A 57,671-nucleotide genomic window follows, 5' to 3' on the forward strand; every position below is an offset into this window, starting at 1 on the left:
TTAGAAACGTATACAATGAACAAAACAAACAAGGAGATCTCTTCATTGATGGAATTGCAGCCTGAAGAAGCGCTGCTTTTAGTAGATGGACGGGAAGAAAAAGTGCATGTTTCCACTTTATCGATTGGAGATTTGATCATTGTGAAGCCCGGGGACCGCATTCCGGTGGATGGCCAGCTCATAAATGGTCATACGACAGTGGATGAATCAGCTATAACGGGCGAATCCCTCCCGGTTGAGAAAGAGCCTGGAAGTGAAGTGTATGCAGGGACTGTAAACGTAAATGGATCGATCACCGTTCGCGTAACGAAAAAAGCATCGGAAACGCTTTTTCAAAAAATTATTGAACTGGTGCAAAACGCCCAATCTGAAAAATCTCCGTCCCAGCAATTTATTGAAAAATTTGAAGGAACGTATGTAAAAGGTGTGCTTATTGCAGTGGCTGTTTTGATGTTTGCTCCTCCATTTTTATTAGGCTGGAGCTTTCAGGAAGCTTTTTACAGATCGATGGTGTTTATGGTAGTGGCTTCCCCGTGCGCGCTCGTCGCCTCGATCATGCCGGCGACGTTATCCGCTATTTCTAACGGGGCAAGAAACGGCATTTTGTTTAAAGGGGGCGTACATTTAGAGCGTCTTAATAAAATTCGGGCGGTCGCGTTTGATAAAACGGGAACTTTGACAAAAGGCGAGCCGATCGTCACGGACGTAATCGTACGCCCAGACATCGAAAAAACAGAGCTGTTACAAGCAGTTTATAATATTGAGCGGCAATCCTCCCATCCTCTTGCCAAAGCTATTACAGCTTATATTCAGGAAAATGTAAAAGGACTGAAAGATGAATGGGTATCAGTGGATGAACATTCAGGGTTTGGAGTTTCTGCTTCTTGGAACGGGCAGAAAATATTCGTTGGGAAAGCTGCGTTTGTCGGAAAAGAAGAGGCTGAACAATTTCAAAACTCTGTTTCCAAGAAATTATACAAACAAGGGAAAACGGTTGTTTATGTTAAAGACGAAAAAGGAATTGCCGCAAGCATCGCTTTAAAAGATGTACTTAGACCTGATATGAAAAATTTGATGGATGAATTGAAAAGCAAAGGCATCTATACGGTGATGCTGACGGGCGATACGAAAGCGTCAGCTGAAGCCATTGCTAAAGAGGCATCCGTTGATGAATTTCACGGTGAATGTCTGCCTGAAAGCAAAGTTGACCGAATAAAGCAGTTGAATAAACAATTCGGCGTAACGGCGATGATCGGCGACGGTATCAATGACGCACCAGCTTTAAAAACAGCATCTGTCGGTATAGCAATGGGGGAGGGAACGGATGTTGCTTTGGAAACAGCAGATGTTGTATTAATGAAAAACGATTTAACGAAATTGATCAAAGCGATCGAATTGTCGCAAAAAATGAACAAAATTGTGAAACAAAATATTGCCTTTTCTCTATCGGTCATCGCCCTTCTCATATGTGCTAATTTCCTTCAAGTCATTGACTTGCCGTTCGGAGTCATTGGCCATGAAGGAAGCACCATACTTGTCATTTTAAATGGATTGCGGCTATTAAGATCATAAATAAGAAGAATAACAAGGCGGATTAAGCTATATGATCCGCCTTTTATTTTCTTTTAAAAAGTCATTTGGTTCAGAGTCATCGGGTCGTTTCGTTACAATTATGTATGCAGCTACAATAAAAATGAATCCAACCACCCACCCGATTACCGAACTGTAATAATACACATCAATTAACATCATGCCGATTATGGGTGACGAAAATGCCGCCAAGCAGAGGATCGGGACGATATTTCTTTTGATAAATGTCACAAAAAATACACTCCTTAACTCCCCCGATTGCTTTACCATTATTATTATACTAGAATGGTTTTATTTATAAAATATTCCGAGAAAAATGTAAACAACATTTAAAATAACTTTGAAGGTGAAAAATCCTCCACATTTCTTATTGATATGAATGTTCTTTTCGCTTAAAATGATATTTCATTGAATGGACACAATAGAGAGGAAGAACATCATGTGGAGAAAATGGATTGTTTTATTTTTTGGTTTGCTTGCATTATTTTTCGGATGGGAGCTTTGGCAAAAAGATGATTCAGCCGTAAACAATCGGTTGGAAGCCAAAGTAATTGATGTCGTCGATGGTGATACGATGAAAGTCATCGTCAACAATAAAAAAGAAACAATCCGACTTCTTCTTGTCGATACTCCTGAATCTGTACACCCAACGAAGCCTGTGCAGCCATTTGCAATCGAAGCAAGCAATTTTGCAAAAGAAATGCTGTCAGACAAAAAAGTTGAATTAGAGCTTGGCGTTAGAGAACGTGACAAGTATGGAAGATTACTTGTTTATTTATATATAAACGGACAAATGTTTAATGAAATGCTGCTTGAAAACGGGCTAGCCCGCGTCGCATACGTTCATCAGCCAAATACAAAATATGTAGACCGTTTTTTAGATGTTCAAAAAAAAGCCCAGCACAAAGAAATCGGAATCTGGAGTATAGAAAACTATGTTACAAACGATGGATTTAATGATAAGATTGGACAAGACGACAAAAAAGAGGGCTGCGACATAAAAGGAAACATTAATTCAAAAGGTGAAAAAATATACCATATGCCTGGCAGCAGGCACTATTATATAACAAAACCAGAAATGATGTTTTGTACAGAGGAGGAAGCAAAAGAAGCCGGATTTCGAAAAGCTGAATAACGAGAAAATCATTTAAGCGGGAAAATTTTTTGATATAATACATTTTATAAAACATGAGATGGCAGCAATTATTGAACTGCATAATGAGGTGATGGAATGAAACGAATAGCTGTATTAACGTCTGGCGGAGATTCTCCGGGGATGAATGCTGGAATACGTGCAGTTGTAAGAAAAGGGATATTTCATGGGTTGGAAGTTTATGGAGTATACCATGGATATCAAGGATTAATTAACGGTGACATAAAAAAATTAGAGCTTGGCTCTGTAGGGGACATTATTCACCGCGGCGGCACGATTCTCCAATCGTCGCGCTCTGAACAATTTAAAACAGAAGAAGGACAGCTTCTTGCGATTCAACAATTAAAATCATTTGAAATTGAAGGTCTTGTTGTAATTGGCGGAGACGGATCATACCGAGGGGCTTTGAAGCTGACGGAAAAAGGCTTCCCTTGCATTGGATTGCCTGGAACGATCGATAACGATATTCCAGGAACAGATTTCACGATCGGATTTGATACAGCTCTGAATACGGTTGTAAGGGCAATGGACCAAATTAGGGACACAGCGCAATCCCATGAGCGGATTTTTATAATCGAAGTGATGGGGCGGCATGCTGGTGATATAGCGCTTTGGGCAGGAGTAGCTGGAGGCGCTGAAACGATCTTAATCCCTGAAAGATCGTTTGACTTAGATGATATTGTCAAGCGGTTGGAGCATGGTGTTGAACGCGGGAAAAAACATTCCATTATTGCGTTAGCTGAAGGAGTTATGAGCGCATCAAAACTTGCCGATATTTTAAAGGAAAAATACGGCATTGAGACGCGAGTATCGGTATTAGGACATATTCAGCGCGGCGGCTCTCCAACTGGATTTGATAGAGTTCTTGCTTCCAGAATGGGAGCGAGAGCAGTTGAGCTTCTGTTAGAAGGAAAAGGCGGAAGAGCAGTCGGAATACAGAAAAACCAAATCGTTGATCATGATATTGAAGAGATATTGAAAGAAAAGAGCGAACCAATCGGAGAATTATATACGTTGTCAAAACAGCTTTCTATTTAAAAAGAGCGGACACCGCTCTTTTATTTTTTCATCCGTTCCGTTTTGTGATACACAATAGTTTTGCATTTACGAAGTCTCCTTTTTTAATGGGGTTTGACCACTTTCATAATAAAAGAGAGCACTTCGTAAATGCTTTTTTAATTTTGATGAAATTCATTACTCTAAAATTTAGTTTTATCCAAATAAAATATTGACGAAACCAAAGAGATTCCGTTTATTGGAAATGGTCAAAACGGCATCAACAGCCGTTGTCTGCAGCGACAGGGCTCCGTTTTCATTTCTTTTTTCACCTTTTTACATATTTGCTGCCCCTTTTTTTTCATTTCTTTATATAAAGAAGGTGAAAGGAGGTGCGAGCAAATGGCTGAGGTTCAACCGGTCAAATCACAATTGCGTCTTGTTTTTGAAGAAGGTTTTGATCATTCCGGCAAGCCGCTGTATCGCTATAAAAATTACAGCAATATTAAAACGTCAGCTAGTGCAGATGATTTGCTTAGAGCAGCCCAAGCAATTGCCAGTCTTCAAAAAATGCCGCTTGCCAAAGTGGAACGAAACGATACGCATCAAATTAATGCATAAGTAATCTGGGGGTGAAAAAATGTCTAAATCGCTCGATCTTCTTTTTGCCAATACGGAAGGAAAGACAGTCAGAATCAATGTTGATGAACCTAAGGATTCATTAACAGCAGAGCAAATTGGTCAAGCTATGGAAACAATCATTCAATCAAATGTTTTTACTTCTTCTGGGGGTTCGCTCGTTTCAAAAAAAGGAGCCAGAATTATTGAGCAAACGGTGACAGAATATACGATGAGCTGACGGAAGCGGCCTGTTTCCGGTTCGGGAACAGGCCGGATTTCAGATGCCATAAAGGGAGGGATTGGTTTGCACGATTGGCTGTCGTTTATCAGCGATGTCGGTTTTCCTATTGTTGTGACGCTCTATTTGCTTCACCGGATTGAAGGCAAGCTTGATGACCTAAACCATTCGATTCAAATGATCCCGGTTTATTTGACACAAAAAGAAAATTAATCTCTCTCGATTGATAGCAATCAAACTGTAAAAAGTTTGGTTGCTATATTTTTTTAATGTAATGTAAAAAAATGAAATAATTTATATTTTTCCTTGTTTTACTAATCTCCATATTGGAATGATCGCTTTGATTTCAGAAAAACCTTTTGATATTAAACCTTTTGTAACAAGGAAATAATCTGTATGTATAGACCTTTACATGTTTTTTTGATAGTATAAATGGCAGACTAAACGAATGGAGTTAGTGGAAGGTGGAAGTTTATCAAAATTTAAAAAAGGGTGAACGGGGAGCATGGATTAGCATTGCAGCCTATATTTTGTTGACCGTTGTAAAGATAGCGGTCGGATATTTTTTTCATTCGGAAGCTTTAATGGCTGACGGACTGAACAACGGGACTGATGTAATTGCTTCGATCGCGGTTTTAGTCGGATTAAAAATATCGCAGCGTCCTCCTGACCAAGATCATCACTATGGACATTTTCGGGCAGAAACCATTGCGTCTTTAATTGCATCATTGATTATGGTCATGGTTGGTTTTGAAGTTCTTACTGAAGGAGCAAAATCAATCATAAACCCGAAAACAGAATCACCTGATTTGATCGCGGCATGGACGGCTATCGGCTCAGCAATCGTCATGTTTTCCGTTTATTTATTTAATGTAAGACTTGCGAAAAAAATAAAAAGTCAAGCGCTCATGGCAGCAGCTATGGACAATCGATCCGATGCATATGTCAGTGTCGGAACATTCCTAGGGATTTTGGCGGCGCAATTTCATATCGCATGGATGGACACAGTTGTTGCGATGATCATCGGAGTGCTTATTTGCAAAACTGCTTGGGATATCTTCAAAGAAGCGGTTCATTCCTTAACGGACGGATTTTCAGAGAAGGAGTTAGACAAATATAAAGAAACAATTAACAATATACCCGGGGTTCAATCGCTTGAAGATATTAAAGCCAGATATGTCGGAAGCACCGTATATGTTGATGTTGTCATTAAAGTTCATTCTAATTTAAATGTCGTTGAAAGCCATGCGATTTGTGATGAAGTGGAAAGAAGGCTGACGGAAGAATTTAATATTACGAACGTACATGTACATATAGAACCTTTAAAAGGCGACAGTTGAAAAAACGGACTCTTCATTTTTGGAAAGGAAAGTATGAACTGCCGAGAAAGATGAAAAAACTAAATTTTCTATTTCCATTTTAGATGCCTCACCACCAGTCTTAGGTGTTCGATTGTAAATTTTTTCTTGCTTTTGCTGAGTGCAAAATGCATTGACCTCCCCGTTCTTTTTTTGTACGATTATATAGATTTCTGGTAAAGGAGCGTCTTTTTAAACATGGGGTCCTTTAAAGTAAAAAAGGTGTTGAATAATAATGTATTAATAGCTGGCCACGACACCTTTCAGGAAGTCGTCTTGATTGGAAAAGGAATCGGTTTCGGAAAAAAAAGGGGGGAGCTGATTTCCAACGAAACAGTTGAAAAGATATTTGTGCTGAAAAACGAACAAGAACAGGAACAATATAAAAAACTTCTTCCTTATACAAACGAGAAGATGATAGAAGTTGTTTCAGACTGTATTGCCCACATTTCAAAGAAAGTCGGACTTCCTCTGAATGAACATATTCATATAGCTTTAACAGACCATATTACGTTCGCAATTAAGAGGATCGAGCAGGGGATGGACATCAAAAACCCTTTTTTATCAGAGACTGAAGTGCTTTATCCGAAAGAATATAATATTGCTAGTGAAGTGGTGTCCATTATTGAAGATAAGCTGAAAATCAAGCTGCCCAAAGGTGAGATCGGTTTCATCGCTCTCCACATTCACAGCGCCATAACGCATAAATCAATTTCTGAAGTGAACCGCCATTCTCAGCTTATTGCTCAGTTAATCGAAGTTGCAGAAGATTCCTTAAACATCCAGCTTGATAAAGAAAGCTTTAATTATTTGCGGCTTGTAAGGCATCTTCAGGCAACAATTGAAAGGGTTCTCAAAGAGGAAAAAACGGAAGAACCAGAAGAATTAGCTTTATTGTTGAAAAAAAAATATCCTCTATGCTATAATGTTGCATGGAAAATGATTAAAATGATGCAGCAAGTATTGAAAAAACAAATTGATGAAGCAGAAGCTGTTTATTTAACGATGCATTTATATCGAATAGCAAAAAAAGAATAAATTTTGCGCACGTGTTACTGATTCGATCAGGCATGAGTGAGCAAGGTGTACTGTATAGGGATTTGTTTTCGTACAGTTGACGCCTTGTTTCACCATGCCTTTTTTGTTTTTTCTAATACATCGATTATTCTTGCTGCATTTGTCAAATGATAATTATAAGGAGGTCATGTTATGTTTAAATCAATTTTCGGTGTTTTACAAAAAATAGGACGCGCGCTTATGCTGCCGGTAGCGCTTCTTCCTGCAGCAGGTATTTTGCTTGCATTTGGTAATGCTATGCAAAATCCGGATTTAACAGATAGAATTCCTGCTTTAACGAACGACTGGATCGTGCTTATCGCAAGCGTCATGGAGCAAGCTGGGCAAATAGTATTCACCAACCTGCCGTTGTTATTTGCAGTCGGCGTTGCAATCGGTCTTGCAAACGGCGATGGAGTTGCAGGGATTGCAGCAGTCATCGGCTACTTAATTATGAATGTTACAATGAACGGTATTTTAACAGGTTTGGGTCAAATGCCTAAAGATATTAGTTCTGATCCAGCATTTGCAAACGTTCTCGGAATTGAGACTTTGCAAACAGGTGTGTTTGGCGGGATCATAGTAGGTATCATAGCTGCTTATATGTACAACAAATATTATAAAATTGAGCTTCCGCAATATTTAGGATTTTTTGCCGGAAAGCGGTTTGTTCCAATTGTGACAGCTGCGTCCGCTGTTCTATTAGGGATTGCGATGTACTTTATTTGGCCGCCGATCCAAGGGGCATTAAACCAGTTTTCTCAAGGAATACTTGAGACGAACAAAACGCTCGCCGCTTTTATTTTCGGTGTGATTGAACGTTCATTGATTCCGTTTGGATTACATCATATTTTCTATGCTCCTTTTTGGTATGAATTTGGTTCTTATGTAAACGAAGCAGGGCACGTTGTTCGCGGCGATCAGGCCATTTTCTTTGCCCAAATCAAGGACGGTGTGGAATTGACAGCTGGAACGTTTATGACAGGTAAATTTCCGTTTATGATGTTCGGTCTCCCTGCCGCAGCACTCGCTATTTATCACGAAGCCAAACCCGAGAATAAAAAAGTGGTCGCAGGGATTATGGGTTCTGCCGCGTTGACATCGTTTTTAACAGGAATTACAGAACCGATTGAATTCAGCTTTTTGTTTGTAGCACCGCTTTTGTTTGCGATTCATGCGATATTTGCAGGACTATCCTTTATGGTCATGCATATTTTACATGTTAAAATTGGAATGACTTTTTCAGGCGGAGTGATCGACTTTATATTATTTGGCGTCCTTCCGAATCGAACGGCTTGGTGGCTCGTTATCCCAGTTGGGCTTGTATTTGCGGTCCTTTACTATTTCGGTTTCCGATTTGCCATCCGAAAATTCAACCTGAAAACTCCTGGACGGGAAGATGCAAGTGTTGAAACGTCTGATGATGAGCAGGAGAGCGAAAAAGCCGGAGATCTTCCATATAACATTTTAGAGGCGCTTGGCGGAAATGAAAATATTCAGCACCTTGATGCATGTATCACAAGGCTGCGCGTATCTGTTCATGATCAAAAGAAAGTTGATAAAGAACGCTTGAAAAAGCTCGGCGCTTCAGGTGTTTTAGAAGTGGGCAACAACATCCAGGCAATTTTTGGCCCTAAATCGGACAATTTAAAAACTCAAATACAAGACATCATGAATGGAAGAACTCCAAGAGCAGAAAAAGTTCATTCTCCAGAGCAGGAAGTTAAAGAACAAGTGGAAAATGTTATGCCGGAAGAATTACAAAGCGAAAGCTTAACATTTTCATCGCCTATGACAGGTACTCTTCATCCGATTACAGAAGTACCGGATCAAGTATTCTCTGGAAAAATGATGGGAGATGGGATTGCTATTGTACCTGAAGAAGGTATCGTCGTCTCTCCTGTTAACGGTAAAGTGTTAAATGTATTTCCAACGAAACATGCTATTAGCTTGCAGTCTGATTCTGGCCATGAAATATTGATCCATTTTGGTATTGATACAGTAAAATTGAAAGGAAAAGGATTTGACATTTTCGTTTCAGAAGGCGATACTGTAAAATTAGGTGACAAACTTCTTGAAGTGGATCTTGAATATGTTAAAAATCATTCTCCTTCTATTATGACGCCGATTGTCTTCACTAATTTAAAAGAAGGTGAAGCAATTGAATTGAAAAAAGTAGGCAAAGTAAACAAGGGCGAAGAAAACATTATTGCCATTCGGTAGCAGTTAGTAAACCGGCCTTGTTTAAATCGGACAAGGCTGGTTTCACAAATAATTGATTATCAGCTTGCACAACTCGACATGCACTGATAAAATTTTTAAAGAAAATAGCAGAAAGGATTTGATGCAAATGGCTGAAAAAACATTCAACATTACCGCTGACACAGGAATTCACGCAAGACCTGCGACTATATTAGTGCAAACGGCAAGCAAATTTGAAGCCGACATTAATTTGGAATACAATGGAAAAACAGTAAACTTAAAATCTATTATGGGAGTTATGTCATTAGGTATTCCAAAAGGAGCAACCATTAAAGTTACAGCATCAGGTGCTGATGAAAATGATGCACTTCAAGCGATTGAAGAGACAATCAAAAAAGAAGGGTTAGGCGAATAATGATACAGCTATCTGGGATTGCAGCATCAAACGGTATCGCTATTGCGAAGGCATACCGTCTAGAAGAGCCGGATTTAACCGTATCAAAAAAAGAAATACAAAATATTCGAGCAGAAATTGAGCGTTTTGAACAATCTGTCGAAAGCGCCAAAGCAGAGCTCGAGGTAATTAAAAACAGCACAGAAGAAAGGCTTGGTGCGGATAAAGCAGCGATTTTTGAAGCGCATTTGCTCGTTTTGAACGATCCTGAGCTGTTAAATCCAGTCAAAGAGAAAATCGAAAACGAAGCTGTAAACGCTGAATTTGCGATGAGGGAAACAGCTGATCAATTTATTGCGATGTTCGAAGCGATGGAAAATGAGTATATGCGCGAGCGAGCAGCGGATATTCGGGATGTCACGAAAAGGGTTATAGCCCATTTATTAGGCGTTCAAATCCCAAATCCAAGTTTAATTAATGAAGAAGTCATTATTGTTGCAGAAGATTTAACACCCTCTGATACTGCGCAATTAAACAAAAATTTTGTTAAAGCATTTACAACTGATATTGGAGGAAGAACATCCCATTCTGCGATCATGGCTCGTTCTATGGAAATCCCTGCTGTTGTCGGAACAAAGGAAGCTACCGCCAAAATTGAAAACGGTGCTTTAGTCATTGTTGATGGGATTGAAGGACAAGTAATCATAAATCCAAGTGAAGATTGTATTGCCGAATATGAAAAGAAAAGAGAAAAATATGAAGAGCAAAAAGCGGAATGGGCTAAATTAAAAGACGAGCCGACGTTGTCGAAGGATGGACATCGTGTCGAGCTTGCCGCTAATATTGGCACGCCTAATGACGTACAAGGTGTTCTTGACAACGGCGGTGAAGGAATAGGTCTCTACCGTACGGAATTTTTATACATGGGACGAGACCAAATGCCTACAGAAGAAGAACAATTTGAAGCATATAAAACAGTTCTTGAGAGAATGGAAGGAAAACCTGTTGTTGTCCGTACATTGGATATCGGCGGGGACAAAGAGCTTCCTTACTTGAATCTTCCAAAGGAGCTGAATCCTTTTCTTGGATTCCGCGCCATCCGCCTTTGTTTAGAAAAGCAAGATATTTTTCGGACACAGCTTAAAGCGCTGCTTCGCGCAAGCAAATATGGAAACTTAAAAATCATGTTTCCAATGATTGCGACAATCGATGAATTCCATCAAGCGAAAGCTATTCTGCTCGAAGAAAAAGAAAAACTTGTTCAAGCAGGTGTTGAAGTAGCTGATGATATCGAAGTTGGAATAATGGTTGAAATTCCATCAACTGCTGTTATGGCGGATCAATTTGCCAAAGTGGTTGATTTCTTCAGCATTGGAACAAATGATTTAATTCAATATACAATGGCAGCAGACCGGATGAATGAACGGGTTTCATATTTGTATCAACCGTATAATCCGGCCATCCTTCGATTAATTTCCATTGTGATCGATGCAGCTCATAAAGAAGGAAAATGGGTTGGAATGTGCGGAGAAATGGCAGGAGACCCGATTGCTATACCGCTTCTGCTTGGACTTGGATTAGATGAATTTTCCATGAGCGCAACATCTATTTTGCCTGCGCGTTCACAAATTAAAAAGCTTTCAAAACAGGAAGCAGAAAGCTTTAAAGAAAAAGTTCTTTCTATGCAAACAACGGAAGAAGTCGTTTCTTTTGTTAAAAAAACGTTCCAAATATAAAAGGTACGGAGCCGATCAGTTTAATCTGAATCGGCTCCTTTTTTTGATGCAAGAGCCGATTTATTTACGGAAGGTGAATATAAAAGAATTTCGGCTCTAAGTAAAATGGAGTATGAAAAACGCAGAGCATCAGCATTTTTTGATTTTACATCCGCTTTATTATCCCGATAAAGTCCATCAAAATATAAAAATGATTTGCAGCGAGCGTATAGCTAATTTGATGCAAACGATAGAAAGCAAAACACAGCAGCTGCAGTTCATAAAAAGCTTTTTGCAGTTTGAGCAACTAAAACGACGGGGTATCACGATATAAATTAGGATAAGTTTGCAAATGCAAAAATTTGAAGCCCTCGATATCCGAATCTCTTCTTGTTACTTTCCTCCAATTTGCTAAAACTTTTTTTCTTTTTCACAGCCGGCACCGCTACGGCGGTATCTTTTTTTAGAAGAAACACATGCAGCCTATGCTTTTTTTTATGCAAGATCGCTCCCAAAAACAAAGCCAATTGGAAATATGAAAAAGATAATTAGTTTCATTTTGTAAAAAGATAAATCAGATTGCCGATATATACATTAGAAAACGTATAAGTTTTCTTAATTATTTTTATTAAATAAAGATTTATGTAGGAGATGGAACAAATGTTTAAAAAGCTTCAGTGGAAATTGACAGCGCTCATCACCATATTGTTAATTTTTTCACTTTTGGTTGTTTTTTTCACGTCTGATTATTTTGTTCAAAAGAACATTAAATCAGATGCGTTTCATACGGGGCAATCGATTGTTAAGCAAGCGAAAAAGAACCTGCTTTTACAGATGCAGGAATATGAAAGAATTTTGCTGCTTTTCAGCAATGAACCGGAAATCGCACAGTTGCTTGAAAAAAATGACGATCAATCTTTACAGTCCGTAAAGGAAACGTTTCAATCATTTTTAAGCGCTAATCAATTGGTCCGGTCTGTCTATGTAGCCAACACTAAGACTCTTGTTGCTGCAGAACCTGAGTTAAACTTAAAGGAAGATTTGATAATCAATTCACGACCTTGGTATAAAAGCGCTGTAACAAGTCCAAACTTTGTTTCGTGGTCAGAGCCTTATCGTGATGGGGAAAAAGGAGAATATGTTGTTACCGCCTCAAAGGCCATTACAAAGGATGGGGTGTTGCTTGGCGTTATTGGAATTGATATTAATTTAACAACGTTTAATGAATTTGTTAAGCAAGTGGAAGCTGGCTTTGGAGGGTATACATTCCTGCTTGATAGAAATGGAGATGCCATCGCTCATCCGAAAATGACCGGAAAAAATTTATATAAAAACAACGGTCTTATGGCAGCGATTAAAAACCAAAAACGTGGTATAGCTTCTATAAAAGAAAATGGAAAAGATTCAACCATTATTTTTGAAACGATCACGGAACTAAATTGGAAAATCGGTGTAGTCTATTCGGATGCAAATCTGGAGCAAACAGCCCGCACAATCCGGAGCATTAACGTTTCCATTATTATTGCTGCATTGATTGTGGCATTTTTCATCACTAGTTTTGTTTCGAGAAGCATTTCAAAGCCGATTTTGCTTTTGGCTAAAAACGCCGACAAAATGGCTGAAGGGGATTTATCCGGAACATTAACAGTGAAAAATAAAGATGAAATCGGGAAATTGGCTAATAGCTTTACGAAGATGACCGATAACATCCGACAAATTCTCCTCGATCTGGACGGATCCGTGAAGGAGCTGCAGCAATCTGCTCAAACATTAAACGTGGTTTCGGAAGAAGCTACTGCGTCAAGTGAGGAAATTTCCGTTGCAATTGAGGAAATTGCAAAAGGCTCAGGTGAGCAGGCAAACAGTACGGAAATTATAAACGGACAAATCAAACAATTAGAAGATTGTATTCAACAAGTAAACAATGATGTAAAAAATGTCGAAAATTTATCTTACGAATCACAAAATGCCAGCTATAATGGTTTAGAAAAGCTAAATGAGCTTCAAATAAAATCAAATGAGGCTGACAAAGAATCTGAGATGGTCCAATCCGTACTACAAAATCTTGTAGATCGAGTTGAAAAAATTTCTGATATCGTGTCGACCATTTCCAAAATTTCAGATCAGACGAACTTGCTCGCTTTAAATGCAAGTATTGAAGCAGCAAGAGCAGGTGAATCAGGTAAAGGATTTGCCGTTGTCGCTGAGGAAGTAAGAAACCTTGCTGAACAATCGGCAAAAGCGACAGAAAACATTAAAAATATGATTGAAGGAATCCAAATTGAAACGAAAAATGCCTACGATGCAATGAGTCGTTCGAAAAAAATTCATGAAGAACAAAACAAAGCTGTTCAAGTGACAGGCAATGCGTTTCATGAAATTGCAATTAAAATGGAAGATTTGCTTAATGCCATTAAATCAACATTAAATGCGATCGATCGGATGAATGAGCAAAAAGAAACAGTCGTCGAATCGATTGAAAATATTTCTGCAGTAACCCAGCAGCTAGCTGCCTCTGCGGAAGAAGTCAGTGCAACAACGAACGAGCAGGTCAAAGCATTCTCAATGGTTGCGGAAAAAGCGGAATCGTTAAGCGAAGAAAGCAACCGCTTAAAAGGCTTAGTAGAACGCTTTAAGTTATAAAAAATATGCAGGGGGTGTCTAATAAGTCGTTTTTACGGCTTATTGACGCCCCCATTAATGTTTTAGAAACGTTGATATATCGGTGTTTATGATTTTTTGTTTTCAAAGGGATTTCTCTGGACAGCCCTTTCTTTATTTTTGATTTGAATGCAATTCACCTAGATGAGCAGGCAGGTAAGAAAACCATAACAGTTGATGTCAAGAAAAAGCATGGGTTTAAAGCTCCCTTTGAAATTTGAATTTTGGACATACTACTGCGTGAAAGAGGACAAGCTTAAACGCACCTTCGCAGGCCGCCTTTGACAGTGTTGAGCAAACAAAAGAAGCTCTATGTCGTTAATAAATTCAGAATGGGAGTAAAACGAAAGTTTCCCACATTTTGATAAGATCATGATAAGATGAAAGAAAAGGTGAAAGGATGGAATGTCAATGGATTTCGGTTTCAAAGGTAAAACAGCACTTGTTTTGGCATCAAGTCAAGGATTAGGTAAAGCGATTGCAACAAGGCTTGTGGAAGAAGGAGCCGACGTGATGATCACAAGCCGAAATGAAGAAAAGCTAATAGACGTGGCAAATCAATTAAATGCGCTTGGAAAAGGAAAAGCAGCCTTTATTAAAACAGACATTACTTCAAAAGAGGAAATTAGCAGGCTAGTTAATCAGACAATAAAAGAGTTTGGCAAAATTGATTTACTCGTTAACAACGCTGGCGGTCCCCCTGCAGGAGGATTTGAGCAAATGACTGATGAAGATTGGCAAAATGCTTTTGAATTAAACTTGCTCAGCTATATCCGTACCATTCGCGAGATTCTTCCGCATATGAAACAAAGAGGAGGGAAAATCGTAAATATTGCTTCTTCTTCCGTGAAGGAGCCGATCCCGGGTTTAATTTTATCCAACACGTTTCGCTTAGGAATTGTGGGGCTGACGAAAACGTTAGCAACAGAATTTGCAAAGTACGATATTTTAATTAACACGGCGTCACCCGGCAGAATTGCAACAGAACGGATTGATCAATTGGAAGAATGGAATGCAGCGAAGCTCGGTATTCCGAAAGAAGAGATCAAGAACAAATATTTGGAAGCGATTCCTCTCAACCGCTACGGAGAACCGAATGAATTTGCGAACTATGTGCTGTTTCTTCTGTCTGACTTGAATACATATATGACTGGACAAACCTTTTTGATTGACGGCGGTTTAGTAAAGTCCATTTAATCGGGTGTGCACTGAAAGCTGAAAATGCAAGCGTTTCATAGCAGAACAGTTTCATTACTAAGCCGTATACACTGAAATGGGGAAAGGGTGAACAATATGTCAAAAAAAACAATCGGTTTTATTGGGCTTGGAGTAATGGGAAAAAGCATGGCACGTCATTTGCTTGAAGCGGGTTATCCGCTTACGGTTTATACCCGGACGAAAGAAAAGGCCGAAGATTTGATCAATCAAGGTGCTGTTTGGAAAGAATCGATCAAAGATCTCGCAAAAGATGCGAATGTTATTATCACGATGGTTGGTTTCCCGAAAGATGTTGAAGAAGTTTATTTTAGTGAAAATGGAATTTTAGCCAATGCCTATCCAGGAGCTATATGTATTGACATGACAACGACAAAACCATCGCTTGCCGAAAAAATATACGAAAAATCAAAGGAAAAAGGCATTTCCTTTTTAGATGCGCCTGTTTCAGGAGGAGATGTCGGCGCAAAAAATGGAACGCTATCGATTATGGTCGGAGGAGATCAAGAGACGTTCGATGAATGTTTTGAAATTTTTGAGAAAATGGGAAAAAATATTGTTTATCAAGGAAAAGCCGGTGCGGGGCAGCATACAAAAATGTGCAACCAAATTGCGATTGCTGCCGGCATCATTAGTGTTTGTGAATCGCTTGCCTACGCTGTTCGGGCGGGGCTGGATCCAGATAAGGTGTTGAAAAGCATTTCCTCCGGGGCTGCTGGAAGTTGGTCTTTGTCGAACTATGCGCCGAGAATGCTTTCGAATCAATTTGAGCCTGGATTTTATGTCAAGCACTTTATAAAAGATATGGACATTGCTTTAGAGGAAGCAAGAAGAATGGAATTAGACGTACCAGGGCTTGAGCTTGCGAGAAGCTTGTATGAAAAACTGGCTGAAATGGGAGAAGAAAATAGCGGAATACATGCATTATATAAGCTGTGGAAAAAATAAAAACGCACATCATTCTTTTAAGTCACACAATTTTAGTCAGCTTCTTCTTTTTCTCAGCAATTAATTTTCAAAAAAAGTGTGGGGGCATATCCCCCACACCTTTTAAAAAGTTGAAATGAGTGAACTGTCCGATCTATTATTTTCCAATAAACATTTGTGTCCAGTAATTTCCATTTTCTACGTAACCAACGCCGATATGAGTAAAGTTAGGATTTAAAATGTTTTGTCTGTGGCCAGAGCTGTTCATCCAAGCATTAACAACTTCTTCAGGAGTACGTTGCCCCATTGCAATATTTTCCCCTGCTGTTCTGAAGGAAATGCCGAACTTTTTCATCATGTCAAACGGAGAACCGTAAGTCGGGCTTGTGTGGGAAAAATATTTGTTTCTTTGCATATCTAAAGATTTTTCACGAGCTACCTTGCTTAAAGCTTCATCTAAAACAAGAGGCTTTAAACCTTGTTTTTGCCGCTCAGCATTTGTTAGTTCAACTACTTTTTTCTCAAATGCATTTACGGATGAAGCGGTTTGTGATTGTTTTGGTGTTTGGTTGTTGGTTGCTTTGTCATTGGCAGATGGTGCTGGCTGAGTTGTTTTTTGAGTAGTTTGGGCTGGGTTTTTCACAGCTCGCTTGTTCGCAGGCTGGTTTGTGTTTCTTTTAATTGCTTCTTTTATAGCATTATTTGCTTCTATGCTTGGATTTTGTAAACAGTTGTTTAATAGATTTTGCAATTCTTTTGAATCAGCTGATTGAATGAGCTGTTTCAATTGATCTTCGTTTATATGATAAGGTCCGAAAGTTTGTACGTAGCTTTTGATTTGAACTGGTTGGTTTTGAATTTCAGCTGCATTGGCATTTGTGCCGGCGCCTGCAGTGAAAATGGCGGCAGCTGCTGCAATAGAAGCAATAATAGATTTCTTCATGCGTTTTCTACCTCCTTGAAATTTGTTCATGTAATTTACGAAACTATCATAACATGCGTTTTTTGTCATATTTTTGTCTATTCCTTCCATTGACAAATAATAGATTTTAAGTTTATAAACATTATCATGTAATTGTTGAAATTATAGGGTTCCAACCGAGGGAATATATGATATACTTCCTTCAAGAAGTGACAAAATTAAGCAAAATGTCTATAAATTGATAAGAATTAGGGGTTGACAATCTGTATAGAAAACAAAACTTTGTAATGTATGTTACAATATATTTACAAGTTCATGAGTCGACTGAAACATGATTTATAACTGAAACATGATTTATATTAGAAAAGAAAGGAAGATTCCTTCGTGAAAAAAGAAGCGGAAACAACTCCTTCTGAGACAAAACGGCAAAGGAAAGCGAGAATTTTTCGTATCAATTTTTTCTTTTTTATCGTTTTTCTTTTATTTGCCGCACTTGTCGTCCGCCTTGGCATCGTTCAAATTGTTCAGGGTGAAGAATATGCGAAAGAAGTCAGCCGGACAGAAGTGAATGTTGCGCAATATCCTGCACCAAGAGGAAAAATGTTTGACCGAAACGGGAGAATCGTTGTAGACAACAAAAATGTTCCTGCTGTGACCTATACGGTGGAGAAGACGACCAAAACGAAAGACAAGCTGGAAACAGCAAAAAAATTAGCACAGCTGATTGATCTCGACACATCTTTTCTAAGAGAAAGAGATTTGCGGGATTATTGGATAGCCAAAAATCCAAAAAAGGCAGAAAACTTATTGACGGAAAAAGAGAAAAAATTAGAACCTAAGGAAACATATCCACTTCAGGTTGAACGGGTTCCGGAAGAAGAAATTAAAAAAATCGAGAAGGATCCAAAAGAATTGGAGCTTGCCGCTCTATATACGAAATTTTCATCCGGATATGCGTATGAGCCGCAGATTGTCGCAACGAACTTAAGCCAAGAAGAAGTTTCAAGGGTTGCGGAACAGCTGGAAAATCTTCCGGGTGTCGATGTCATCACAGATTGGGAAAGGGTGTACCCTTATGATGACGTATTTAAAACGATTTTAGGGAAAATCTCATCTCCAAAAGAAGGGATACCAGAAGACAATAAATCATTTTTTGTAGCTCGAGGCTATGCCCGAAATGAACGAGTTGGAAAAAGCTATTTGGAGCAGCAATATGAGGATTATCTAAACCCAAGAAAAGCAAAAGTTCAATATATATCTGATAAAGATGGAAATACGATTTCCCAAAAGGAAATTGATGACGGCAGAAGAGGATTCGATTTAAAACTTTCCATCGATATCGAACTGCAAAAAAGAATTGAAAAAATTGTTGATCAGCAGATCAAAGCAGCAAGAGGACGTGGAAATTATTTAGTTGACCGCGCTTTCGTTGTCATGATGGATCCGTATAAAGGAGACGTTTTGGCGATGGTCGGACGAATGTACGATTCAGGAGAGATGTTGAACTTTGATTACGGTGCATTTGGGACGCAATATGAAATGGGTTCTACCGTTAAAGGTGCGACAGTTTTAGCAGGATATCAATTTGGTCTGAGACACGGAACCGTCTTTTATGACGCACCAATTCGTTTAAAAGGGACTCCGGAAAAATCTTCTTATCAAAATATGGGGGCTGTATCTGACCTAACAGCGTTGCAAAGAAGTTCAAACGTTTATATGTTCCATATCGCTATGAAAATTGCTGGTATACAATATTATCCGGGAAGAAGTTTTCCAGCTAAAGATGAAGATTTTCAAAAGATGCGGAATTACTATGCCCAATTTGGTTTAGGGGTTCCGACAGGGATTGATCTCCCGCAGGAGTCTGCAGGGCAGCAATCTGATCCTGGAATTGACAGAGGGAAATTGCTTGACCTTGCCATTGGTCAGTTTGATACGTACACACCGCTGCAAATGGCCCAATATGTTTCAACGATTGCAAATGGCGGATACCGTGTTAAGCCGCGGCTTGTAACAGAAATTCTTGAACCGACTGACGATGGACTCGGACCGATTGCTCAAGAAATGCCGGTAAAAGTGTTAAACCGAATAAACAATACGGAAGAGGATATTCAACGCGTCCAACAAGGCTTTTATCTAGTGACGAATACTCGACGCGGAACAGCTTACGCTCAGTTACATGGATTAAATGTTGCGGGCAAAACCGGAACAGCGGAAACGACTTATTATGGTACGAAGCGTCAATACTGGGGGACAGACGTTTATAATTTAACATTTATCGGCTATTATCCTGCCAAAGATCCGCAGGTTGCTTTCAGTGTTGTCGTCCCTTGGACAAAAAGAACCGGAAGCGAAGATGTGAATAAACGTATAGCGAGAGATATTGTAAAAGCATACATCGATTTACAGAAAGAATACGCCGGAAATTCCAATGCAAAATCAAATGATGACGAGCAATAAAAAATAAATTATATAGAAGGGCCGTCGCTTTTTAACGAGCGATGGCTTTTCTATTAGTTATCGAAAACCATTCATATAAATTGAACGATGCCGCATTCGCATAAAGATTTTTCGATAAACGGTTCGAAATTCGCACATGCCGCAAAAACCGCAAACTTTTGTCCTATCTGCATATCTCCGAATGGTGTGAAACCCGAAGAAAGCGCAAAAACCGCACATGGCCGCAAAATCGGTAAAGCTCATACCACCTCTTGCATGCCTCAGGTGCGTTGTTAAACCTGAGGGAAGCGCAAAAACCGCAAAATAACCGAAAAATCCGCATAAGACAAAAAAAACTAGCCCTTTTTTGGCCAGTATTTTTTAAAATGTTGATACATACATATTTTTTATAGGGAAGGAAATGCAGTGGAAAAAGTCGAAAAAACATTTTAAATAGTAAGATTGACACATTTTTAGATGTTTAATTTGTAAAACTATATTAAAATTTTAGGTGGACAAAAAGTAGCAGGTCAATGAACAAGATAGACTTTTTCTTTCTGGAAAGGGTAGTAATAGGGGGGCCAGGGATGAGTCAACAAATACAAAAGGGTGTGCACAATCAAACAGAAATCATTTATTCGGTTATTTCTAATGAAGGCTATTTTGAATACATCTCCTCAAATTGTTTGAAAGTGCTCGGATATAAACAAAAAGAACTAATCGGTTCCAATCTTTCAGAATACTTGCATGTAGAAGATATAAATATATTTGAAAGCTTTTTATATCATGGAGATGATATCTTTCCTTGTTCCTTCCGTTTTTTGCAGAAAAATGGATCCTATATTTGGATGAAAACGTCAGTTGATGTTATTTACAATCATTTGAACAAGGATCAAAGAGAATTTGTCTTAAAGTTTGCTGTCACTTCGGCGGATGACAAGATAGATGAAGTTCCCAAAGAAGTAAATCCGATACGTGCTGACGGTGCTCTTGATTTTGTGCACGAGCTTCCGTGCCCGCTCATAATTTCAAAAAAAGGGAAAGTTCAATATGCTAATACGGCTGCTGTTAAGCTGCTTGTGGCGACTAGCAGTGAAGATATTGTTGGAAAAATGGTTTTCCAATTTATTGACAAAATGTTTCACGAATCTGTCCATGAAACGATTGAAAATCTTCACAAAGGAATTGATAGCGGAATTTTAGAACAAATTTGGACATCTTTGGACGGGAACAAGATCTATGTTGAGTTGAAGAGCGTGCTTATATCATATAAAGGCGAACAAGCAGAACTGCTTGTCATTACCGATATTTCATCCAAAAAAATATACCAAAGCATTTTGCAGCAAAGCAGTGAAAAGTATCAAAGGCTGATTCAAAATTCCATCGATACAATTGCAGTGATTCATAATGATAAATGGGTTTTTATGAATGAGTCGGGGATCAAGCTTTTCGGTGCGCAAGATTATCCGGACGTATTGGGCAAAAGCATCTATCATTTTTTACACCCGGAATATCATCAGCATGTCAAAGATCAATTAGATGACATAACGAACGGAAGAACGGAAACAATCGTGACCAAGCAAAGCTGGTATACATATTCGAAAAAAATTGTCAATACCGAAATGGTTTGCATTCCGACAACATATTTTGGCGAACCGGCGGTTCAAATAATTTTACGAGATTTGTCTGAACATAAACATGCGGAAGAATTGATGATTCGCTCTGAAAAGCTTTCTGTTGCAGGGCAGCTGGCAGCAGGTATCGCCCACGAAATACGCAATCCGTTAACAGCAATAAAAGGTTTTTTACAGCTGATGCATGGTGAAATCGAAAAAGATAATCAATATTTTGAAATCATTTTTTCAGAGCTGAATCGAATTGAAATGATTTTGAGTGAATTGCTGATGCTTGCGAAACCGCAAGAAACGGTTTTTGAAAAAGCAAATGTCAAAACGATTTTACTCGAAGTTGTTACACTGCTGGAAACGGAAGCAATATTAAGAAATATTGTGATTGAGAAAAAATTTTCTGATGAGAATCAAGAAGTTGTTTGCGATAAAAACCAATTGAAGCAAGTTTTTATTAATCTCATTAAGAATGCAATTGAAGCAATGCCAAATGGAGGAACAGTGACAATTTCTACTAAATCGGAAAATTTTTCCATTGTGATTGAAATAAAAGATGAAGGAGAGGGGATACCGAAAGAGCTGCTAGAAAGATTAGGGGAGCCTTTTTTAACGACAAAAGAAAAAGGAACAGGTCTAGGATTAATGATCACATATAAAATTGTTGAAAATCATAAAGGCACGATCGATGTGTCGAGCAGCGAAAAAGGCACCGTTTTCACAATTAAGTTGCCAAAACAAAAAACAGTGCTTTAAAAGCGCACTGTTTTTCTATTTTCTTTTCAGTTGCACAAAATGCTCAAGCCTGTCCAAAGCTTTTTCCAGCTCTTTTGTCGAGTAAGCGTAAGAGATGCGGATAAACCCTTCTCCAAATTTGGAAAAAGCGCTCCCCGGGACGACCGCTACACCAGCCTTCTCAACCAGCTCCAAAGCAAAATCAAAAGAGCTTTGTCCAAATGATTGAATCGAAGGAAACAAATAAAAGGCTCCGCTTGGTTTAACAACCTCAAATCCCATTGCAACGAGACGACCGTATACGTACTCCAATCTTTTTTCATATTCTTTTTTCATTATTTGACCATCATGAAACCCTTCCGTTAAAGCGTTGTAAGCAGCTTTTTGAGAGATCGACGAAGCGCATGAAACATTATATTGATGCACTTTTAACATATGTTTTGTGATATCTTTCGGCGCAAAAAGAAATCCGATCCGCCATCCAGTCATGCTATGCGATTTGGAAAGTCCATTGACGACGATCGTCTGCTCCCGCAAAAAAGAAGCGATCGAGGTATGAGGTGCATCATACGTTAATTCACTGTAAATTTCATCCGCTAAAATAAAAATATCCTTCCCGCGAACGGCATCGGCAATCTCTATCAGCTCCTCTGCAGTGAATGTAACGCCTGTCGGATTGGACGGGTAAGGCAAAATTATGCATCGGGTTTTTTCTGTTATATTTTGTTTAATCAAATCCGCAGTTAATTTAAATTTGTTTTTTGTCGTATCAACATAAACGGGTATTGCTCCGCACAATTGAATAATTGGCTCATACCCCGGATAAACAGGACCTGGCAGCATTACCTCCGTCCCGGGCTCCAAAATCGTTCGAAGCGCTATATCAATCGCCTGGCTGGCCCCGATTGTAACAATCACTTCCGAACCAGGATCATAGGAGAGATGATATTTTTTATGTACAAATTGGCATGCTGCTTCTCTTACATCGATCAATCCTGCATTATGCGTATACGTTGTATAGTTGTCATCAATTGCCTGTTTTGCCGCTTCTTTTATATGTGAAGGCGTTGGGAAGTCAGGCTGGCCAATCGTTAGCGAAACGACATCGTCATAGTTGGAAACGATGTTAAAAAAAGCTCGAATGCCGGAAATCGCAATGTTTTTTACATTTTGGTTAATCAAATGTTCCATACAAATCACCTGCTTTAATAAGTGTCGTCTTATATTTTATCATGTTTGTCCCAAGCTTTTATTGGTAAACTAAATTTATGTCCAAAAAAATTTAGAAAGTGTGATGTCTATGATACGAACATTAGTCATTACAACTGATTTGGAAGCTAAATATGATGTGGCATTAAAAGAGATTCGAAAAAAGGAAGTTCTTTGGTACTGGGTCGATTTTTACAAGGCGACGGAAGATGAAATTAGATTGCTAGGGAAATTTTTTCATTTTCATCCTTTGTCCATTGAGGATTGTGTCGAAAATGTTGAACGGCCGAAAATAGATTTTTATGACTCTTATATGTTTGTTGTGTTGCACGGAATTCATCAACAGACGCTGGAACCGGAAGAGCTTGACTTATTTGTAAACGAAAAAGGAATCGTCACATTTCACAAAAATGCCATTCGAGATCTAAACAACATTTGGCTGAGAATCAAAAAAGACGATTCTTTAAAAAAAGGGCCTATGAAAATCATGCATCAATTGACTGATAAGCTCGTTGATGATTTTTTTCCGCCCGTGTACCATTTGGAAGATTTATTAAATCAAATTGAGGAAAACAATAAAAACAAATCGATCAATGAGTTAATGAAAGAGCTTTTTTCCATCAGGTCTCAATTATCAAAAATAAGAAGAACAATCATTCCGATGCGGGATTTGATGTACCGGATCATCTCGTCCAACAGGCTGAACGAAATGAAGGAGGAAGATTTGTATTTTTATGATGTTTATGACCATTTACTCAAGCTTGTCGAGATGACGGAGGCAAATCGGGAGCTTGCGGCTGATATAAGGGACAGCTATTTATCTTACAACTCAAACCGGATGAATACGATTATGATGACATTGACGGTTATTTCGTCTATTTTTATGCCTCTTACGTTTATCGCAGGAATTTATGGAATGAATTTTGAATATATGCCCGAGCTGAAAATGAAGTATGGCTATTATATTGTATTAGGAGTCATGGCTCTCATCGGAACAGGAATGCTTTATATTTTTTATAAAATGGGTTGGTTCCGGTTTCATAAAGGTCCAAAATTGTAGCGGGCAAAAAATGCGGCCTGCTTCGTAAAAAATAGGATGGGTAAGTTTTTGCACATTATAAAAAAGAAACTTGAAGAGTGCAAAATTTAACAATGAAAGGCGGAAAATTGCTCTTTCAATTTATCGATAAAGCGTCTTTGAAAGACTTGACAAGCATACATAGAAGCTAAAAAAGAAAACAAAGGCGAGAGTAAGAAAAAATTCAGTATGCGCCCCCTCAAATTCTTTTGTAAGGTAAACAATCAAAAGGAACTCTTTTTATAAAAGGCTAAACAGTGACAGCAATACAAGCTGTTCACAAGCTTCGTTCTATAATATAAAACAGCAAAAAATTTGAAATGGAGGCTTATGATGGAGAGAATTGCAGTAATTGGTCAATCCGGCTTGATTCCGGAGCATGTCCGCCTCCTGGCTGAAGAAATCGGTTCAGAAATTGCTAAAAGAGGAGCTGTTCTTTTGACAGGCGGCGGAAGCGGAGTGATGGAGGCAGTTTCACGAGGGGCCAAACAAGCAAACGGCCTTGTCGTAGGTATTTTGGCTGGAGACGACAAACAGGCAGCAAACGAATTTATTGATATTCCGATTAATACTGGATTAGGTTTTGATTACAGAAGCGTTTTGCTTGTTCATTCCGCAGATGCCATCATTATGATTGGAGGAGGAAATGGAACGCTTGGAGAATTGTCTGCCGCATATATGAACAAAAAACGTGTCATCATCGTTGAAAATTCAGGAGGGTGGTCGAACAACGTGAAGCAAATCGCCTTTGAAGGCTGTTATTTAGATGAGCGGAGAACAGTCGAAATTCAGTTCGCTAAAACGGCTAAATCAGCTGTAGATCTTGCTTTTCAATCCATTTACAACCCTGTTGATCCCGATAAAAATACCGGTTTAATAGGTGACTAGCATGCGGATGTTTAAAAATATAATGCTCCCATAAGGTGAGACACATGAGCGTGATAAATAAGTTATAATGATACCATGAAAAAAAGAAACCGATATACCGCAGAATTTAAAGCTAAGGTGGTTCTTGAGGTGTTGCGTGAAGAGCAAACCGTCAATGAAATAGCCGCCAAATATGAATTAAGCCCAGTCATGGTCAGTCGTTGGAAAGCAGAATTTCTAGAACGATCCTCGATGGTCTTTGAAAAAGGCTCAAGCGAAGTGGATAAAATCCGTAAAGAATATGAGGCCAAACAAGAAAATTTAGAGAAATTGGTAGGTCAGTTAACGGTTGAAGTTGACTGGCTGAAAAAAAAATCTGGGCTCAAATAAGTCTGTTGACGAACGAAAGGCTATGGTCGAATTCAATCACCCATCGATCAGCATCAAGCGTCAGGCACAGTTATTAGGTATTCATCGTACTAGCGTGTATCGCCAATCAAAGGGGCAAACAGAAAGCTCAGAAAACATCATGCTCATGCACGAAATGGATATGCTTTATACAGCTCATCCCTACTTTGGCTACAGGCGCATGACTGCGAAACTTCGTGAGAAAGGATTTGATGTGAATCGTAAACGCGTACGCCGTCTCATGCGCCTTATGGGTATACAAGCTATTTACCCAAAACCCAACCTTAGTAAGAGGCTACATGCCAAGTACTGCCGACCTTACCTGCTCCGTGGATTGGAGATCACCCATCCGAACCATGTGTGGGGAGTGGATATCACCTACCTTCGTATGGGACGGGGCTTTATGTATCTGTTTACCATCATCGACTGGTTCAGCCGCAAAGTGATCGATTACGAGTTATCTAGTACGCTGGAGAAAGAATTTGTCATCAACTGTCTTAAACGGGCATTGCGTCATGGTAAGCCGGCCATCATCAATAGTGACCAGGGCAGCCATTTTACAAACGCTGACTATCTCGGGCTGTTGAAAGAGTATGGCATCCAGGTATCAATGGATGGCAAAGGACGAGCAACAGACAATAGTCGTACGGAACGCTTCTTTAGAGCTTTAAAGTATGAATGTATCTATCTCAATGAATTCGAGAATCCTAAAGAGTTGCGAAAAGGCATTCGACGCTATGTTACGTTCTATAATACAGACCGACCTCACCAATCTTTGGACTATTTGACGCCAGCAACAGTGTACAAGCAACCTAAGATGGTTCAAGCATCCTAACCATCGAACGTGATGAGAGGCTTTATATGGAGAGACGGGCATGATAGGCTGTTTTAGCCATGCGATGTTATCTGTCCATCGCTCCAGCGCAAAAAATCGTGCCCGTAGAGGCTCCATGTCAAGCCTTTATCGCACACGTACCACATTCATAGCGAAAGGAGAGAATGGATAACTTAAATATTATCAATTTGTGTCTTGACAAAGGGGTGCATTACAAAAGTCCAATCTGTTGAAAACAATATATCAACGTTTCTAAAAAAGTAAAGGGGAGTCCATAAGCCAAAAACGACTTATTAGACAGCCCCGAGTGTCAATTCCTTAAAAACAAGAGAAGGAAGAGATTCTGTTTAAATCAATGCCGAAATATTCCCATCGATTTTGACGAGGTCTCCAGCGCCACCCGGCAATGGACCTTTGTCCTACAAACACAGGGAAATACCAGAAGCTTCTGCCGTTTGTTAATCGGATAAATGTAAAACGATGTAAACATCTTCTAATGCCTCCGGGATCAACTGCAAATGTTCCGACTCCGGGTGATTCTTGAGGAATAAAACTTGGAGGCGGTCCTGAAGGCGGTCCTTGCTGTTGTCCAAAACCGTCACTTGGACTTCCGCCGATTCCAGGAGGGCCGAATGGAGGGAAACCGGGACCAGTCCCCGTAGGAGGAAACGAAGGAAATCCTCCACCCATCCCTGGAAATCCCGGAAAAAATTCTGGCTGTTGAACTCCCGGGAGGATTTGTCGATAGAATGGATACACGTAAATGCTCCTTTCACTTTTCAGTTGTTCACCATAACATATGCAATTTCACTTTTAAGGTGTTTGACCTACATAAAAGTTTTTTATAAAAAAAGGAAATCAAGTCGTCTTTGTCGAAATGAAATGTATCATTTACATTTTTGTGAGTAACGCTGTTCAGACTTATTTCCCACCGATTTGTAGCGAAAGAAGTATTAAATGAACAAAGAATAAAACCGATATAAAAAAGTGAAAAAGAAACGTTCGCAAATATTAGACGGAAGGAAGAAAGATATGAACGAAAAGGGAATTTTGCTTGAAAGCGGTACGAACGAGTTGGAATTTGTAGAGTTTCTCGTCGGCTCGAATAAATTCGGTATAAATGTGATGAAAGTAAAAGAAATCATTCAGCCTCTTCCTGTAACGAGCGTGCCTCACGTCCATCCATACGTTGAAGGAATTATTGAATTAAGAGGAGAAGTGCTCCCGGTAGTTAACGTACCGAAGGCGATCGGCGATCCGAATTGCGAGCCCAGCGAAAAAGATAAGCTGATTGTAACGGAATTTAACAAACAAAAAGTTGTGTTTCGCGTCCATCAAGTAACCCAAATTCATCGTGTGTCTTGGTCGCAAATTGAAAAGCCTTCTGAAATGTATCAAGGATTGGAAACTCAAATTACCGGCGTTGTCAAAATGGGAGACGAAATGATTTTAATGCTTGATTTTGAAAAAATCGTTGTTGAAATTAATCCTGAGTCCGGAATCCAGCAGGAAAAAGCGAAAAAACTGGAAAAGAGGGACAGATCTGATAAAAAAATTGTCGTTGCCGAGGATTCCCCGCTGTTGCGCAGATTGTTGAACGACACATTGACGGAGGCGGGATTTCAACAGATTGAGTTTTTTGAAAACGGCAAGGATGCACTGGACTATTTAGAGAATATTGTAAATGAAGGCGAACCGGTTAAGGAGCGTGTTGATTTAGTCATTACGGACATCGAAATGCCGCAGCTTGACGGATTGCATTTGACGAAGCGAATTAAGGAAAATCCAGAGCTGGATCATATTCCGGTTGTGATTTTTTCCTCATTGATTACGAATGATTTAAAACATAAAGGACAACAGGTAGGTGCAAATGCCCAAATTAGCAAACCTGAGGTCCATCACTTGATTGAGCAAATCGATGAATTGTTATTTAAAAATGAAGAAGATGATGAATTAAAAGACGAGGCTGAATAAGCCTCTCTTTTTACTCAATCATACCGTTCGCCTAATCGTTTAAACACCGGTTTTTGATATGTATGACGATGGAACCGTTTGGGAGAAGAAAGCGGTCGATTCGCTTTATCCATACCGATATAATACTCCAATAAATTTTTTGCCTTTGACAATGATAGATTTGTTTTCGGGTTTCGGTATGAATTATTTAAGGAACCTAAGTGAGGAAGGTTTTGGAAGTCTTCTTTTGTAGGAGGCATATGAAAATAATAATTTCCTGCCGACACCAGAACATCTGACTGCTGTTTGCTTAATTTTGGATTTTTTGAGTAATGCAGTCCTTTCTTTGTTGCTTTTCCTTCAGCGATCAGCTTTTGCAGCGCCTTCTTTTTTAAATAATATAAATATTTAGGATTTGGCGCTGTTTTTGCATGCCGATTGACAACATAGATGGCTCGTGCTATATTTTCCGGCGTCTCATCCCGTAGCTTATAATGACTGATATCGTCCATGATGTCTCTCCTTTTTCATTATTTTCCGTAATCTTTATTTACATTATACTTTCATGAATAGAAAATGCAACCAGTTTTTACAGTCTATTAATTATGCCTATAATAGTTATTATGAAATATTTTAGAAAGCAGGGTGGGTCATGAGCGGAAAAGAGGAATTTCTAGATATAGACGAAGAAACGCTTTTTATCGTGTCGCAAACGTTTAAAGCGTTATCGGATCCGACTAGAATTCGGATTTTACATTTACTTGCGGAAAAACAAGAATGTTCTGTGAATGAAATAGCTGCCGAGCTTGAGCTTTTGCAATCAACCGTGTCCCATCAATTGAGGTTTCTAAAAAATTTGCGTTTAGTCAAATTTAGAAGGGAAGGAACGACCGTTTACTATTCACATGATGATGAGCATGTAAAAAAAATACTAGAGCAAACCATTGACCATGCTCGGCATAATTAAAATGGGCGTCGAGTGGGCAGTTTGATCAGGGGACTAAACGGTTAAGAGATGATCTCGGTATGGAGCCGGGGTCATCTTTTGTAATTTATTGGAAGCGGGGCTGATTTCATTTATTTATTTATTTCACATTCTGTAAAAGATTCGAATTTCTTTCGGAGCATGATAGGGAGGGGGTGTCCAGAAAGTCAAATCGCCATTGAAAACAAAAAATCATAAACACCGATATATCAACGTTTCTAAAACATTCATGGGGGCGTCAATAAGCCGTAAAAACGACTTATTAGACACTCCCTTTTTTGCTTGTTATACGTTTAGTAGAAGTTTTCTTGAGGGTAGAAGCAAAACTAATGATGAATTTTTTCGGTAAAGTTTATTATTATCCCTTTCCTTCAAACGAATATCACAAAAAAACTCCCAATCAATGCGGTTGTAGGGTGAATTCTCATCCACTATGATCCACATGATTGGGAGTATAAGTCTGACTGTCAAACACATTTTTGTTATAAAACCGATTTGATTGTGTTTTTACCTAGCCGATGCCGTTTTTCGTTTAAATATTTCGGCATCAAGATCATATAAAAGAAAAAGACGAAAAGAATGATAAGAGCCATACCGTAATAAAGTAAATCGATGTTTCGAATGATGTTTGGAAACAATAGTGCAATACATAAAAGCGTAGCAGACTGCGCAAACATCATTAACGGGTCGATCCATCCGCTGACACGTCCCATTAGCTTTGGATGAACGATATTCGGAATCCAACCGCCAATTGCTACGTTCACAGGACCGATGCACATGCCGATCAAAAAAATAATCGACAAGTAAAATTCTACTTCATCCACAAAACCAAGGAGAAAAACAAAAATGCTTGTCAAAAATATCGGTGTAACAAACATTGGAAACGGTTTTATTTTTTTAGCAAAAAATGTTGAAACTGTGCTGCCGACTAAAAGACCCGCACCGAGAAAAATGGCAAATAAGGATGAATACATTTCATAAGAATTCGGTGCCAGCTCATATTTCATTGTAAATAACGGAAGAACGGCAAAACTTCCTTGAACAAAGCCGAAAATGAAAAAACCAAAAATAATGAGCGATAAAAGCCGATTATGTAAAATGTACCGAATACCTTCCAAAAAGTCGGAAACAGCGGATGATATATGTAAACCTTTCCATGACACTCGACCGTTTGGTAGCCTTGCTGATTTAGGGATTTTACACGAGCGAATGAGCAAGGCGGAAAGAACGAAGCTTATTAAATCAACTAATACGGCCCCATGAATTCCAACTGTTCGATAAGTCAATGCCCCTAATCCGACACCAAACACTAAAAAAATGCTGAAAAGTACTTGATTCAAACCTGAAGCTTGCGCATATTGATCTTCTCGCAAAATAGCTTGTACTAAACTAGATTCGGCTGGATAAAAAAATTTCGTGACAGCACTCCGCAAAAACAAGATGAAAAAAATGAGCGGAATCGAATTTGTAAATAAGGCGAAAAACAAACATGCAGTCATAATTGCACGAATCCAGTCGCAGTTCTCTGCCACCTTTTTTCGATCGAAGCGGTCTGCTACTACACCGACAATGACAAAAACAAATACAGTCGGCAAAGAATACATCAGCTCAGCAATAGTTGCGTAATAAGGTTTGCTGCTAAAATGCTCCAACAAATAAAAAGCAAACGCCATATTGCCAACTGTTGAACCCATTTGTGAAGCAAGCGCTGCAAAAAACAATTTGACAAAATTGCGGTTTTTAAAAATATCCATTGCGATTCCCCTTAACTGACACTTACAGTAGCTATTATAATTTACCTAATTCAATATGAACATCTTTTTTTCATATTTTGGTTAGAGAAATGAAAGCCAAGTACTTTTAAGCCGGTTAAAAGAGAGGATTATTTGGAATATAATGTAAACAAGGTGATTTCTGGAACTGCCAAAAAACGAAAGGGCAGTCTAGTTGTGCCCAACCCGCGATTGACATAAAGCTTCGTATGATCAACAGTATAAAAGCCCTCCGAAAAGGATTTTGCATAAGGAGGCGTGTAAAGCGGACCTATAAAAGGGATTTTTACTTGTCCTCCATGGCTGTGTCCAGATAATTGGAGATCAACATTGTAATTTTTTGCTTGAAGCACTGTATCAGGTTCATGGGCTAAAAGAATAGTAAAATAGTTTTTGTCAATATTGCCCATTGTTTGATGAAAATCAGGTCTTCCAAGCATGACATCATCAAGGCCGGCGACAATCAATTTGCTTCCGTCAATCAGCTGTATCTCTTTTTTTTCATTTTGCAGTAAATGAAACTCTGCATTTTGTAATATATTGCGATAAACATCAGTGCCGTATCCGCCGTGATCACGATTTCCATAAATTGCAAATTTTCCGAAGTCGGCACGGAGGCGTTTTAAAATCGGGGCAATCTGATGCACAGCGGGATAACTGTTCGGCTCATCGATTAAATCACCAGTAAAAACAATTATATCCGGGTTTAGACGATTGATTTGATTGACGATCCGTTCCAGATTTGCAATTGTAAAGTCGTTATTTAGATGTGTGTCGCTGAATTGAACAATTTTCAAACCATCAAAACCTTTTGGTATTTTTGGATGAGAAACATTTATTTTTTTTATTTCTAGTCTTCCCGGTTCAATATATCTTGAGTAGATGTATAAACCGCTGCTCGCGAATAAACTGCACGCAGCCGTCCAGAAAAAATGCTTTAAAAATTGTCTTCTTGTCAACTTATTCATTCTTACCAACCATTTCAGTTTTTATAGCGATCGAAAAAATTATAACATAAAACTTTCAACATCTTGTTTAATGTTTTTTGACAAATCTTCACATGCACGTTTTTTCTGATTAACTTTTTTGTTATCATCTATGGACGACATTAAAACAATCATTTGGAAAATATGATGAAAAAGGTTTAACTCTTCTGCAGGAGCGAGAAAGTCTTTAGGAATTGAGAAATGAATGGTGTAATTTTCATAAAACATAAAGGGCAGCTATGTAATGATTTAAATTTCTAGTAAAATTGCTATTAAGGAAGGAGGATTAAAATGGTGTCACTTTAAGGGAAAAACCTATTGTAAGAGGAAATGATGCAAGAAGATTTATTAATAAAGCAAAAATTAATAACAGAAATTTGAAAGATAGAGCAAAAATAGAATGAAAAATTTGCAAAGAGAAGGTATTAGTAATGACAAATATCTTCATAAAACCTATTGAATGAAAAGATATGGAAAATAATAATGCGTCAATGATTTTTAATGAAATGAATGATACTGATTTATTTAAAACCAATAAAAATCAACAGTCTAGTTTTGAAATTGATAAAAAGAAAAAGTAAATTCGTTTATGTTGAATAACTAATTCAAATAATTTTAGAGGACACCTCAAACTCCCCTATTCGAATCAGCAAGAGAAAAACTCCATCTTTTTGAATATATTTTCTGCTTAGACGATTTTCTCCGTGTAGAAAAAAGTCATTTTGATGAATAGTTTTATCTGGACCCGTCATACTTATGAAAGCAATCACTTCATTTGCAAAGTCGTAGATCAAAAGCAGCAGTGCTGAAGCCTTGATGAAACTCGTTCAAACAGATTGCAAATTATTGGGATTAATGCCGTTAATTGTTTTTCGTTCATTCCTGTATATCTCTATCGGTATTTTGGCCAGAACACTCAAATTTCTTTGTTTTCCTTCGGTCCGATGATTTTCGGCTATTTTTCATTTGCAAACGGAATGTTTCTGCTCTCTGTTCTTTTATTGCTCGGTTTTCTGCTTGTATGGTCATTGAAAAAACAAACTACTTTGTTGATTGTGGAAACGGGCGCAAAACATAAAATCAATTGAGAAATGCAGAAACTTTGAGAGGCCAACCATTGCATCCAGGATGGCCTCTTTCCAATTATGTAAAAATGGGAATGTAGCAAATGCGCAAAAACGGTTCTTCATCATTTTCTAATGTACCAAATAATGCTATAATCATGTATCATATGAGAGTACAAGAAGCGGGGAGATGCCCATGGATCCACTAGATGTCATAACCAATACCGAAAAAATTGTGCCTTATTATCAGGCGATTTTTAGCGCAGATGAACAAAAGGTGATTGGCTACGAAATTTTAGGCAGAATTCATATGGAAGGGGAATACAAAAGCTTAGGCTTTTTTTTCCATGATGATTCGATCCCTGAAGAATACCGAATGGAAGTAGATGATACAGTCGTCAAAAAAGCATTGGAGGAAATGAAAGAACTGGATGATGATCTTCTCATTTTTATAAACAGGGATCCAAATCTGCTTATGATCGATCACGGCGAAAGCTTTTTAAATTTGCTGCTGGAAGAAAAAGAGAAAGGGCTTGATTTAAACCGGATTGTTCTGGAAATTACGGAACACAATTATTTAGGAGATATCGAACAGCTCCATCATTTGCTCACTTATTACCGGACTTACGGAATCAAAATTGCGATTGACAATATTGGGAAAGAATCGAGCAATTTGGACCGCATTGGGTTATTATCTCCTGATATTTTGAAAATCGATTTGCAGCCATTAAAATTAGCTTCACCCAGCCAATCGTATTTCGATGTTTTATTTTCGATTTCACTACTTGCGCGCAAAATCGGTGCGACGCTTTTATATGAAGACATCGAGGCAAACTTTCAATTGCAATATGCGTGGAAAAATGGCGGAAGATATTATCAAGGATATTATCTTCATTATCCGGAAAGAGAATTTATTGATCGATGTGTTCTAAAAGAAAGACTGCAGCAGGAATTCAACCATTTCATTCAATTTGAAAAGAAAAAGCTTGAAACACTTTATTCATATTCCGACCAGTTTCATCAGCGGGTGTCACAACTAGTGAACAAATATAAAAAAGCTATCAGCCAATTTGACGAATTAATTACCCATTTAGCAGAAGAGCTTGGCGACATGAGCTTTCGTATTTATATTTGTGATGAAAACGGGTTTCAAAAGTCAGGAAATATTTTCCGAAAAGAAGACCGATGGATTTTTCAAAAAGAATATTATATGAAAAATTGGAGCTGGCGCCCGTACTTTTTAGAAAATATTATTCGCATGCGCGTCAACAAAAAAGGGTTTTTAAGTGATTTGTATAGTGATATCGAAACAGGGGAGACGATCCGCACGTTTTCCTATCCGCTTGATGACGATCATTATTTGTTTATCGATATTCCATATTCTTATTTATATGAACAAGACGGTCTCCTTTGAATAAACCCCCCTTTTTTCTCAAATAATAGAGAAAAAGGGGGGTTTTTATGCAATTTACGAATTTGATCTTCGGCGGTGTTTTTTTGTTAGTTTTGCTTGTCGGCCTGTTTTATACGTTACAAGTGGGCAGCCAGATGGAAAAAAGGCAAAGCGAGTATGATACAGAAGTAAGCGAAAAAGTTGAAAAGCGCCCGTATATTCGAAATCCGATTTTTATTGCTTATATCGTGCTGATTGCATTCGCGCTTTTTTATATTTTTTATATTAGCTTTTCAACTACTTGGTAGCCATAACTTCGCGTTATGGTTTTTTCTATTAAAGGAAATTTTGTTTTGAAAAATTTTTTTATAAAAAGTGTTGACATCGATATTGATAATCATTATCATTATAAATGTAAGACGAAGTAGTTCACAGACGTCTTGAAGTGAAACATCGCGGCTAAACCCCCGCTCCCCCTTTGTTAAACATTCGGACGAGAAACCCGGCTTTGGAGGCCGGGTTTCTTCTTGTGCGCCCGGCATGGGTGTAATCTATAGGGTGAAAGTCCCGAGCTGCGAAGGCAGAAGTAGCAGTTAGCTTAACGCAAGGGTGTCCGTGGTGACGCGGAATCTGAAGGAAGCGAGCGGCAAACTTTAAGGTCTCTCGGAACACGAACTTCATATGAGGCTAGGTATCACTGGGTGAGTTTGCAAGACAAAACAAAGCCCTTTCTGCCGAAGGTGATACAGAGTAAATGAAGCAGATGGATGGAAGGAAAGATTACACTCTTACCCGGGGAGGTCTGGCTGGCACGCCAAGTAACCTTGGTAACCTATCTAGTGATAGATAGCTGAACCGTCAGAAGTCAGCAGAGGTCATAGTATTAGTTGGTCTAGAACAACTAAGAAGGACCGAACAATTAAGAGAGAATAGCCCTTGGCATTCAGTGAGTCATGATGAACACAGAAAACGTAGTACCTCACTTGAGGGAGGAAGCGGTGAATCCCGTGGGAGATCTCTTGGAGGGTGGAGTGACCACTGGCATAAAGAGAACAGCTATTCACGGAAGTTATAAAGACTTGCGTCAATTATCTTAATTGAACCGCCGTATACGGAACCGTACGTACGGTGGTGTGAGAGGACGGGAGTTAATCGCTCCCTCCTACTCGATTCTCTTAAAAAAATGATAATTGACAAGGAGAAAGGGTGGTATTATATTATATTTGTACAAGAAAATGATAATCATTATCAATTTGGAATAAATTGGAGGTTTTCCATGATCCGCCTATACACAGATCGTTTACAAATTTCCTATGGCAATCGACTGATTGTGAAAGATATGAAAATTGAAATTCCAGATAAAAAAATTACAACGATAATCGGTTCCAACGGCTGTGGAAAATCCACTTTGTTGAAAGCGATAACTCGGATTATTCCGCACCAATCCGGTCGAATTATTCTTGATGGCGAGAGTATTTTAAAGCAGGATACGAAAGAACTGGCGAAAAAAATGGCCATACTTCCTCAATCACCAGAAAGTCCAGCCGGCCTTACCGTTGGAGAGCTTGTATCTTACGGCCGCTACCCATATCAAAAAGGCTTCGGCAGATTAACAAAAAAAGATCTTGAGGTCATAAACTGGGCTTTAGAAGTTACGAAAACGGCCGATTTTAAACACCAGCCAGTCAATGCGCTGTCAGGCGGTCAAAGACAGCGTGTCTGGATAGCGATGGCGCTTGCTCAAGAAACGGACATCATCTTTTTGGATGAACCGACCACTTATTTAGATATGGCGCATCAGCTTGAAGTACTAGAGCTTCTACAGCAGTTAAACAAAGAGCAGGGGCGGACAATCGTCATGGTGCTTCATGATATCAATCAAGCAGCTCGTTTTGCCGATTATATTATAGCGTTGAAAGACGGACAAATTATCAAAGCCGGGACGAGTGACGAAGTAATCGACTGCAACGTGCTGAAAGAAGTATTTCAAATTGATGCTGTAATAGGACGGGATCCCCGAACAGATAAACCAATATGCATCACGTACAATCTAATAAAAGGAGAAGAAAAACATGAAAAAACGTCTTATTCCAATTCTGTTCTTGTTGGTTCTCATAGTTAGCGCTTGTGGTAATAAAAAGGAAGACAGCGCTGAAAAGAAAGAAGAAAAACCTGAAACGATTACATATCAATCGGAAAACGGTCCTGTTGAAGTCCCGGCTAATCCTAAAAGAGTCGTTGTTCTCTCGTCATTTGCCGGAGATGTGATGTCTTTAGGAGTAAATCTCGTTGGTGTTGATTCATGGTCAAAAATGAATCCGCGCTGGAAAGACAGATTGAAAGATGTTGCAGAAGTATCTGATGAAGATTTAGAAAAAATCATTGAACTAAATCCGGATTTAATCATCGGATTATCGACGATTAAAAATGTAGATAAACTGAAAAAGATAGCGCCTACTGTTACGTTTACTTATGGAAAAGTCGATTATTTAACACAGCATATAGAAATCGGCAAGCTTTTAAATAAGGAAAAAGAAGCAAGAGAGTGGGTCGAGGATTTCAAAAAAAGAGCTGAAGAAACAGGAGAAGAAATTCGCGCGAAAATTGGAGAAGATGCAACTGTTTCAGTCATTGAAAGTTTTGATAAGCAATTATATGTGTTTGGGAACAACTGGGGAAGAGGAACAGAAATTTTATACCAAGCCATGAAGCTAAAAATGCCTAAAAAAGTGGAAGAGAAAGCTTTAAAACAAGGTTATTATGCTTTATCGACTGAAGTGCTTCCGGATTTTGCAGGGGATTATTTGATCGTCAGTAAGTATTCGGATGCTGATAACTCTTTCCAAGAAACAGATACTTATAAAAACATACCGGCTGTCAAAAACAATCGCGTGTTTGAAGTAAATGCTAATGAATTTTATTTCAATGATCGACTGACATTGGAATATCAGCTTGAATTCTTTCGAGAAAAATTTCTTGGAAAAAAATAAGTAATTAGAAGAAGAGAAATTCAGCAGGCATGAATTTCTCTTCTTTCCATCTATAAAATAGAAAAATAGAAGAGATGAGATGTATGCTAAAAAACGATTCCGCTTCATTTTTCATTAAATTCATATTCGCAGTCATTTTGCTGATTGGTTCGTTTTTTTTAGCGATGGTGTTTGGAGCGGCAGACACTAGTGTAAAAGATGTTTGGCTGGCGCTAACGACAAATGCGGCTGGTAAGACGATTGATATGATTCGGGAAATTCGTCTTCCGCGCGAAGTCGGTGCTATTTTTGTCGGCGCTTCTTTATCAGTAGCAGGAGCAATCATGCAAGGATTGACTCGCAATCCATTAGCAGATCCAGGATTATTAGGGCTGACAGCCGGAGCAAATGCTGCACTCGCTTTGACAATTGCCCTTTTTCCAAACGCAAATTACTTTAGTATGACCATTGCGTGCTTTATTGGAGCAGCAGCTGGCGCCTTTTTAGTTTTTGGAATCGGTGCGGTAAAAAAAGGAAGGATTTCTCCTTTTCAAATCGTTTTAGCGGGGGCTGCTGTGTCTGCTTTTCTTTTTGCCGTCGCGGAAGGAATCAGCTTATATTTTAATATTTACAAAAATGTTTCGATGTGGACAGCTGGAGGACTTGTCGGTGCAACATGGAAACAGCTCAAGATCCTCATACCGATTGCTCTCGTTGGGATCACCATTTCTCTTTTTTTCTCAAGGCAGCTGACCATTGTAAGTTTAAATGAAGAAGTGGCAGTCGGGTTAGGACAAAAAACGGCACAAATAAAAATGGTGCTGTTTATCATCATTATATTGCTTACTGGTGCATCTGTAGCCCTTGTTGGGAATATGGCATTTATCGGTTTAATGGTTCCGCATATCGTCCGTTCGGTCGTAGGGGCCGATTATCGTTATATTCTCCCAATGTCTGCGATATTCGGCGCCTGCTTTTTATTAATCGCTGATACGCTTGCCAGAACGATTAATGCTCCTTACGAAACACCAGTGGCGGCCATTGTTTCCTTTTTAGATTTGCCTTTCTTCCTGTTCATTGTGCAAAAAAGGGGGAAAGCTATCACATGATCATACATCCGGCAATTGTAAAAAAGCAGCGGCTGATCATACTTGTTCTGATTCTTTTAATTGCTGCAACGGCCATCATCGGAATGGGATTAGGCACCTCCTCCGTCTCGATGAATCGCTTGCTTCCAACTATTCTCGGCCACGGGACGTTTAAAGAGGAGTTCGTTTTATTTTCCGTCCGCTTGCCGCGGATCATTGTGACCTTATTGGCAGGAATGGCTTTGGCGGTTTCCGGGGCGATCTTTCAAGATATTACTAGAAACGATTTGGCTGAGCCGGGGATCATTGGGATTAATGCCGGAGCAGGAGTAGCTATTGCAGTGTTCTTTTTATTTTTTCCAATTGATGTCGGCTCATTTGTGTATTTACTGCCAGTCGCAGCCTTTATCGGCGCTCTTTTAACGGCAGGTGCTATTTACGTTTTTTCTTATGATCGAAATGCCGGTTTAAACCCCGTTCGATTAGTCCTTATCGGTGTCGGCTTCGCCATGGCTTTATCAGGAACCATGATCGTCATTATTTCTTCTGCAGAACGGCAAAAAGTTGATTTTATCGCCAAATGGCTGGCAGGGAACGTTTGGGGGGCAGATTGGCCGTTTATTTTGGCAATTTTACCTTGGATTGTCATTTTGATTTCGTTTATTGCTTCCAGAGCTCAACAATTAAATTTATTAAGTTTAAACGATCCTTCTGCTGTCGGGGTTGGCTTGAAGATTGAAAGGGAGCGAATTACGCTTCTATTGGCTGCTGTCGGGCTTGCCGCAGCTGCGGTTTCTGTTACGGGAGGTGTAGCGTTTATCGGTCTTTTGGCACCCCATTTAGCACGGTCACTGATTGGTCCCCGCAATCAACTTTATCTTCCGATTGCGATTTTGTTGGGAGGATGGCTTCTACTACTAGCCGATACAATCGGGCGAAACATCGCACTTCCGGACGGCATCCCAGCGGGCATTATGACAGCTTTAATCGGGGCGCCCTACTTTATCTATATTTTATTGAAAAAATCATCATGATCGAGGCACTGATAGTAATTTAGAAATCTTCCATTACTCCTATGTGTCGGCTGGCTGTTCATCCTTTTTTAGCTAGACGGCATCTATTTGCTTAAATAATACTCGTAATACATCTGGCTGGAAGTAAGGCAAATTGATGCCTTATTTAATAAAAATTGGGCGGCAGGAGGGCTGAAATTTCCTTCCGCCGTTCCTGCCTTTGTCAGTGTGAAAAAGTTTGCCTCATAGACTCTCTTTAAATGCTCATTTTTTAGAAGAATTCAAGAAGTTTGGCAGTTGATCGAACATTTTACTGAAGGTAATGACAGCTTCTTTTTACTTCTTCGTTTTATGTGCAGCCTTTCATAAAGAGTATTTTGTCTCCAAGAGCTTCAACCGTGATGATTTAAAATTGAACATTTTTCCCACCTAATGACGCATGATTAGCATCTTTCAACTCTTTGTCCTAATTCAACGCTCTGACGTACAAAATGACCGGAAATACAGCTCTACATGATCTTTTGCTCTAGCTCAACTATTTTTGAGAAAGTTTGGCTGGCTTCATTGTTCGCTTCCGCCTCAAAGATGCTCTTAAGTTCATGCGATTTATTGAGCAATGGGTCCATGTTTCCCATTTCATTTCAATCAAATCTTTTCATATAACAGAGAGAGCATACGGTTTCAAAGGGGAGAAGCCCTCGCATCAGTTCCAACACTTTATTGGCGAAGAAACGTATCTATCATTTAGAATCAGTGTAAATAAACACAATTGCCGGAGCCAGAGGAACTGAATGCAGCGGTTCGAACGGTGATGTCATTTAATCGACTTGGTTAATTAAACAAAAAACAATCTGCACATGCTCCAGCTTCGGGCTTCTGATTCGATTTCCAGCTTCTTGTAATTGAAAGCTGCGAAAAAAGGAATATTATTTTTCATGATGTAAGCAAATTTCGACATAATTTTAAAGCTGCTCATTATATGTTATGGTTAGGATGTTTTTTAAAATGAAGGCACTGGAGGATGAATAACGATGCGAGCTGTTCAACCGGTATTGTCTCTAGAAGAAAAGCAATTGCTTGTCGCAATTTTGTTTCGCAACCATTTTGCGATTGAATTGGTTGTGAGCGAAATCAATGATATTGAATGCGGAAAAAAAGAGTTTGATTTATGTACATACAAAAAATTAGTGGAGCTTTATGACAAAATCCGTTCGCATACGTAACCTGTATCCTTGTGAGGACCAGTTTTTGAGTGTGAGAGGCATCTGAACGATGCTCTTTGCAAGAGCATCGCTTTTCGCAGAAATGTAAGTTTATCGCGTGATAAAACGCTTACATAATGATATCATAAAATAGGAAGTTTCTTTTTGGTAAATGGAACACATTTTCCAGATCATATGTTATGATTAAAATGAAATGTCAAAGTGAGAGGAAGAAACGAATGACAAAAGTTTTTTCTGAAGAATTTACAAATATTTCGATTAAAGATTTGATGATACCTGCAGACAAAGTGGCTCATGTCCAAATGGGAAATAACTTAGAGCATGCATTATTAGTGTTGACGAAAACAGGCTATACAGCTGTTCCGGTTTTGGATGCTCAATATCGCTTGCACGGGCTGATTACGACGAATTTGATCATGGATTCAATTTTAGGATTGGAACGAATCGAATTTGAGCGTTTGCAAAATATGAAAGTAGAAGAAGTAATGAACAAAGATGTTTCCAGATTGAATGTATCGGATGATTGGATGAAGGCGCTGAAGCTCGTTATTAATCATACGTTTGTATGTATAACGAATGAGGACGGTGTTTTAGAGGGGATTTTTACAAGAAGGGTCATCTTAAAAAAGCTCCATAAACAACTAATGATATTAAATTCCAGGTTTCCCAAATAAAAACGCCCTTGCCGGCGTTTTTATTTCATATTGGCTCAATAGTTTCGAATCCATCCAACCTTCAAATAATGAAAATATAGATATTGTTTTTTTGGAAAGCAATTGAACGAATGCGAATGCTATGGCAAAATGAATTCATGCTTACAAACGATTGAAAGTGATTTTCAAATGAGGTGATCGTGATGAAAGAGGCGCTTATTGAAAAAGATAGGGGGAAACTAGACCATAAAGAAACAAAGCGTCCGTTCGTTTTAGCTGCCGTCATGCTGGCGATGTTTATGGCTGCAGTTGAGGCAACGATCGTTTCCACAGCAATGCCTGCCATTGTCGCAGAAATTGGCGGTTTTTCAAAATATAGCTGGATTTTTTCTTCCTATTTATTAATGAATTCCGTAACGATTTTAATATATGGTAAATTGGCGGATTTGTTTGGAAGAAAACCGATTTTTGCTTTTGGCATCATTATTTTTTTAATTGGCTCTGTGCTTTGCGGTCTCGCCGATTCGATGGAAACTTTAATTATATACCGTTTTATACAAGGGATTGGAGCCGGAGCTGTGATGCCAGTCGCCACAACAATTGTCGGCGATATTTATACAGTAGAAGAAAGAGCCAAAATACAAGGATATTTGTCCAGTGTATGGGGAATTTCTGCAATAATCGGTCCCGTTTTAGGTGGCTTGTTCGTTGAGTACATAAGCTGGAAGTTTGTATTTTGGGTGAATGTTCCTTTAGGCATTTTATCAATGGCAGGAATCGGTCTGTTTTTGAATGAACGCATTGATAAGAAAAAGTCGAGCATTGATTATGCAGGCGCCATGTTCATGCTTATTGCGATCAGCTTGTTGATGGTCGTCCTTGTCGAAGGAGGAGTCCGCTGGTCTTGGACTTCCTGGGAGGTTGCGGCGTTATTAGCTGTTGCATGCTGCTTCTTTATATTGTTTATTTTTCAGGAAAATCGGGCCGATGATCCGATGATGCCGCTTTCGCTTTGGAAAAATCGCTCCATTTTGCTTGCGAATGTAACGTCCTTGACGACCGGGATGATGCTTATGGGCATTTCCACCTTTTTGCCGACATTTGTGCAAGGTGTTATGGGAAAATCGGCAATGGTGGCTGGATTCACGCTGACAACGATGTCAATCGGATGGCCGATTGCTTCAACAGTAGCGGGGAGGATTTATTTAAAAGCCGGCTTTCGTGCCACATCAATTTTAGGAGGCATTTTTTTATTGGCCGGCAGTCTTGTCTTTGTTATGCTTTCAGCAGATGACGGACCTGTTCATGCTATGATCGGCTCTTTTTTACTCGGCGTCGGAATGGGGCTGACATCGACCTCGTTCATTGTATCGATTCAATCGGCAGTTGATTGGAAAGAACGCGGAATTGCCACCGCCACCAATATGTTTATGCGAAATCTCGGCAACACCGTCGGCGCCGCTTTGCTCGGCGGGATTTTAAACAGCAAGCTGCAAACATATTTGGAGGAGCATAGTGCTGGAAAAAACTTAAACATTGATTCGGCCAACAACCTATTGAATCCAGAATCAGATCTTTCCGGTCCTATAAAAGAGGTTCTTGAGTCTGGTTTGAGCATTGCTCTTCACCATGTTTATTTCGTCGTCTTTTTATTAGCAATTTTGAGCGTTCTTTTTATTTTCTTTCTTCCGAAGAGAGAATTAAAATGAATGTTTTTTGCTAAACTTGTTATGACGGAAAAGCAAAAATATTTTATAATGTTTTTGAACTATTGAATCCACTAAGGAAAGGGTTTAGCGATGCAAATTTCGGAATTGCAAATCCTTGTGACTTTGTCTGAAGAAAAAAATATGAGAAAAGCGGCTGACCGACTTTTTGTTTCCCAGCCTGCTTTGTCGCAGCGTCTTCAGTCGATCGAAAAAGCATGGGGATTTAAAATTTTTTTGCGCTCACAAAAGGGATTGACTCTTACACCGGCAGGAGAAAAAGTTGTCCAGTTTGCAAAAGAAATGATTGAAAAGGAAGAGAAGGTAAGAGAGGAAATCTCTGTTTTGGAAGGAGAAGTGTACGGGACGTTAAAGCTTGCAGTGGCATCCATAATCGGCCAGCACTGGCTTCCAAAAGTTTTGAAAAAATATGTACAAAAATACCCTCAGGCGGAAATTTCACTTATAACCGGGTGGTCAAGCGAAATATTAAAATGTTTATATGAAGATGATATTCATATCGGAATCATACGCGGAAACCCTGATTGGAAAGGGTTTAAACAGCATTTGCTGGAAGATACTTTGTATTTAGTTGACACAGAAATTCAAAGCATCGATGATTTAGTACACACAGAGCGGCCTTTTATTCAATTTAAAAGTGATTCTACATACTATCAAGAAATACAAGAATGGTGGCACAGGCAATTTAAAAACCCGCCAAAAAGGACAATTGTCGTTGATCAGATCGAGACGTGCAAGCAAATGGCGTATCATGGTATCGGCTTTGCGATTTTGCCTTCTGTCAGCATTGATGAAAAGGATGGTTCGATCTTTCGACTGCCGCTCATTGATCATGAAGGAAAGCCGATTAAAAGGGATACTTGGTTGATCGGGCATGAATCATCGTTAAAGCTTAAACAAGTGCAGGCGTTTATGGAAATCGTCCATCAATTTATTAATGAATGATAAATTTGCTTGTCAATTGATTCTTTTCTTTGATACAGTAATGGGGGTACAGAAAAACAGAGAGGAGTATTACGATGAAAATGATGGATGCAAACGAAATTATTTCATTTATACAAAACAGTAAAAAAACGACTCCTGTAAAAGTTTATGTAAAAGGTCAATTAGAAGGAATCAACTTTGGAGAACAGTCCAAAACATTTATTACTGGAAACACAGGCATCATCTTTGGAGAATGGTCTGAAATTGAACAAGCACTAGCAGAAAACAAAGATAAAATTGAAGACTATGTTGTTGAAAATGACCGCCGGAACTCAGCGATCCCGCTTCTTGATTTAAAAGGCGTAAAAGCGAGAATTGAACCAGGTGCAATCATCCGTGATCAAGTGGAAATCGGAGATAATGCGGTCATCATGATGGGGGCAGTGATCAATATCGGCGCCGTCATTGGTGAAGGAACGATGATTGACATGAATGCAACATTGGGCGGTCGTGCAACGGTTGGTAAAAACTGCCACATTGGTGCCGGAGCGGTTTTAGCTGGTGTAATTGAGCCGCCTTCTGCAAAACCTGTCGTAATCGAAGATGATGTTTTGATCGGAGCAAACGCCGTCATTTTAGAAGGTGTAAGGGTAGGAAAAGGCGCGGTTGTTGCAGCTGGTGCTGTTGTAGTGGAAGATGTTGAACCGTACACAGTTGTTGCAGGTGTTCCTGCGAAAAAAATTAAAGATATTGACGAAAAAACGAAAGCGAAAATTGAAATTAAGCAAGAATTGCGGCAGCTCTAAATTCGAAGCGTGGACAGCGTCCACGCTTATCCTTTAGGAGGGGACTCATATGAATAAGGATGCGCTTATTGCCATTCGCCGTGATTTGCATAAAATACCTGAACTCGGATTTCAAGAACATAAAACACAAAAATATTTATTAGATTATATTCATTCGCTGTCGAACGAAAGGCTTGAAGTGAAAACATGGAGAACAGGTATTTTCGTGAAGGTCCATGGAACAAATCCTCGAAAAATGATAGCCTACCGGACAGATATTGACGGATTGCCGATTGAAGAAAAAACGGGGCTTTCATTTCAATCAGAACATCCAGGCTTGATGCATGCTTGCGGTCACGACTTTCATATGACGATCGCTTTGGGGGTTTTAACTCATTTCGCCTATCATCCGATTCAAGATGATCTGCTATTCATCTTTCAGCCGGCAGAAGAAGGGCCTGGCGGTGCAGAGCCGATGCTAAACAGCGAGATTATGCAACAATGGATGCCGGATATGATCACTGCGCTTCATATTGCTCCGGAGCTTCCGGTTGGAACTATCGGAATGAAGCCTGGACTACTTTTTGCTAATACGTCCGAGTTGTTTATCGATTTAACCGGGAAGGGAGGCCATGCCGCTTTTCCGCACACGACACATGATATGGTCGTCGCTGCTTGCTCCCTTGTCACCCAGCTGCAATCCATCGTTAGCCGCAATATAGATCCTTTGGATAGTGCTGTAATTACCATTGGAAAAATTGCAAGCGGCACGATACAAAATATAATTGCGGATCACGCCAGATTGGAAGGAACGATTCGCACATTTTCTGTCGAATCGATGGAAAAAGTGAAAAAGCGGATTGAAGACATGGTCAAAGGTATAGAAATCGGCTACCAATGCAAAGCAGAAATTGACTGGGGTTCGATGTATTATCAAGTGTGGAATGATGAAGCGTTATCAAAAGAATTTATGGAGTTTGTCCAGAATGAAACAGAAGTTCAACTCCACGTATGCAAAGAAGCGATGACTGGGGAAGATTTCGGCTATATGCTGGCGAAAATTCCGGGATTTATGTTTTGGCTTGGAGTTGATTCTCCTTACGGCCTTCATCATGCGAAGCTTTCACCAAATGAACAAGCAATCTTTAAAGCGGTCGATCTTATTTGTCAATATTTTGAATGGAAAGGCAATAAATAGAAGATTCATAGCCTCCTGCATAAAGCAAGAGAAAAAAATTAGAAATACGTTCTATACAAACACGAAGTCATAATTAAAAAGGAAAGGGGATGAGAGATCATCCTCTTTCCTTTTGCTGCTCGTTCTTATGAATCATCACTTGATGAGGGAACGGAATTTCGATGCCGTTTTCATCAAGCACTTCTTTCAGCCGTTTCCGGAGCTTTCTTTCAACAGCCCACTGCTCCATGTTTTTCGTTTTGGCGATGATGCGGATGATCACATCAGACGTGCCGAAATTTTGCACGCCTAAAACGTCCGGACCCTCCACAACCTCTTCAGTTTCTTTTGCAAATTGGTCGCAAGCTTCTTGAAGAATGGACATGACCCGATTTAAGTCTTCATTATACGATATGCTGATATCAACGAGGGCTTGCATATTTCCTCTAGAATGATTGGAAAGGCCGACAATCTGCCTGTTTGGAACATAATGCAATGTGCCGTCAAAGCCTCGGATTTGCGTCGTTCGTAAACCGACAGCTTCCACAATGCCTGAATAATTGCCTGTAGTGACATAATCTCCAACATCAAGTTGTTTTTCTAGGAGAAGGAAAAATCCTGTCACAACATCGCTGACGAGCCCTTGAGCTCCAAAGCCGATCGCAAGACCAACAACCCCAGCCCCGGCTAAAAGCGCTGTGACATTGTAGCCAAACACTTGAAAAACGGTAACAATAAAAATGAAAAACAGGGCATAATGAAAGAAATTCAAAACTAATGTTTGCAGCGTTTTAGCCCGCGTGGTGGAAATTTCCTTCCGATTCTCAAGCCCCTCAAACATTTTGTGAATAATTTTATTGCCGATTGATTTGACGATAATATATGCAATGTAAATTCCAATAAGCTTGGCCAAAACTTCTCCTGATTTTAAAGCCAGATCAGCCCAATCAATAGATTCAAAAAAGTTCAAAACCATTTCCCCTTTCTTTTCGAGCCAATCATTTGGTTATTTGACGGGATCATGTTAAACTGAATGTACAGTTGAAAGTTTAACATAGAAAAAGGAATTTTCAATGATTGTTACATTTTTTTAATGATAGCGGCGAAAATTGGAAATAGTATTATTGTTCTCTTCGTCGCAATGAAAATGTAAAACAGATTATTTAAATTAATTATTATTTAAAATTGACTAAAATTTTGTTGTTATATATAATAGTAATCGGAGGAAGGATATTGAGAAAATACTCAATTCATTCTCATTTGTTTTTGAAGGAAACGATCAAAAAGTTTCCTTTAAAATAAAATTTTAAAATGGAGGGTTACATAATGGCAGAGCGTTTGGTTGGTAAACAAGCTCCACGTTTTGAAATGGATGCCGTTTTGCCAAACAAAGAGTTTGGTAAAGTAAGCTTGGAAGGAATCATGAAACAAGGAAAATGGACAGTTCTTTTCTTTTATCCAATGGACTTCACTTTCGTTTGTCCAACTGAAATCACAGCTATTTCTGACCGTTATGAAGAATTTGAAGATCTTGATGCAGAAGTGATTGGTGTATCAACTGACACAATTCACACACACTTAGCTTGGATTAAAACTCCTCGCGAAGAGAACGGTTTAGGCGATATTAAATATCCGCTTGCAGCAGATACAAATCATCAAGTATCAAGAGACTACGGCGTTTTAATCGAAGAAGAAGGAGTTGCTCTTCGCGGATTGTTCATCATCAATCCAGAAGGCGAACTTCAATATCAAACAGTATTCCATAACAACATTGGCCGCGATGTTGATGAAACATTGCGTGTACTTCAAGCGCTTCAAACTGGCGGACTTTGCCCAGCAAACTGGAAGCCTGGTCAAGAAACGCTTAAAGTATAATGAAGCTTTTCATTCAAAGGGCCTAGCAGTACGTTAGGCCTTTTTTCAAACGATTATTTTTTTGATATTCATTCTTCAAGGAGGAAGCGGAAATGAAATTACGTGAGCCAATGCCTGAATTAGTCGGAGCAACAACTTGGCTGAATGGCGAAGTAACGAAAGAGCAATTAATCGGTGAAAAACCAACATTAATCCATTTTTGGTCAATCAGCTGCCATTTGTGTAAAGAAGCAATGCCGAAAGTAAATGAGTTCCGCGATCAATATAAAGATAAACTGAACGTAGTAGCTGTTCATATGCCTCGCTCCGAAAAGGATTTAGATATTGATGATATTAAAAAAGTAGCGGAAGAACACGGGATTACGCAACCGATCTTTGTTGACAACGAACATAAATTAACCGATGCTTTTGAAAATCAATATGTACCTGCATATTATGTTTTTGACAAAAACGGCATTCTTCGCCACTTCCAAGCAGGAGGAAGCGGAATGAAAATGCTGGAAAAACGTGTTAATCGGGTGTTAGCGGAAACAGAAAACGCTGAATGATTCAACCATCTGCAAAACATTGCAGGTGGTTTTTCATTTTAGAAAAATACCTTTCCGGCTTTGAAAGGACTTGTTTTTATTGCTTCGAAGCTTTCAAAAGATAAGCATCTCCATTTACCATTCATCTGACATCCTTTTTCCAGCTCTCAATCCTAAAGAAATGATTCACATTCCAAATCACAACATGCTATAATAAATGATGCTAGTTTGAACAAAAAGGAGCATAGGTGGATGGCAAAACAATCACAAACTTTTTCCATTATGAATCTATTAAAGGTGCTTTTGGCTGTCATCGTTATCCTTTTCCTATTTTATTTGCTTGCATTTAACGACGTCGTCGTGCGTTTTATATCTCTGCTATTAAATGGATGTTTAGTTGTTCTCGCCTTCCTTGTCTATCGGAAAATAGACTATATGATAAAGATAAAAGAAGAACGAAAAGAGCCTATTCAAAACGAAAAGCTGCCTGATGAAACAGAAATGGCGCGAAAAGAACAGCAATTAAATAAACTGGAGCTTGATAAAACGCAATTGTTGGAGGAGCTATTAACAAAAGCCGGTATCGAAGAGGAAGAAAAACAAAAGTACCGAGCCAAAATTAGAGAAAAAGAGGATGAAGCTTCAAAGCTTCAACAAGAGCTAGCATTCATGAAAGGCCGGATTGCCAACTTGATTTTAAAAAGAGATCCTGAGATCGAGCGGATTGTCCTGCTGCTTGATGCAGATTTTATATTAAATCATTCGTTAGTGGAAATTAATCAAAGGTTTCAGGAAATTAGCGGCAGTTTTTCTGAACAATCGATCGAGCATTTGAAAAAGGCTAATTATATTGATCAACATTTGCAATTTACTCGAATTGGTTATCGTGAATTATTAAAGACAGCAAAAAGGATCAATTAACCGTTAGCTTGTATTTTTCTATATTTTATGATTTAATGAAATTAAATGAAAATTTCATAATATTAACATACCACTAGGGGAGCCGAAAGGCTGAGAAAGGCGTGTGCCTTGACCCTTTGAACCTGATCTAGATCATACTAGCGTAGGGAAGTGGTGCAGTAATATCGAAACCTGTCTATGGGTTTTGTATATACTTGCCCGTTCCCTTATATTGGGAACGGGCTTTTTGCATTACAAGGCTGATTGGCAAACCATTTTTCAAAACAAAATGTTAAGAAAGGGGAGACAACGTGTTACAAACGCTATTTCAGCAAATTGATGAAAGGGAAGAAGAACTTCTGAATCTTCTAAAAACACTCGTATCGTTTGAAACGCCGAGCCCTCCGGCAAGAAATGCAAAAGAGGCTCAAAAGTATGTCGCCTCATATTTGGAAGACATCGGCTTTTCCATTGATCAATGGGATTTATATGAACAAGATCCAGTCGTAGTAGGAACGAAAAAAGGAAAAGATCCAGAAAATTACCACAGTTTAATTATTAACGGGCATATTGATGTCGCTTCAATCGAAGAGGGAGAAGAATGGCTAACGCCTCCTTTTGAGGCAACGGTTAAAGGGGATTACATATACGGACGCGGTGTAGCGGATATGAAAGGGGGAATGGCTGCCAGTCTGTTTGCATTAAAGCTGCTGCAAGAAAACGGCATTGAGCCGGGAGGGGATATCATTTTTCAGTCCGTCGTCGGAGAAGAAGTAGGCGAAGCAGGAACAAAATCGTGCTGCGACCGGGGATATCGAGCTGATTTTGCCATCGTTGTCGATTCAAGCAACTGTGAAATACAAGGGCAAGGCGGGGTGATCACGGGCTGGATTACGATTGAAAGCCCCGAGACATTTCACGATGGCACGAGAAGACAAATGATTCATGCCGGCGGGAAGCTTTTTGGGGCAAGCGCGATTGAAAAAATGATGAAAATTATTGAAGGACTGCGAGAGCTTGAACAGCATTGGGCAGTGATGAAAACGAGCAAAGGCTTTCCGCCTGGTTCTGCCACAATTAATCCTGCAGTGATTGAAGGTGGAAGGCACGCCGCTTTTGTGGCCGATAAATGTTCCCTTTGGATTACCGTTCACTATTACCCGGAAGAGCATTATGTAGAGGTGATCCGGGAAATTGAAGAACATATCCATCATGTTGCAATGGCTGATCCATGGCTTCGGAAATATCCTCCGAAATTTAAATGGGGCGGCACATCGATGATTGAAGATCGAGGAGAAATTTTCCCAGCTTTTTCATATGACGAACATTCACTCGGAGTGAAAACATTACAAAAAGCACATAAACTGGCATTTAATGAGGAAGCAAAGCTGACGATGTCCCCTACTGTGACAGACGGCGGCTGGCTGAGTGAAGCGGGAATTCCCGTCGTTTTATATGGACCGGGCACGCTTGAAGATGCACATTCGGTGAATGAAAAGCTGTCCATCCCCCAATTAAAAACATTTACAAAATCGCTGATCGCGTTTTTATTTGATTGGTATCAGAAAAAACGATGACAATTACAAAAGCTGCGAAAGGGGTAATTCAAATGTTTACAGACCGATTGTATAAAACTGCAAAACCGATTTGGGAAGCGAGTTACCATCATCCGTTTGTTCAAGGAATCGGCAATGGGACGCTGGATATCGACAAATTTCGCTTTTTTATGGAGCAGGATTATCTTTATTTAATCGAATACTGCCGCCTGTTTGCCCTTGGAAGCTTAAAGGCTCACAATCTTCAAACAATGACAGTTTTTGCTGATCTTCTACATTCGACGTTAAAAGTGGAAATGGATTTGCATCGTCAATACGCTGAAAGAATAGGAATAGAGAAGGAAAAATTAGAACAAGTTCAGCCTGCTGCTACAACCGTTGCATATACGAGCTATATGTTAAATGTGTCGCAGCGAGGATCATTGGCAGAACTGGTTGCCGCAGTCCTTCCATGTACATGGAGCTATTATGAAATCGGCACACGCTTACATGAGATTCCTGGTGCCAGTGAACATGAGTTTTACGGCGAGTGGGTAAAAATGTACGCATCAACAGAATTCGGTGAATTGGCAAAATGGCTGAAAGATTTAATGAATGAGCTTGCAGAAGGAAAACGGGAAGAAGAATTGAAATGGCTGGAAGATATTTTTGTCACAACGAGCAAATACGAATATATGTTTTGGGAAATGTCTGAACGAAAAGAAATGTGGCCAATCGAAATCAATTCTTAATATAGGAGAGAATGAACATGAAATTTTCTGAAAAAATTCGAACAAAAGCAGATCCGATATGGCAGGCCAGCTTCGATCATCCATTTGTAAAAGGTATTGCCGATGGGAGTTTGCCGCTTGAATGTTTTCGTTATTACGTTTTGCAAGATTCGTATTATTTAAGCCATTTTGCAAAAGTGCAATCGTATGGAGCGGCAAAAGCAAACGATTTATATACGACATCGCGAATGGCTCAGCATGCACAAGGAACATTTGAAGCGGAATTATCTCTTCATGAAACATTTGCCAAACAGCTGGGAATCACAGAGGAGGAGAAGGCGAATTTTAAGCCGGCCCCAACGGCGTACGCCTATACTTCCCATTTATATCGAGCGGCGATCAACGGTCACTTAGGCGATATTATTGCTGCAATACTTCCGTGCTATTGGCTATATTACGAAATTGGCGAAAAATTAAAAGATGCGAAGCCAAAAGAACCGATTTATCAACAATGGATTGCGGCTTATGGGGGCGATTGGTTTAAGCAGCTTGTCGAAGAACAAATTGACAGGCTGGATGAAATCGCACAACAAACGATAGAAGCCGATCTAAAAAGAATGGAAGAGCATTTTATCATCAGCAGTCAATATGAATTAGCGTTTTGGGAAATGGCTTACCGTTTAGAAAAATGGGAAGTGGAACCAAAAATCAGTCAATAAAGGAGTTTGATCATAATGAAAGGATTAAAACTGACAGACATTCTAGTAACAATTGTTATTTCGATCGTTTTTGGAATTGTTTATAAACTATGGGGACCGCTTTACTATGCGGTCAAGCCGATCGGGCTGCATGTCGACCAGCTCATATACGGTATGTGGTTTATTGCTGCGACGGTCGCCTTTCTTATTATTCGCAAGCCTGGAGTAGCGCTGATAGCGGAAACAGCAGCGGCATCTGCAGAATTTATAACCGGCTCTGAATTCGGCATAGAGGTTCTTCTTTACGGAATCGTCCAAGGACTATTTGCAGAGATCATTTTTGCGATTTTTCGATATAAAAAGTTTAATATCGGTGTTGTCATGCTGGCTGCAGCCGCTTCAGCAGCTGGTTCGCTAATTATGGATCTTTATAAAGGCTATATAGATGACTTAGTATTTTGGAACTTGCTATTATTCATTGGAGCTCGATTGATTGGCTCAATCATTATTGCCGGCGCGTTTGCCTATTATCTAGTGAAATCTTTGGAAGCAACAGGAGTGACTAATTTAGTAAGACCTGCGTCGCATGAAGATTATGACGCACTGAACTAGAGGTGGCAAACATGGATCTAGTATGCGAAGTGAAAAATTTACGATTAAAATATCCTGGAGAGGAATCCTTGCTTTTTAAGGATGTATCCTCTTCTTTCTATAAGGGAGAAAAAGTCTTGCTTCTTGGTCCTTCCGGCTGTGGGAAATCGACGTTTTTGCAAGTGCTAAGCGGTTTAATTCCAAAATCTATTGAAGTTCCGATGAAAGCAGAAAAAATCTTGACTCCGTCATCTTGGGGATATGTGTTTCAAGATCCTGACACGCAATTTTGCATGCCGTATGTAGATGAAGAAATGGCTTTTGTTTTGGAAAATTTGCAAGTGAAAAGAGAACAAATGCATGAAAAAATGCGAGTTTACCTGGAAATGGTCGGCCTTCATTTTGATGATCTTCATATCAGCATTCAATCATTATCAGGCGGCATGAAGCAACGGCTGGCGATCGCCACTGTTTTAGCATTGCATCCAGACGTGTTATTTTTGGACGAGCCGACTGCAATGCTGGATCCGGAAGGGACAAAAGCGGTATGGGACACGATGAAACAAGCAGCTCAAGATAAAACAGTTATCATCGTTGAACATAAAATTGATCATGTTCTTGACTTTGTCGACCGCATACTTTTATTTAATCAAAAAGGACAAATCGTCGCAGACGGTCCGAAAGAACAAATTTTTTCTCGGTATCGGAAAGAAATTCGCGAAGACGGCATTTGGTATCCCGGTGTATGGGAGGATTATCTTCGTGATAAGCAGGGGTATTACAAAAAAACCCCTTTAAAAGAACAGGTCGTGATTGAGCTTGAGCAATTTAAAGGATATCGAAAGAAGGAAGTCAAAATCGATGTACCATATGGAAAGGTTCATGCAGGTGAATGGATTGCGATAGTGGGGAAAAACGGCGCCGGAAAGAGCACTTTGTTACATTCATTGATGCAGTTTATACAAACGACCGGCACTTATTTGCTGTTAGAAAAAGAAGCAAAGAAAATAAAAAAGCTTTCCAACATGCTGTCGTTCGTTTTTCAAAATCCGGAATTTCAATTTGTCACCAATTCAGTTTACGATGAAATTGCTTATTCGTTGAGGATTGAACGGATGAAAGAAGAAGAAATTCGAACAAAAGTAGAAGAAATGCTCGAATTATTTCATTTACAGAAGCACCGCCATCAACACCCTTATCAGCTTTCAATGGGACAAAAAAGAAGATTGAGTGTTGCCGCTTCAATCATTAAAAAACAGCCGATCATGCTTTTAGATGAACCGACTTTTGGGCAAGACTCATCCAATACATTTCAGCTCTTGGAGCTTTTAGAACATTATCGCAAACAAGGGTCTACCATTTTGATGGTGACACATGATGAACAAATAGCAAAGCATATGGCGACAAGAGTTTGGCGGATCGAAGGCGGGAAGCTCGTAGAGGATGAAATTCATTCTTGTGAGGATGAGCAGATGTACGTTCAGATATAGGGGGATCTACAATGGATTTTGACATAAAAGAAACATGGCTGCATAAAATCAACCCGAGCTTAAAGCTATTGTTTCTGATCGTTTTATTTATTAGTGTTCTGTTTATTCACAACATTAATTTTTTAATCAACTACACAGTTTCCGCCTTTCTTTTATTTGCTTTTTTTACCGGTCATCCGATGAAGCGCATACTTTTATTGCTGATTCCATTCGTGCTTATTTTTGTGTCGACTGCTACCTCCATGATCTTTTTTGGAAAAGGTGAGACAACATGGTGGGAATGGGGGCTGATCCATATTACAGAAGAAAGCTTTTATCGCGGTCTTCATTTAGGATTTCGTGCCCTTATCTTCGCTCTGCTTGGGTTAATGTTTTCGTTAACGACAAGACCGGTTTTTTTATTTTATTCGTTAATGCAGCAATTAAAGTTGAAGCCTAAATATGCTTACAGCTTTATGGCAGGCATTCGTTTAATCCCTATTATGATCGAAGAGTTTCAAACAATACGGCAAGCGATGATTGTAAGAGGTGTCGAACAAAGAAAAGGCTTAGCGAATTTTTTTCATAAATTGAAAGCATACTCGATTCCGCTGCTATCGCAAAGCATTCGCAGAGCGCACAGAATTGCTGTAGCGATGGAGGCGAAAAGATTTTCGAATGACACAAAAAGAACGTTTTACTACGAAATCGGGTTTTCCAAATACGATCTTTGCTTTGTCCTTTATTTTATAATCGCTATTTTGTTAAGCTACTATGCAGCTAAGATGCTTCCGTTTTTCCCGGTTACAGATGTAAGGTATATTGAATAAATGGCAGCCGGCTGCAAAATGCTTTTTCATAATCGCTGCATGGTAGATTTAAATGATTGAATAGTCCCGAAAGCATCCAAGTAAAGTGATTGTCCCAACTTACGAAACGATGGACAGTGTCAAACAATTTTTTCTGAAAAGGAACAAGAAGTAAACCATTTTGAAGTAAAAAGTGAATGAGTTTGTTTGATGAAAAAGAGCCTCTAGGGGAAACACCTAGAGGTATTTTTTTGAAAAATCATGTTAACATTTTTTCCGTATTTGTTGTATGAAGGAAAGGGAATCGGTATTTTTATTATATAAAATTACATAAAGTGTTAAAAAGGGGGACAATAATGAAAAAAATTTTTTTATTTCTAACGATTTTCTCTGTAATTTTCGCAAGTGGATGTGCCATGTCTTCTGCTTTAGAGGAAAAGGAATCAAGCGATGGACAGAATAGCGAACAAAATGAAACGGATGTTGTGAAAGTCGGTATTCTCCATTCATTAAGCGGCACGATGGCGATCAGTGAAGTTTCTTTAAAGGACGCAGAATTAATGGCGATTGAAGAAATTAACAACTCAGGCGGGCTTTTAGGGAAGAAAATTGAACCGGTTATTGAAGACGGCGCATCTGACTGGCCGACCTTTGCTGAGAAAGCAAAGAAATTACTGCAACAGGATAAGGTAGCGACGATTTTTGGCGGCTGGACTTCCGCAAGCAGAAAGGCCATGCTGCCGGTAGTCGAACAAAATAAAGGCTTGCTTTGGTACCCCGTTCAATATGAAGGAATGGAATCTTCTCCGAACATTTTTTATACGGGGGCGACCACCAATCAACAAATTGTGCCTGCTGTCAGCTGGCTGTTAAACAATAAAGGGAAGAAGTTTTTTTTAATTGGCTCGGATTATGTGTTTCCGCGCACGGCAAACAGTATTATTAAAGCACAATTAAAAGCTGAAGGCGGAGAGGTAGTTGTCGAAGAATATACACCTTTAGGACATACGGATTACAGCACGGTCATCAATAAAATGAAAAAAGTGAAACCTGACGTAGTCTTTAATACATTAAATGGAGACAGCAATGTCGCCTTTTTCAAACAATTGAAGGATGCCGGAATCACATCGAAGGATGTTACTGTGATGTCGGTCAGCATTGCTGAAGAAGAAATTCGAGGAATCGGCAGTGAAGTATTAGCCGGCCACTTAGCGGTATGGAATTATTTCCAGACAACGGATACACCAGAAAACAAAGCGTTTGTTGAAAAATATAAAGAAGCTTATGGTGAAGAGCGTGTAACGGATGATCCGATTGAAGCGGCTTACATAGCTGTTCATTTATGGGCAGAAGCAGTAAAAAAAGCGGGATCTTTTGAGGTTGAAAAGGTCAAGGAAGCTGCGAAGGGAATCGAGTACAAAGCTCCGGGCGGCACGGTAAAAATAGAAGGTGAGAATCAGCATCTGTGGAAAACAGTAAGAATCGGCGAAATTCAACCGGACGGCCAATTTAAAGAAATTTGGAATTCTGGTGAGCCGGTGAAGCCGGATCCGTATTTAAAAAGCTATTCTTGGGCGGAAAAATTATCTAAAAATAATGAATAATCTAAATTGATAGGAGTGAACAGCTTGTCAATTTTCATCAGTCAACTGTTTAACGGGCTGAGCCTTGGATCGATCATGTTATTGATCGCCCTTGGCTTAGCTATAACGTTTGGCTTAATGAATGTCATCAACATGGCCCACGGTGAATTAATTATGGTCGGTGCGTATGCAACCTATGTAATGCAGCTCATTTTTTCTAAATATTTGCCGGAAAACTTGTTTAATTATTACTACTTTATTGCTATACCGATTTCATTTCTCGTTGCTTCGTTTATCGGTTATCTGCTTGAAAAAGGAATCATTCGTTTTCTATATAATCGACCAACAGACAGTCTTTTGGCCACTTGGGGAATTAGTTTGATTTTGCAGCAGATTGCCAGATCCATATTTGGCGCTCCGAATGTTGCGGTTGTTGCACCTGCTTGGATGGATGGAGGCTGGCAAATATTTGGTATTACATTGCCTTATAAAAGGTTGTTGATTTTATCTCTGTCAATCGTTTGTATCGCTTTGCTTTATTATTATTTAAACAAAACGTCTACCGGTTTGAGAATAAGAGCGGTCACGATGAATAGAAATATGGCCTCTTGTTTAGGAATTTTTACAAGAAAAATAGATTCTCTAGGCTTTGCTCTCGGAGCTGGATTAGCCGGAATCGCTGGCTGTAGCTTAACTTTATTAGGACCGATCGGCCCTACAATTGGAACGTACTATATTGTCGATGCGTTTATGGTTGTCATTTTAGGAGGAATTGGCGGATTGAAAGGGACGATTATCGGCGCATTTGGCATTGGAATGCTTAGCACTGTTGTTGAATATTCCTTCGGCGCCACGATGGCAAAAGTCATTGTATTTGCAGTGATCATTTTATTTTTGCAGTGGAAACCGTTAGGTATTTTCTCTTATCGCACAAGGGCATTGGATTAGGAGGACGGATTATGCGCAGAAAACAAATGATTTATCTGTTATTTTTCCT

Annotated in this window: 53 protein-coding genes and 1 riboswitch (2 of these 54 cut by a window edge); of the genes, 45 read left to right on the forward strand and 8 right to left on the reverse strand. The window is 39.3% G+C overall.

What is annotated here, in order from left to right; all coding sequences use genetic code 11:
* Window positions 1–1,572 carry the 3' portion of a heavy metal translocating P-type ATPase gene (locus tag NSS70_RS08050; RefSeq protein WP_340882488.1) on the forward strand. Its footprint begins 327 nt before the window's first position, so only the last 1,572 of its 1,899 coding nucleotides appear in the window; its start codon lies beyond the left edge, outside the window; it ends in the stop codon at window positions 1,570–1,572.
* A 27-nt stretch (window positions 1,573–1,599) separates the two neighbouring features.
* Here the strand turns inward: NSS70_RS08050 and NSS70_RS08055 are convergent, their stop codons facing one another.
* A complete protein-coding gene (locus NSS70_RS08055) occupies window positions 1,600–1,821 on the reverse strand; it encodes a hypothetical protein (RefSeq protein WP_082829436.1) in 222 nt (73 codons plus the stop codon).
* A 208-nt stretch (window positions 1,822–2,029) separates the two neighbouring features.
* On the opposite strand from NSS70_RS08055, the gene NSS70_RS08060 reads away from it, so the two are divergent.
* The 13 genes from NSS70_RS08060 (at window position 2,030) to NSS70_RS08120 (ending at window position 16,147) form a co-directional block, all read left to right on the forward strand.
* Complete coding sequence (locus tag NSS70_RS08060) at window positions 2,030–2,725, forward strand: thermonuclease family protein (RefSeq protein ID WP_063389346.1); 696 nt, start codon at window positions 2,030–2,032, stop codon at window positions 2,723–2,725.
* Window positions 2,726–2,821: 96 nt separating this feature from the next.
* Window positions 2,822–3,781: a 6-phosphofructokinase gene (pfkA, locus tag NSS70_RS08065; protein WP_066247956.1), complete on the forward strand. Its 960-nt coding sequence runs from the start codon at window positions 2,822–2,824 to the stop codon at window positions 3,779–3,781.
* 360 nt (window positions 3,782–4,141) lie between these two features.
* Window positions 4,142–4,360, forward strand: coding sequence for a DUF1659 domain-containing protein (locus tag NSS70_RS08070; RefSeq protein WP_063389344.1), 219 nt, complete (start codon window positions 4,142–4,144; stop codon window positions 4,358–4,360).
* Between the two features lie 19 nt (window positions 4,361–4,379).
* The gene (locus tag NSS70_RS08075) at window positions 4,380–4,598 is read left to right on the forward strand and encodes a DUF2922 domain-containing protein (RefSeq protein ID WP_063389343.1); all 219 of its coding nucleotides are present in this window, start codon (window positions 4,380–4,382) and stop codon (window positions 4,596–4,598) included.
* Window positions 4,599–4,664: 66 nt separating this feature from the next.
* On the forward strand, window positions 4,665–4,811 hold the full coding sequence (locus tag NSS70_RS08080; protein ID WP_063389342.1) for a YvrJ family protein: 147 nt from the start codon (window positions 4,665–4,667) through the stop codon (window positions 4,809–4,811).
* 251 nt (window positions 4,812–5,062) lie between these two features.
* Complete coding sequence (locus NSS70_RS08085) at window positions 5,063–5,938, forward strand: cation diffusion facilitator family transporter (protein WP_063389341.1); 876 nt, start codon at window positions 5,063–5,065, stop codon at window positions 5,936–5,938.
* A gap of 216 nt (window positions 5,939–6,154) precedes the next feature.
* Window positions 6,155–6,994 carry a glucose PTS transporter transcription antiterminator GlcT gene (gene glcT, locus NSS70_RS08090; RefSeq protein ID WP_063389340.1) on the forward strand — a complete coding sequence of 280 codons (840 nt, stop codon included), beginning with the start codon at window positions 6,155–6,157 and terminating at the stop codon, window positions 6,992–6,994.
* A 171-nt stretch (window positions 6,995–7,165) separates the two neighbouring features.
* The gene (ptsG, locus tag NSS70_RS08095; protein ID WP_339199612.1) at window positions 7,166–9,235 is read left to right on the forward strand and encodes a glucose-specific PTS transporter subunit IIBC; all 2,070 of its coding nucleotides are present in this window, start codon (window positions 7,166–7,168) and stop codon (window positions 9,233–9,235) included.
* A gap of 127 nt (window positions 9,236–9,362) precedes the next feature.
* A complete protein-coding gene (locus NSS70_RS08100; RefSeq protein WP_063389338.1) occupies window positions 9,363–9,629 on the forward strand; it encodes a phosphocarrier protein HPr in 267 nt (88 codons plus the stop codon).
* Window positions 9,629–11,344, forward strand: a complete 1,716-nt coding sequence (ptsP, locus tag NSS70_RS08105; protein ID WP_340881242.1) for a phosphoenolpyruvate--protein phosphotransferase — start codon at window positions 9,629–9,631, stop codon at window positions 11,342–11,344. The genes NSS70_RS08100 and ptsP overlap by 1 nt, the downstream gene beginning before the upstream one ends.
* 639 nt (window positions 11,345–11,983) lie before the next feature.
* Complete coding sequence (locus tag NSS70_RS08110) at window positions 11,984–13,966, forward strand: methyl-accepting chemotaxis protein (RefSeq protein WP_339199615.1); 1,983 nt, start codon at window positions 11,984–11,986, stop codon at window positions 13,964–13,966.
* Between the two features lie 429 nt (window positions 13,967–14,395).
* Entirely contained in the window at window positions 14,396–15,181 is a 786-nt protein-coding gene (locus tag NSS70_RS08115; protein WP_063389335.1) for an SDR family oxidoreductase, read from the forward strand.
* A 96-nt stretch (window positions 15,182–15,277) separates the two neighbouring features.
* On the forward strand, window positions 15,278–16,147 hold the full coding sequence (locus NSS70_RS08120) for an NAD(P)-dependent oxidoreductase (RefSeq protein WP_063389334.1): 870 nt from the start codon (window positions 15,278–15,280) through the stop codon (window positions 16,145–16,147).
* Window positions 16,148–16,283: 136 nt separating this feature from the next.
* On the opposite strand, the gene NSS70_RS08125 is transcribed toward NSS70_RS08120, so the two are convergent.
* The gene (locus tag NSS70_RS08125) at window positions 16,284–17,069 is read right to left on the reverse strand and encodes a CAP domain-containing protein (protein WP_339199985.1); all 786 of its coding nucleotides are present in this window, start codon (window positions 17,067–17,069) and stop codon (window positions 16,284–16,286) included.
* 363 nt (window positions 17,070–17,432) lie between these two features.
* On the opposite strand from NSS70_RS08125, the gene NSS70_RS08130 reads away from it, so the two are divergent.
* Window positions 17,433–19,508: a peptidoglycan D,D-transpeptidase FtsI family protein gene (locus NSS70_RS08130; RefSeq protein ID WP_063389332.1), complete on the forward strand. Its 2,076-nt coding sequence runs from the start codon at window positions 17,433–17,435 to the stop codon at window positions 19,506–19,508.
* A 566-nt stretch (window positions 19,509–20,074) separates the two neighbouring features.
* Window positions 20,075–21,868 carry a PAS domain S-box protein gene (locus NSS70_RS08135; protein ID WP_339199620.1) on the forward strand — a complete coding sequence of 598 codons (1,794 nt, stop codon included), beginning with the start codon at window positions 20,075–20,077 and terminating at the stop codon, window positions 21,866–21,868.
* A 15-nt stretch (window positions 21,869–21,883) separates the two neighbouring features.
* Here NSS70_RS08135 and NSS70_RS08140 read toward each other — a convergent pair whose 3' ends face one another.
* Entirely contained in the window at window positions 21,884–23,038 is a 1,155-nt protein-coding gene (locus NSS70_RS08140) for an aminotransferase A (protein ID WP_339195054.1), read from the reverse strand.
* A 109-nt stretch (window positions 23,039–23,147) separates the two neighbouring features.
* Between NSS70_RS08140 and corA the strand changes: the two genes are divergently transcribed.
* The 3 genes from corA to NSS70_RS08155 all read left to right on the forward strand — a co-directional run bounded on the left by corA (window position 23,148) and on the right by NSS70_RS08155 (window position 26,244).
* Entirely contained in the window at window positions 23,148–24,116 is a 969-nt protein-coding gene (gene corA, locus NSS70_RS08145; RefSeq protein ID WP_198318521.1) for a magnesium/cobalt transporter CorA, read from the forward strand.
* 351 nt (window positions 24,117–24,467) lie between these two features.
* On the forward strand, window positions 24,468–25,022 hold the full coding sequence (locus NSS70_RS08150) for a TIGR00725 family protein (protein WP_339199623.1): 555 nt from the start codon (window positions 24,468–24,470) through the stop codon (window positions 25,020–25,022).
* Window positions 25,023–25,097: 75 nt separating this feature from the next.
* Window positions 25,098–26,244 (forward strand): IS3 family transposase gene (locus tag NSS70_RS08155; RefSeq protein ID WP_445290581.1). Its coding sequence is split into 2 segments (ribosomal slippage): window positions 25,098–25,369 and window positions 25,368–26,244, totalling 1,149 coding nucleotides; the frame shifts between segments, so codons are not numbered across the junction.
* A 318-nt stretch (window positions 26,245–26,562) separates the two neighbouring features.
* On the opposite strand, the gene NSS70_RS08160 is transcribed toward NSS70_RS08155, so the two are convergent.
* A complete protein-coding gene (locus NSS70_RS08160; RefSeq protein WP_063389454.1) occupies window positions 26,563–26,934 on the reverse strand; it encodes a hypothetical protein in 372 nt (123 codons plus the stop codon).
* 342 nt (window positions 26,935–27,276) lie between these two features.
* On the opposite strand from NSS70_RS08160, the gene NSS70_RS08165 reads away from it, so the two are divergent.
* Window positions 27,277–28,218, forward strand: a complete 942-nt coding sequence (locus NSS70_RS08165) for a chemotaxis protein (protein WP_339199626.1) — start codon at window positions 27,277–27,279, stop codon at window positions 28,216–28,218.
* A gap of 14 nt (window positions 28,219–28,232) precedes the next feature.
* Here the strand turns inward: NSS70_RS08165 and NSS70_RS08170 are convergent, their stop codons facing one another.
* Window positions 28,233–28,709: a YkyB family protein gene (locus NSS70_RS08170; protein ID WP_066247978.1), complete on the reverse strand. Its 477-nt coding sequence runs from the start codon at window positions 28,707–28,709 to the stop codon at window positions 28,233–28,235.
* A gap of 140 nt (window positions 28,710–28,849) precedes the next feature.
* Here NSS70_RS08170 and NSS70_RS08175 point away from each other — a divergent pair, with 140 nt between their 5' ends.
* Complete coding sequence (locus NSS70_RS08175; protein WP_063389325.1) at window positions 28,850–29,164, forward strand: ArsR/SmtB family transcription factor; 315 nt, start codon at window positions 28,850–28,852, stop codon at window positions 29,162–29,164.
* 500 nt (window positions 29,165–29,664) lie between these two features.
* Here the strand turns inward: NSS70_RS08175 and NSS70_RS08180 are convergent, their stop codons facing one another.
* Both NSS70_RS08180 and NSS70_RS08185 read right to left on the reverse strand, forming a co-directional pair.
* Entirely contained in the window at window positions 29,665–30,936 is a 1,272-nt protein-coding gene (locus NSS70_RS08180; protein WP_340881248.1) for an MFS transporter, read from the reverse strand.
* A 128-nt stretch (window positions 30,937–31,064) separates the two neighbouring features.
* Window positions 31,065–31,922, reverse strand: a complete 858-nt coding sequence (locus tag NSS70_RS08185) for a metallophosphoesterase (RefSeq protein WP_340881251.1) — start codon at window positions 31,920–31,922, stop codon at window positions 31,065–31,067.
* 1,278 nt (window positions 31,923–33,200) lie between these two features.
* On the opposite strand from NSS70_RS08185, the gene NSS70_RS08190 reads away from it, so the two are divergent.
* The 12 genes from NSS70_RS08190 to NSS70_RS08245 all read left to right on the forward strand — a co-directional run bounded on the left by NSS70_RS08190 (window position 33,201) and on the right by NSS70_RS08245 (window position 45,977).
* The gene (locus tag NSS70_RS08190; RefSeq protein ID WP_153028131.1) at window positions 33,201–34,418 is read left to right on the forward strand and encodes an EAL domain-containing protein; all 1,218 of its coding nucleotides are present in this window, start codon (window positions 33,201–33,203) and stop codon (window positions 34,416–34,418) included.
* Window positions 34,419–34,465: 47 nt separating this feature from the next.
* Window positions 34,466–34,705 (forward strand): hypothetical protein, encoded by a 240-nt coding sequence (locus NSS70_RS08195; RefSeq protein WP_094245557.1) that lies wholly within the window; start codon window positions 34,466–34,468, stop codon window positions 34,703–34,705.
* A gap of 968 nt (window positions 34,706–35,673) precedes the next feature.
* Window positions 35,674–36,519, forward strand: coding sequence for an ABC transporter ATP-binding protein (locus NSS70_RS08200; protein WP_066247988.1), 846 nt, complete (start codon window positions 35,674–35,676; stop codon window positions 36,517–36,519).
* Window positions 36,470–37,387: an iron-hydroxamate ABC transporter substrate-binding protein gene (locus tag NSS70_RS08205; RefSeq protein WP_340881254.1), complete on the forward strand. Its 918-nt coding sequence runs from the start codon at window positions 36,470–36,472 to the stop codon at window positions 37,385–37,387. Before NSS70_RS08200 ends, NSS70_RS08205 begins: the two co-directional genes overlap by 50 nt.
* Window positions 37,388–37,470: 83 nt before the next feature.
* A complete protein-coding gene (locus NSS70_RS08210) occupies window positions 37,471–38,475 on the forward strand; it encodes a FecCD family ABC transporter permease (protein ID WP_340881256.1) in 1,005 nt (334 codons plus the stop codon).
* Complete coding sequence (locus tag NSS70_RS08215) at window positions 38,472–39,488, forward strand: FecCD family ABC transporter permease (RefSeq protein ID WP_445206623.1); 1,017 nt, start codon at window positions 38,472–38,474, stop codon at window positions 39,486–39,488. The genes NSS70_RS08210 and NSS70_RS08215 overlap by 4 nt, the downstream gene beginning before the upstream one ends.
* A gap of 1,010 nt (window positions 39,489–40,498) precedes the next feature.
* On the forward strand, window positions 40,499–40,690 hold the full coding sequence (gene abbA, locus NSS70_RS08220; RefSeq protein ID WP_066247994.1) for an antirepressor AbbA: 192 nt from the start codon (window positions 40,499–40,501) through the stop codon (window positions 40,688–40,690).
* Between the two features lie 218 nt (window positions 40,691–40,908).
* Complete coding sequence (cbpB, locus tag NSS70_RS08225; RefSeq protein ID WP_063386842.1) at window positions 40,909–41,364, forward strand: cyclic-di-AMP-binding protein CbpB; 456 nt, start codon at window positions 40,909–40,911, stop codon at window positions 41,362–41,364.
* Between the two features lie 182 nt (window positions 41,365–41,546).
* Window positions 41,547–43,052, forward strand: coding sequence for an MDR family MFS transporter (locus NSS70_RS08230; RefSeq protein ID WP_339199633.1), 1,506 nt, complete (start codon window positions 41,547–41,549; stop codon window positions 43,050–43,052).
* A 90-nt stretch (window positions 43,053–43,142) separates the two neighbouring features.
* Complete coding sequence (locus NSS70_RS08235) at window positions 43,143–44,015, forward strand: LysR family transcriptional regulator (RefSeq protein WP_063386844.1); 873 nt, start codon at window positions 43,143–43,145, stop codon at window positions 44,013–44,015.
* Window positions 44,016–44,089: 74 nt separating this feature from the next.
* Entirely contained in the window at window positions 44,090–44,800 is a 711-nt protein-coding gene (gene dapD, locus NSS70_RS08240; protein ID WP_063386845.1) for a 2,3,4,5-tetrahydropyridine-2,6-dicarboxylate N-acetyltransferase, read from the forward strand.
* A 49-nt stretch (window positions 44,801–44,849) separates the two neighbouring features.
* Window positions 44,850–45,977, forward strand: coding sequence for an N-acetyldiaminopimelate deacetylase (locus tag NSS70_RS08245; RefSeq protein WP_339211308.1), 1,128 nt, complete (start codon window positions 44,850–44,852; stop codon window positions 45,975–45,977).
* 97 nt (window positions 45,978–46,074) lie between these two features.
* Here the strand turns inward: NSS70_RS08245 and NSS70_RS08250 are convergent, their stop codons facing one another.
* Window positions 46,075–46,932 (reverse strand): mechanosensitive ion channel family protein, encoded by an 858-nt coding sequence (locus NSS70_RS08250; RefSeq protein ID WP_066248002.1) that lies wholly within the window; start codon window positions 46,930–46,932, stop codon window positions 46,075–46,077.
* 350 nt (window positions 46,933–47,282) lie between these two features.
* Between NSS70_RS08250 and NSS70_RS08255 the strand changes: the two genes are divergently transcribed.
* From NSS70_RS08255 to urtC, 12 genes are all read left to right on the forward strand, one after another.
* Entirely contained in the window at window positions 47,283–47,831 is a 549-nt protein-coding gene (locus NSS70_RS08255; protein ID WP_340881259.1) for a peroxiredoxin, read from the forward strand.
* A gap of 92 nt (window positions 47,832–47,923) precedes the next feature.
* Entirely contained in the window at window positions 47,924–48,379 is a 456-nt protein-coding gene (locus NSS70_RS08260; protein ID WP_063386849.1) for a TlpA family protein disulfide reductase, read from the forward strand.
* A 231-nt stretch (window positions 48,380–48,610) separates the two neighbouring features.
* Window positions 48,611–49,279 (forward strand): hypothetical protein, encoded by a 669-nt coding sequence (locus tag NSS70_RS08265; protein ID WP_340881261.1) that lies wholly within the window; start codon window positions 48,611–48,613, stop codon window positions 49,277–49,279.
* A gap of 65 nt (window positions 49,280–49,344) precedes the next feature.
* Window positions 49,345–49,445, forward strand: a riboswitch (TPP riboswitch).
* Window positions 49,446–49,569: 124 nt separating this feature from the next.
* Complete coding sequence (locus tag NSS70_RS08270) at window positions 49,570–50,835, forward strand: acetylornithine deacetylase (protein ID WP_311067163.1); 1,266 nt, start codon at window positions 49,570–49,572, stop codon at window positions 50,833–50,835.
* A 32-nt stretch (window positions 50,836–50,867) separates the two neighbouring features.
* Window positions 50,868–51,545 carry a thiaminase II gene (tenA, locus tag NSS70_RS08275; protein WP_063386916.1) on the forward strand — a complete coding sequence of 226 codons (678 nt, stop codon included), beginning with the start codon at window positions 50,868–50,870 and terminating at the stop codon, window positions 51,543–51,545.
* Window positions 51,546–51,562: 17 nt separating this feature from the next.
* Complete coding sequence (tenA, locus tag NSS70_RS08280; RefSeq protein ID WP_144598343.1) at window positions 51,563–52,243, forward strand: thiaminase II; 681 nt, start codon at window positions 51,563–51,565, stop codon at window positions 52,241–52,243.
* A gap of 15 nt (window positions 52,244–52,258) precedes the next feature.
* Window positions 52,259–52,834 (forward strand): ECF transporter S component, encoded by a 576-nt coding sequence (locus NSS70_RS08285; RefSeq protein WP_063386853.1) that lies wholly within the window; start codon window positions 52,259–52,261, stop codon window positions 52,832–52,834.
* A gap of 11 nt (window positions 52,835–52,845) precedes the next feature.
* Complete coding sequence (locus NSS70_RS08290; protein WP_339199645.1) at window positions 52,846–54,303, forward strand: ABC transporter ATP-binding protein; 1,458 nt, start codon at window positions 52,846–52,848, stop codon at window positions 54,301–54,303.
* 11 nt (window positions 54,304–54,314) lie between these two features.
* Window positions 54,315–55,112: an energy-coupling factor transporter transmembrane component T family protein gene (locus NSS70_RS08295; RefSeq protein ID WP_063386855.1), complete on the forward strand. Its 798-nt coding sequence runs from the start codon at window positions 54,315–54,317 to the stop codon at window positions 55,110–55,112.
* Between the two features lie 335 nt (window positions 55,113–55,447).
* A complete protein-coding gene (gene urtA / locus NSS70_RS08300) occupies window positions 55,448–56,695 on the forward strand; it encodes an urea ABC transporter substrate-binding protein (protein WP_340881264.1) in 1,248 nt (415 codons plus the stop codon).
* 24 nt (window positions 56,696–56,719) lie between these two features.
* Window positions 56,720–57,622: an urea ABC transporter permease subunit UrtB gene (gene urtB / locus NSS70_RS08305; RefSeq protein ID WP_094245564.1), complete on the forward strand. Its 903-nt coding sequence runs from the start codon at window positions 56,720–56,722 to the stop codon at window positions 57,620–57,622.
* A gap of 11 nt (window positions 57,623–57,633) precedes the next feature.
* On the forward strand, window positions 57,634–57,671 hold the 5' portion of the coding sequence (gene urtC / locus NSS70_RS08310; RefSeq protein ID WP_311067166.1) for an urea ABC transporter permease subunit UrtC. The gene runs 1,027 nt beyond the window's last position; 38 of the gene's 1,065 nt are visible here — the first part of the coding sequence; its start codon is at window positions 57,634–57,636; its stop codon lies beyond the right edge, outside the window.

It is taken from the genome of Aeribacillus sp. FSL K6-2848 (assembly GCF_038004325.1).
Classification (GTDB): domain Bacteria; phylum Bacillota; class Bacilli; order Bacillales; family Aeribacillaceae; genus Aeribacillus; species Aeribacillus composti.

What these genes read in the sequence shown, in the direction of transcription:
- NSS70_RS08120 (WP_063389334.1), top strand. Translation starts at nt 15,278, where the DNA reads ATGTCAAAAAAAACAATCGGTTTTATTGGGCTTGGAGTAATGGGAAAA.
- NSS70_RS08245 (WP_339211308.1), top strand. Translation starts at nt 44,850, where the DNA reads ATGAATAAGGATGCGCTTATTGCCATTCGCCGTGATTTGCATAAAATA.
- tenA (WP_063386916.1), top strand. Translation starts at nt 50,868, where the DNA reads ATGTTTACAGACCGATTGTATAAAACTGCAAAACCGATTTGGGAAGCG.
- NSS70_RS08180 (WP_340881248.1), bottom strand. Translation starts at nt 30,936, where the DNA reads ATGGATATTTTTAAAAACCGCAATTTTGTCAAATTGTTTTTTGCAGCG.
- dapD (WP_063386845.1), top strand. Translation starts at nt 44,090, where the DNA reads ATGAAAATGATGGATGCAAACGAAATTATTTCATTTATACAAAACAGT.
- NSS70_RS08195 (WP_094245557.1), top strand. Translation starts at nt 34,466, where the DNA reads ATGCAATTTACGAATTTGATCTTCGGCGGTGTTTTTTTGTTAGTTTTG.
- NSS70_RS08285 (WP_063386853.1), top strand. Translation starts at nt 52,259, where the DNA reads ATGAAAGGATTAAAACTGACAGACATTCTAGTAACAATTGTTATTTCG.
- ptsG (WP_339199612.1), top strand. Translation starts at nt 7,166, where the DNA reads ATGTTTAAATCAATTTTCGGTGTTTTACAAAAAATAGGACGCGCGCTT.
- NSS70_RS08265 (WP_340881261.1), top strand. Translation starts at nt 48,611, where the DNA reads ATGGCAAAACAATCACAAACTTTTTCCATTATGAATCTATTAAAGGTG.
- NSS70_RS08135 (WP_339199620.1), top strand. Translation starts at nt 20,075, where the DNA reads ATGAGTCAACAAATACAAAAGGGTGTGCACAATCAAACAGAAATCATT.
- NSS70_RS08140 (WP_339195054.1), bottom strand. Translation starts at nt 23,038, where the DNA reads ATGGAACATTTGATTAACCAAAATGTAAAAAACATTGCGATTTCCGGC.
- NSS70_RS08125 (WP_339199985.1), bottom strand. Translation starts at nt 17,069, where the DNA reads ATGAAGAAATCTATTATTGCTTCTATTGCAGCAGCTGCCGCCATTTTC.
- NSS70_RS08115 (WP_063389335.1), top strand. Translation starts at nt 14,396, where the DNA reads ATGGATTTCGGTTTCAAAGGTAAAACAGCACTTGTTTTGGCATCAAGT.
- corA (WP_198318521.1), top strand. Translation starts at nt 23,148, where the DNA reads ATGATACGAACATTAGTCATTACAACTGATTTGGAAGCTAAATATGAT.
- urtA (WP_340881264.1), top strand. Translation starts at nt 55,448, where the DNA reads ATGAAAAAAATTTTTTTATTTCTAACGATTTTCTCTGTAATTTTCGCA.
- pfkA (WP_066247956.1), top strand. Translation starts at nt 2,822, where the DNA reads ATGAAACGAATAGCTGTATTAACGTCTGGCGGAGATTCTCCGGGGATG.
- NSS70_RS08250 (WP_066248002.1), bottom strand. Translation starts at nt 46,932, where the DNA reads ATGGTTTTGAACTTTTTTGAATCTATTGATTGGGCTGATCTGGCTTTA.
- NSS70_RS08215 (WP_445206623.1), top strand. Translation starts at nt 38,472, where the DNA reads ATGATCATACATCCGGCAATTGTAAAAAAGCAGCGGCTGATCATACTT.
- glcT (WP_063389340.1), top strand. Translation starts at nt 6,155, where the DNA reads ATGGGGTCCTTTAAAGTAAAAAAGGTGTTGAATAATAATGTATTAATA.
- NSS70_RS08210 (WP_340881256.1), top strand. Translation starts at nt 37,471, where the DNA reads ATGCTAAAAAACGATTCCGCTTCATTTTTCATTAAATTCATATTCGCA.
- NSS70_RS08110 (WP_339199615.1), top strand. Translation starts at nt 11,984, where the DNA reads ATGTTTAAAAAGCTTCAGTGGAAATTGACAGCGCTCATCACCATATTG.
- NSS70_RS08160 (WP_063389454.1), bottom strand. Translation starts at nt 26,934, where the DNA reads ATGGGTGGAGGATTTCCTTCGTTTCCTCCTACGGGGACTGGTCCCGGT.
- NSS70_RS08200 (WP_066247988.1), top strand. Translation starts at nt 35,674, where the DNA reads ATGATCCGCCTATACACAGATCGTTTACAAATTTCCTATGGCAATCGA.
- ptsP (WP_340881242.1), top strand. Translation starts at nt 9,629, where the DNA reads ATGATACAGCTATCTGGGATTGCAGCATCAAACGGTATCGCTATTGCG.
- NSS70_RS08075 (WP_063389343.1), top strand. Translation starts at nt 4,380, where the DNA reads ATGTCTAAATCGCTCGATCTTCTTTTTGCCAATACGGAAGGAAAGACA.
- NSS70_RS08290 (WP_339199645.1), top strand. Translation starts at nt 52,846, where the DNA reads ATGGATCTAGTATGCGAAGTGAAAAATTTACGATTAAAATATCCTGGA.
- NSS70_RS08150 (WP_339199623.1), top strand. Translation starts at nt 24,468, where the DNA reads ATGGAGAGAATTGCAGTAATTGGTCAATCCGGCTTGATTCCGGAGCAT.
- NSS70_RS08230 (WP_339199633.1), top strand. Translation starts at nt 41,547, where the DNA reads ATGAAAGAGGCGCTTATTGAAAAAGATAGGGGGAAACTAGACCATAAA.
- NSS70_RS08170 (WP_066247978.1), bottom strand. Translation starts at nt 28,709, where the DNA reads ATGGACGATATCAGTCATTATAAGCTACGGGATGAGACGCCGGAAAAT.
- tenA (WP_144598343.1), top strand. Translation starts at nt 51,563, where the DNA reads ATGAAATTTTCTGAAAAAATTCGAACAAAAGCAGATCCGATATGGCAG.
- NSS70_RS08070 (WP_063389344.1), top strand. Translation starts at nt 4,142, where the DNA reads ATGGCTGAGGTTCAACCGGTCAAATCACAATTGCGTCTTGTTTTTGAA.
- NSS70_RS08295 (WP_063386855.1), top strand. Translation starts at nt 54,315, where the DNA reads ATGGATTTTGACATAAAAGAAACATGGCTGCATAAAATCAACCCGAGC.
- cbpB (WP_063386842.1), top strand. Translation starts at nt 40,909, where the DNA reads ATGACAAAAGTTTTTTCTGAAGAATTTACAAATATTTCGATTAAAGAT.
- NSS70_RS08190 (WP_153028131.1), top strand. Translation starts at nt 33,201, where the DNA reads ATGGATCCACTAGATGTCATAACCAATACCGAAAAAATTGTGCCTTAT.
- NSS70_RS08185 (WP_340881251.1), bottom strand. Translation starts at nt 31,922, where the DNA reads ATGAATAAGTTGACAAGAAGACAATTTTTAAAGCATTTTTTCTGGACG.
- NSS70_RS08235 (WP_063386844.1), top strand. Translation starts at nt 43,143, where the DNA reads ATGCAAATTTCGGAATTGCAAATCCTTGTGACTTTGTCTGAAGAAAAA.
- NSS70_RS08260 (WP_063386849.1), top strand. Translation starts at nt 47,924, where the DNA reads ATGAAATTACGTGAGCCAATGCCTGAATTAGTCGGAGCAACAACTTGG.
- NSS70_RS08165 (WP_339199626.1), top strand. Translation starts at nt 27,277, where the DNA reads ATGAACGAAAAGGGAATTTTGCTTGAAAGCGGTACGAACGAGTTGGAA.
- NSS70_RS08060 (WP_063389346.1), top strand. Translation starts at nt 2,030, where the DNA reads ATGTGGAGAAAATGGATTGTTTTATTTTTTGGTTTGCTTGCATTATTT.
- NSS70_RS08175 (WP_063389325.1), top strand. Translation starts at nt 28,850, where the DNA reads ATGAGCGGAAAAGAGGAATTTCTAGATATAGACGAAGAAACGCTTTTT.
- NSS70_RS08205 (WP_340881254.1), top strand. Translation starts at nt 36,470, where the DNA reads ATGAAAAAACGTCTTATTCCAATTCTGTTCTTGTTGGTTCTCATAGTT.
- NSS70_RS08255 (WP_340881259.1), top strand. Translation starts at nt 47,283, where the DNA reads ATGGCAGAGCGTTTGGTTGGTAAACAAGCTCCACGTTTTGAAATGGAT.
- NSS70_RS08100 (WP_063389338.1), top strand. Translation starts at nt 9,363, where the DNA reads ATGGCTGAAAAAACATTCAACATTACCGCTGACACAGGAATTCACGCA.
- abbA (WP_066247994.1), top strand. Translation starts at nt 40,499, where the DNA reads ATGCGAGCTGTTCAACCGGTATTGTCTCTAGAAGAAAAGCAATTGCTT.